This window comes from Mesorhizobium sp. M0239, assembly GCF_040321815.1.
Lineage (GTDB): Bacteria > Pseudomonadota > Alphaproteobacteria > Rhizobiales > Rhizobiaceae > Mesorhizobium.
This window is the reverse complement of sequence record NZ_JAMYSG010000013.1, coordinates 1-56,860: the sequence shown is the minus strand read 5'-3', so window position 1 is coordinate 56,860 and position 56,860 is coordinate 1. Positions and strand designations below refer to the sequence as shown.

General features: G+C 63.2%; 50 protein-coding genes and 1 tRNA gene (1 of these 51 cut by a window edge). 20 read left to right on the top strand and 31 right to left on the bottom strand.

Going from position 1 to position 56,860, the window contains the following annotated elements; genetic code table 11:
• A protein-coding gene (rpmA, locus tag NKI99_RS15465; RefSeq protein WP_013529063.1) for a 50S ribosomal protein L27 crosses the window boundary here: on the bottom strand, nt 1–127 show its start. It extends 143 nt beyond the left edge of the window; the window shows 127 of its 270 coding nt (coding positions 1–127); it begins with the start codon at nt 125–127; its stop codon lies beyond the left edge, outside the window.
• Nucleotides 128–224: 97 nt separating this feature from the next.
• Entirely contained in the window at nt 225–905 is a 681-nt protein-coding gene (locus NKI99_RS15460; protein ID WP_352611365.1) for a 50S ribosomal protein L21, read from the bottom strand.
• Between the two features lie 409 nt (nt 906–1,314).
• Here NKI99_RS15460 and NKI99_RS15455 point away from each other — a divergent pair.
• Nucleotides 1,315–1,404, top strand: a tRNA-Ser gene (locus NKI99_RS15455).
• A gap of 276 nt (nt 1,405–1,680) precedes the next feature.
• Nucleotides 1,681–1,974: a hypothetical protein gene (locus tag NKI99_RS15450; protein ID WP_352461316.1), complete on the top strand. Its 294-nt coding sequence runs from the start codon at nt 1,681–1,683 to the stop codon at nt 1,972–1,974.
• 96 nt (nt 1,975–2,070) lie between these two features.
• Here the strand turns inward: NKI99_RS15450 and NKI99_RS15445 are convergent, their stop codons facing one another.
• Together NKI99_RS15445 and NKI99_RS15440 are read right to left on the bottom strand one after the other, a co-directional pair.
• On the bottom strand, nt 2,071–2,670 hold the full coding sequence (locus NKI99_RS15445) for an NADPH-dependent F420 reductase (RefSeq protein ID WP_352611364.1): 600 nt from the start codon (nt 2,668–2,670) through the stop codon (nt 2,071–2,073).
• A gap of 72 nt (nt 2,671–2,742) precedes the next feature.
• A complete protein-coding gene (locus NKI99_RS15440; protein WP_352611363.1) occupies nt 2,743–3,477 on the bottom strand; it encodes an SDR family NAD(P)-dependent oxidoreductase in 735 nt (244 codons plus the stop codon).
• Between the two features lie 277 nt (nt 3,478–3,754).
• Here NKI99_RS15440 and NKI99_RS15435 point away from each other — a divergent pair, with 277 nt between their 5' ends.
• The gene (locus NKI99_RS15435; protein ID WP_352611362.1) at nt 3,755–4,651 is read left to right on the top strand and encodes a LysR family transcriptional regulator; all 897 of its coding nucleotides are present in this window, start codon (nt 3,755–3,757) and stop codon (nt 4,649–4,651) included.
• Between the two features lie 260 nt (nt 4,652–4,911).
• Here the strand turns inward: NKI99_RS15435 and recQ are convergent, their stop codons facing one another.
• Both recQ and NKI99_RS15425 read right to left on the bottom strand, forming a co-directional pair.
• Complete coding sequence (recQ, locus tag NKI99_RS15430) at nt 4,912–6,753, bottom strand: DNA helicase RecQ (RefSeq protein WP_352611361.1); 1,842 nt, start codon at nt 6,751–6,753, stop codon at nt 4,912–4,914.
• Nucleotides 6,753–7,514 (bottom strand): sulfotransferase family protein, encoded by a 762-nt coding sequence (locus tag NKI99_RS15425; protein ID WP_128304054.1) that lies wholly within the window; start codon nt 7,512–7,514, stop codon nt 6,753–6,755. Before NKI99_RS15425 ends, recQ begins: the two co-directional genes overlap by 1 nt.
• A gap of 380 nt (nt 7,515–7,894) precedes the next feature.
• Here NKI99_RS15425 and NKI99_RS15420 point away from each other — a divergent pair, with 380 nt between their 5' ends.
• A complete protein-coding gene (locus NKI99_RS15420) occupies nt 7,895–9,316 on the top strand; it encodes a coniferyl aldehyde dehydrogenase (RefSeq protein ID WP_352611360.1) in 1,422 nt (473 codons plus the stop codon).
• Between the two features lie 137 nt (nt 9,317–9,453).
• Here the strand turns inward: NKI99_RS15420 and NKI99_RS15415 are convergent, their stop codons facing one another.
• The 8 genes from NKI99_RS15415 to uxaC form a co-directional block, all read right to left on the bottom strand.
• The gene (locus NKI99_RS15415) at nt 9,454–9,789 is read right to left on the bottom strand and encodes a cupin domain-containing protein (protein WP_023811768.1); all 336 of its coding nucleotides are present in this window, start codon (nt 9,787–9,789) and stop codon (nt 9,454–9,456) included.
• A 10-nt stretch (nt 9,790–9,799) separates the two neighbouring features.
• Nucleotides 9,800–10,558: a 2-dehydro-3-deoxy-D-gluconate 5-dehydrogenase KduD gene (gene kduD / locus NKI99_RS15410; RefSeq protein WP_352611359.1), complete on the bottom strand. Its 759-nt coding sequence runs from the start codon at nt 10,556–10,558 to the stop codon at nt 9,800–9,802.
• Nucleotides 10,555–11,406, bottom strand: a complete 852-nt coding sequence (gene kduI / locus NKI99_RS15405) for a 5-dehydro-4-deoxy-D-glucuronate isomerase (protein WP_128304057.1) — start codon at nt 11,404–11,406, stop codon at nt 10,555–10,557. The genes kduD and kduI overlap by 4 nt, the downstream gene beginning before the upstream one ends.
• A 22-nt stretch (nt 11,407–11,428) precedes the next feature.
• Nucleotides 11,429–12,205: a FadR/GntR family transcriptional regulator gene (locus tag NKI99_RS15400; protein WP_128304058.1), complete on the bottom strand. Its 777-nt coding sequence runs from the start codon at nt 12,203–12,205 to the stop codon at nt 11,429–11,431.
• Nucleotides 12,206–12,212: 7 nt separating this feature from the next.
• Nucleotides 12,213–13,493 carry a TRAP transporter large permease gene (locus NKI99_RS15395; protein ID WP_352611358.1) on the bottom strand — a complete coding sequence of 427 codons (1,281 nt, stop codon included), beginning with the start codon at nt 13,491–13,493 and terminating at the stop codon, nt 12,213–12,215.
• 4 nt (nt 13,494–13,497) lie between these two features.
• Complete coding sequence (locus tag NKI99_RS15390) at nt 13,498–14,028, bottom strand: TRAP transporter small permease (RefSeq protein ID WP_031213442.1); 531 nt, start codon at nt 14,026–14,028, stop codon at nt 13,498–13,500.
• Nucleotides 14,029–14,129: 101 nt separating this feature from the next.
• On the bottom strand, nt 14,130–15,107 hold the full coding sequence (locus NKI99_RS15385) for a TRAP transporter substrate-binding protein (protein ID WP_128304059.1): 978 nt from the start codon (nt 15,105–15,107) through the stop codon (nt 14,130–14,132).
• 36 nt (nt 15,108–15,143) lie between these two features.
• The gene (gene uxaC, locus NKI99_RS15380) at nt 15,144–16,556 is read right to left on the bottom strand and encodes a glucuronate isomerase (RefSeq protein ID WP_031213440.1); all 1,413 of its coding nucleotides are present in this window, start codon (nt 16,554–16,556) and stop codon (nt 15,144–15,146) included.
• A gap of 143 nt (nt 16,557–16,699) precedes the next feature.
• Between uxaC and NKI99_RS15375 the strand changes: the two genes are divergently transcribed.
• Nucleotides 16,700–18,235: a mannitol dehydrogenase family protein gene (locus tag NKI99_RS15375; protein ID WP_352611357.1), complete on the top strand. Its 1,536-nt coding sequence runs from the start codon at nt 16,700–16,702 to the stop codon at nt 18,233–18,235.
• Between the two features lie 211 nt (nt 18,236–18,446).
• Here the strand turns inward: NKI99_RS15375 and NKI99_RS15370 are convergent, their stop codons facing one another.
• The 7 genes from NKI99_RS15370 to NKI99_RS15340 all read right to left on the bottom strand — a co-directional run bounded on the left by NKI99_RS15370 (nt 18,447) and on the right by NKI99_RS15340 (nt 25,083).
• The gene (locus tag NKI99_RS15370) at nt 18,447–18,854 is read right to left on the bottom strand and encodes a F0F1 ATP synthase subunit epsilon (RefSeq protein WP_127413902.1); all 408 of its coding nucleotides are present in this window, start codon (nt 18,852–18,854) and stop codon (nt 18,447–18,449) included.
• A 113-nt stretch (nt 18,855–18,967) separates the two neighbouring features.
• Entirely contained in the window at nt 18,968–20,575 is a 1,608-nt protein-coding gene (gene atpD, locus NKI99_RS15365; RefSeq protein ID WP_352554300.1) for a F0F1 ATP synthase subunit beta, read from the bottom strand.
• A 70-nt stretch (nt 20,576–20,645) separates the two neighbouring features.
• Nucleotides 20,646–21,530: a F0F1 ATP synthase subunit gamma gene (locus tag NKI99_RS15360; RefSeq protein ID WP_127261419.1), complete on the bottom strand. Its 885-nt coding sequence runs from the start codon at nt 21,528–21,530 to the stop codon at nt 20,646–20,648.
• A gap of 31 nt (nt 21,531–21,561) precedes the next feature.
• Nucleotides 21,562–23,091, bottom strand: a complete 1,530-nt coding sequence (atpA, locus tag NKI99_RS15355; RefSeq protein ID WP_352611356.1) for a F0F1 ATP synthase subunit alpha — start codon at nt 23,089–23,091, stop codon at nt 21,562–21,564.
• Nucleotides 23,091–23,651 carry a F0F1 ATP synthase subunit delta gene (locus tag NKI99_RS15350; protein ID WP_292567210.1) on the bottom strand — a complete coding sequence of 187 codons (561 nt, stop codon included), beginning with the start codon at nt 23,649–23,651 and terminating at the stop codon, nt 23,091–23,093. Before NKI99_RS15350 ends, atpA begins: the two co-directional genes overlap by 1 nt.
• A gap of 246 nt (nt 23,652–23,897) precedes the next feature.
• Nucleotides 23,898–24,293 carry an AGROH133_08824 family phage infection protein gene (locus NKI99_RS15345; protein ID WP_027037276.1) on the bottom strand — a complete coding sequence of 132 codons (396 nt, stop codon included), beginning with the start codon at nt 24,291–24,293 and terminating at the stop codon, nt 23,898–23,900.
• Between the two features lie 94 nt (nt 24,294–24,387).
• Entirely contained in the window at nt 24,388–25,083 is a 696-nt protein-coding gene (locus NKI99_RS15340) for an aspartate/glutamate racemase family protein (protein WP_352611355.1), read from the bottom strand.
• A 64-nt stretch (nt 25,084–25,147) separates the two neighbouring features.
• On the opposite strand from NKI99_RS15340, the gene NKI99_RS15335 reads away from it, so the two are divergent.
• A complete protein-coding gene (locus NKI99_RS15335) occupies nt 25,148–25,828 on the top strand; it encodes a DUF8453 domain-containing protein (RefSeq protein ID WP_352611354.1) in 681 nt (226 codons plus the stop codon).
• Between the two features lie 4 nt (nt 25,829–25,832).
• Here the strand turns inward: NKI99_RS15335 and NKI99_RS15330 are convergent, their stop codons facing one another.
• Nucleotides 25,833–28,016 (bottom strand): primosomal protein N', encoded by a 2,184-nt coding sequence (locus tag NKI99_RS15330; RefSeq protein WP_352611353.1) that lies wholly within the window; start codon nt 28,014–28,016, stop codon nt 25,833–25,835.
• A 90-nt stretch (nt 28,017–28,106) separates the two neighbouring features.
• Here NKI99_RS15330 and fsa point away from each other — a divergent pair, with 90 nt between their 5' ends.
• Complete coding sequence (gene fsa / locus NKI99_RS15325) at nt 28,107–28,763, top strand: fructose-6-phosphate aldolase (RefSeq protein WP_023811751.1); 657 nt, start codon at nt 28,107–28,109, stop codon at nt 28,761–28,763.
• Between the two features lie 87 nt (nt 28,764–28,850).
• On the opposite strand, the gene NKI99_RS15320 is transcribed toward fsa, so the two are convergent.
• From NKI99_RS15320 to leuS, 3 genes are all read right to left on the bottom strand, one after another.
• Nucleotides 28,851–31,535: a DNA translocase FtsK gene (locus NKI99_RS15320; RefSeq protein WP_023811750.1), complete on the bottom strand. Its 2,685-nt coding sequence runs from the start codon at nt 31,533–31,535 to the stop codon at nt 28,851–28,853.
• A gap of 289 nt (nt 31,536–31,824) precedes the next feature.
• Entirely contained in the window at nt 31,825–32,403 is a 579-nt protein-coding gene (lptE, locus tag NKI99_RS15315) for an LPS assembly lipoprotein LptE (RefSeq protein WP_023811749.1), read from the bottom strand.
• Entirely contained in the window at nt 32,390–35,014 is a 2,625-nt protein-coding gene (leuS, locus tag NKI99_RS15310) for a leucine--tRNA ligase (RefSeq protein ID WP_352611352.1), read from the bottom strand. The genes lptE and leuS overlap by 14 nt, the downstream gene beginning before the upstream one ends.
• A gap of 155 nt (nt 35,015–35,169) precedes the next feature.
• Here leuS and NKI99_RS15305 point away from each other — a divergent pair, with 155 nt between their 5' ends.
• The 3 genes from NKI99_RS15305 (at nt 35,170) to NKI99_RS15295 (ending at nt 37,744) form a co-directional block, all read left to right on the top strand.
• Nucleotides 35,170–35,832, top strand: coding sequence for a YggS family pyridoxal phosphate-dependent enzyme (locus NKI99_RS15305; protein WP_128304066.1), 663 nt, complete (start codon nt 35,170–35,172; stop codon nt 35,830–35,832).
• 431 nt (nt 35,833–36,263) lie between these two features.
• Entirely contained in the window at nt 36,264–36,518 is a 255-nt protein-coding gene (locus NKI99_RS15300; protein WP_023811747.1) for a type II toxin-antitoxin system Phd/YefM family antitoxin, read from the top strand.
• Nucleotides 36,519–36,694: 176 nt separating this feature from the next.
• Nucleotides 36,695–37,744 (top strand): aldo/keto reductase, encoded by a 1,050-nt coding sequence (locus NKI99_RS15295; RefSeq protein WP_352554305.1) that lies wholly within the window; start codon nt 36,695–36,697, stop codon nt 37,742–37,744.
• 44 nt (nt 37,745–37,788) lie between these two features.
• Here NKI99_RS15295 and NKI99_RS15290 read toward each other — a convergent pair whose 3' ends face one another.
• Nucleotides 37,789–38,697: a LysR family transcriptional regulator gene (locus NKI99_RS15290; protein WP_352611351.1), complete on the bottom strand. Its 909-nt coding sequence runs from the start codon at nt 38,695–38,697 to the stop codon at nt 37,789–37,791.
• Nucleotides 38,698–38,816: 119 nt separating this feature from the next.
• On the opposite strand from NKI99_RS15290, the gene NKI99_RS15285 reads away from it, so the two are divergent.
• Both NKI99_RS15285 and NKI99_RS15280 read left to right on the top strand, forming a co-directional pair.
• Nucleotides 38,817–39,998, top strand: coding sequence for an MFS transporter (locus NKI99_RS15285; protein ID WP_128304068.1), 1,182 nt, complete (start codon nt 38,817–38,819; stop codon nt 39,996–39,998).
• A 52-nt stretch (nt 39,999–40,050) separates the two neighbouring features.
• On the top strand, nt 40,051–41,085 hold the full coding sequence (locus NKI99_RS15280; protein ID WP_352611350.1) for an aldo/keto reductase: 1,035 nt from the start codon (nt 40,051–40,053) through the stop codon (nt 41,083–41,085).
• 58 nt (nt 41,086–41,143) lie between these two features.
• Here the strand turns inward: NKI99_RS15280 and NKI99_RS15275 are convergent, their stop codons facing one another.
• The gene (locus NKI99_RS15275; protein WP_109664371.1) at nt 41,144–41,416 is read right to left on the bottom strand and encodes an usg protein; all 273 of its coding nucleotides are present in this window, start codon (nt 41,414–41,416) and stop codon (nt 41,144–41,146) included.
• A 314-nt stretch (nt 41,417–41,730) separates the two neighbouring features.
• Between NKI99_RS15275 and acs the strand changes: the two genes are divergently transcribed.
• Nucleotides 41,731–43,686, top strand: a complete 1,956-nt coding sequence (gene acs / locus NKI99_RS15270) for an acetate--CoA ligase (RefSeq protein ID WP_352611349.1) — start codon at nt 41,731–41,733, stop codon at nt 43,684–43,686.
• Nucleotides 43,687–43,688: 2 nt separating this feature from the next.
• Entirely contained in the window at nt 43,689–44,432 is a 744-nt protein-coding gene (locus NKI99_RS15265; RefSeq protein ID WP_352555461.1) for an MOSC domain-containing protein, read from the top strand.
• Between the two features lies 1 nt (nt 44,433).
• Here NKI99_RS15265 and NKI99_RS15260 read toward each other — a convergent pair whose 3' ends face one another.
• From NKI99_RS15260 to NKI99_RS15250, 3 genes are all read right to left on the bottom strand, one after another.
• On the bottom strand, nt 44,434–45,702 hold the full coding sequence (locus NKI99_RS15260) for a class I SAM-dependent methyltransferase (RefSeq protein WP_352441020.1): 1,269 nt from the start codon (nt 45,700–45,702) through the stop codon (nt 44,434–44,436).
• A 385-nt stretch (nt 45,703–46,087) separates the two neighbouring features.
• The gene (locus tag NKI99_RS15255; protein WP_352611347.1) at nt 46,088–47,563 is read right to left on the bottom strand and encodes a TadE/TadG family type IV pilus assembly protein; all 1,476 of its coding nucleotides are present in this window, start codon (nt 47,561–47,563) and stop codon (nt 46,088–46,090) included.
• Nucleotides 47,564–47,910: 347 nt separating this feature from the next.
• Nucleotides 47,911–48,780 (bottom strand): transglutaminase-like domain-containing protein, encoded by an 870-nt coding sequence (locus tag NKI99_RS15250; protein ID WP_023811738.1) that lies wholly within the window; start codon nt 48,778–48,780, stop codon nt 47,911–47,913.
• 168 nt (nt 48,781–48,948) lie between these two features.
• Here NKI99_RS15250 and NKI99_RS15245 point away from each other — a divergent pair, with 168 nt between their 5' ends.
• The gene (locus NKI99_RS15245; protein ID WP_352611346.1) at nt 48,949–49,614 is read left to right on the top strand and encodes an HAD-IA family hydrolase; all 666 of its coding nucleotides are present in this window, start codon (nt 48,949–48,951) and stop codon (nt 49,612–49,614) included.
• Nucleotides 49,615–49,622: 8 nt separating this feature from the next.
• Here the strand turns inward: NKI99_RS15245 and NKI99_RS15240 are convergent, their stop codons facing one another.
• The gene (locus NKI99_RS15240) at nt 49,623–49,844 is read right to left on the bottom strand and encodes a DUF1674 domain-containing protein (protein WP_023811736.1); all 222 of its coding nucleotides are present in this window, start codon (nt 49,842–49,844) and stop codon (nt 49,623–49,625) included.
• A 137-nt stretch (nt 49,845–49,981) separates the two neighbouring features.
• Between NKI99_RS15240 and htpX the strand changes: the two genes are divergently transcribed.
• The 5 genes from htpX (at nt 49,982) to NKI99_RS15215 (ending at nt 56,711) form a co-directional block, all read left to right on the top strand.
• Nucleotides 49,982–51,001 carry a zinc metalloprotease HtpX gene (gene htpX / locus NKI99_RS15235; protein WP_352611345.1) on the top strand — a complete coding sequence of 340 codons (1,020 nt, stop codon included), beginning with the start codon at nt 49,982–49,984 and terminating at the stop codon, nt 50,999–51,001.
• Nucleotides 50,998–52,386, top strand: a complete 1,389-nt coding sequence (locus NKI99_RS15230) for an RsmB/NOP family class I SAM-dependent RNA methyltransferase (protein WP_352611344.1) — start codon at nt 50,998–51,000, stop codon at nt 52,384–52,386. Before htpX ends, NKI99_RS15230 begins: the two co-directional genes overlap by 4 nt.
• A 146-nt stretch (nt 52,387–52,532) precedes the next feature.
• Entirely contained in the window at nt 52,533–54,257 is a 1,725-nt protein-coding gene (locus tag NKI99_RS15225; RefSeq protein ID WP_352611343.1) for a heparinase II/III family protein, read from the top strand.
• A 350-nt stretch (nt 54,258–54,607) separates the two neighbouring features.
• Nucleotides 54,608–56,224: a bifunctional phosphoribosylaminoimidazolecarboxamide formyltransferase/IMP cyclohydrolase gene (purH, locus tag NKI99_RS15220; RefSeq protein WP_352611342.1), complete on the top strand. Its 1,617-nt coding sequence runs from the start codon at nt 54,608–54,610 to the stop codon at nt 56,222–56,224.
• A 247-nt stretch (nt 56,225–56,471) separates the two neighbouring features.
• Nucleotides 56,472–56,711 (top strand): hypothetical protein, encoded by a 240-nt coding sequence (locus tag NKI99_RS15215; protein WP_352441028.1) that lies wholly within the window; start codon nt 56,472–56,474, stop codon nt 56,709–56,711.
• Nucleotides 56,712–56,860 lie beyond the last annotated feature (149 nt).

Below are 56,860 nucleotides of genomic sequence, written 5' to 3'. Positions count from 1 at the left end.
TGCCGCGTTGACGAATGATGATGTTGCCCGGGATGACGGCTTCGCCGCCGAACTTCTTCACGCCCAGACGCTTGGAATGCGAGTCGCGACCGTTGCGCGACGAGCCGCCAGCTTTCTTGTGTGCCATCTAACTAACTCCGTTGCGCCGCAAGGCGCCTAAAAGGCCTTATGAACGCGTTCGCGTTCCGTTTCAAGTCCGATCCGGCGACCCAATCGCCAGAAAATTACTTCGCAGCCAATTCCTTGGCCTGCTCGCGCCAGTCCTTGATCTGGTCGGCGCTGAAGGGCATGTGCTCGTCGATCTTGGCGACATCCTTCTCGGTCAGCTTGGCAAGCTGGGCGAAGGTGATGATGCCCTGCTCGTTAAGATCCTTGGCTGCGACCGGGCCGATGCCCTTGATCAAGGTCAGATCGTCCGGCTCACCCTTCGGTGCCTTGAACAGTGGCGCTGCGGCGGTCTCGGCTGCCTTTGTCTCGGCTGCCTTGGCCTTGGGCTCCTTCTTCGGCGCGGCTTCCGCCTGCACCTCGGTGGCGGCCTCGGCCTTCACCTTCTTCGGCGCCTTGGCCGCTGCCGTCTTGGTCGGCTTGGCGCCACCCAGCAGGATCTCGGAGATCCGCACGGTGGTCAAAAGCTGGCGATGGCCGATCTTGCGGCGCGAATTCTGCCGGCGGCGCTTCTTGAAGGCGATGACGGTGCGGTTCTTGCCCTGTTCGACGACTTCGGCGGTGACCACCGCGCCGTCGACGAACGGCGCGCCAAACGTGACATTCTCGCCTTCGCCATGCGCCAGAACGTGGCCGATTTCGACCATATCGCCGACATTGGCTTCAACTTTTTCGATCTTCAGGAGATCGTTGGCGGCAACGCGATACTGCTTGCCACCCGTTTTAATGACTGCGAACATTTTTTGCCTTTCGCTGTTCGGTCGGCCTTGATGAACCGCCTCTGGCAGTTCAGCCGTCTTTTTGTCAGTCTGCGGGTTCAAAAAACAAGCGGCGCGGAAGAACCCTCCACGCCGATTGCGCGCTGTCCCTAACCGAAGGTTGGGGGCGAGTCAAGGCAAACCAGCCGCGCCGTTTCCGAGACCGTCATTGGCGGGCACGGACCGGCTGTGCCGACATGCCCACGGCGTTGCCCCGCCTGGGCTGAGGATGGGTGACTGGGTCGGCAATCTGCCTCGGGTCTCGCTGTACCCCACCAGCCGTGAATCCGCCGCTTGCCAAGCAAGCCAAATAACTGCCGGATTGGCCTTGTAACCTGCCCGTTCAGCCGTTATCTAGTGCGCCGCGCCGGCAACGGCCGACCATGACCGCGGAGAGGTGGCAGAGTGGTCGAATGCACCGCACTCGAAATGCGGCATGGGTGCAAGCCCATCGGGGGTTCGAATCCCTCCCTCTCCGCCATTTAGCCCAAGAACCTGACATCTCCTGGGCTGCTAGCCGCCTGCCGCATATCGCGCAGCCAACAGGACAAAGCCGCCCGAGCCGGGACACTCTGGCCTTTGCGGAGGCGTAAAGCTTCGGCGATGGGCAGGCCCATTCGGCTCTCCGCACATGGTTTTCTGTCCGCAAGCGCAGCCATGTCGCTGTGAATTTGCCAGCCGGTTTGGCCCAAATGGGGGAAGTGGCCGGCCCAAGATCTCGTAATGGTTGGTTCGCCCAGCCAGTTAGGAGACCACTATGCGCAAAGCCTCTCTCGCCGTCACAGTCGTCGGCACGGCCTTCTTCAGTCTTTCCACTGTCGCATCGGCATGCGTGTCGATGGACGGCAACTTCGTCGTAAACAACTGCAATTATCGCGTCATGGGAAATTGCAAAGGCTCGGATGGCAGTTGGGGTGGCTTCGGACCCATCCGCCCGGGCGGTCGTGAGGTAACTTCCAAAAGACGCGATGCCGGCTGGGACGTCAGCTATTGCAATTACGATTCATGGGTGGCCGGCACATGTCGGCCGAAGGATCCCAGGCAGATGTAAGCCGCTTTCAAGCACGTCACTTTGCGCGCTCGGCTCGTTGCTGACGATGTGGCCGGCGTCGAACACCGGCCACTCTGTCGGTGCACGATAAATCCGTTACTGCTCCTTCTTGAACAGGTCCTGGAAGATCAGCTGGCCCCAAGTGCGGCCGCGTGCGTGCACCAGTGCGCCACCCTCGTTGAGCTTCCCCAGCTTGACCGGTGCGAACCCGAGTTGTTTGGCTAAGGCCGCCACGGGAGCGATCGCGTCCTCGTCGTCGCTCGACAGAAAGACGACCCGGTGCCCGCCCTCGACGATCGGATCGGCAGCCAAAGTGGCTGCAATCAGGTGATTGAACCCTTTGACGAGCTTGGCACCGGTGAACGCCTTTGCGACGAAGGCGGAGGACGGCAGACCGTCCAGCTCTTCAGGGGCTGGAAACACGTTCGTCGCGTCGATGATCGTCTTGCCTTCCCAGCTTGACAGCGCCTTCGCGACATCTGGGTGCGACTCGAAACGAACCGCCAGAAAGATGATGTCCGCCTTGATCGCTTCCGCCAGCGTTTTGGGGATAATCGTGGGTCCGATCGCGGCCGCATCGGCTGCAAAGCTTTCCGGGTCGCGCGTGGTTGCCACGGACACTTCGATGCCGTTGCGGGCAAACGCCTTGGCAAGAGCGTGGCCGATCTTGCCGAAGCCAATAATTGCATAGCTCATGTATATTCTCCTTCAGTTTACCACGCCCTGCGGGCCCGGAATATCGAATGGAATGAACGGCGGGGCGTAGCGTCAGATTTGCGCCAGGCCCCCGTCGACGGCGACCTCGCTGGCGGTCATGAAGCTGCTGTCGGGCGACGCGAGAAACGCAGCCGCCGCTCCAATCTCCGCCGGATCGGCCATGCGCTGGAGCGGGTTCATCGAGGCGAAGGCCTTCAAGCCCTCCTCCCCTATCGCTGCCTTCGCGAGTTCGGTCGCTGTCGGCCCGGGCGACAGCACGTTTACCCGGATGCCGGTGCCCTTCAGGTCCTCCGCCCAGCTCCGCGCAAGATTGCGCACGGCCGCCTTACTCGCGCTGTAGACGCTGAATGCGGGGGCGCCCGTGGTGCCGGCGCTCGATCCGGTCAGGATGATCGAACCGCCCTCGCCCATCAGTGGCAGCGCCTTCTGGACCGTGAATATCGTACCCTTCACATTGGTGTCGAAGGTTTCGTCAATGTGCTCGGCGGTGATCTCGCCGAGCGGAAGCAGGCCTCCCGCCCCGGCATTGGCGAAGACGATGTCGAGGGTTCCGCGCTCGGCCTTCACCGCCGCGTAGAGCCGGTCGAGGTCGGCCTCGTCGGAAACCGAGCCTTTCACCGCGCGGGCATTGGCCCCGAGGTTGGCCACAGCAGCGTCGAGCACATCCTGCCGACGGCCGAAAATGAAGACGAAAGCGCCCTCCTCGATGAAGCGCTTTGCAGCGGCGAGGCCGATGCCGGTGGCGCCACCCGTAATAACCGCAACCTTACCGTCTAGTTTTCCCATAACTCAATCCTTCCAGGCTCTGTCTTTGGTCGTTCGGGTACGCCCCGAGAACCTCTAGATGGGCCCGTCAGAGTCACGCGGTGAGTGCGGAAGCGCGCACATCGGTGGTGCAAAATCGATCCGCTTTCAGGAACTGACGCCAGCCGTGACGATCCGTGTCCGCCATTCGGAATTGCGCCGCCCCTGTCGACATAAGCTATGATGTCCCGCCCGTACTGCTGTAGCATGCGTTAGATACGGGCTTGGGAAGGCGCACCGCGCGGTGCCGGATTGCACCATGATCGACTGGGATGACATTCGCTACTTTCTTGCCGTCGCGCGCGGAGGCTCGGTGCGGGCTGCCGGCGCGCAGCTCGGGGTGAATCACTCGACCGTGCTGCGACGCGTCGCCCAGCTCGAGGAACGCCTCGGAGCGCACATGTTCGAAAAGCTGCCTTCGGGCTACCGCCTGACGGCTGTGGGCGAGGAGGTCCTCGATCTCGCGAACCAGATGGAAGCGTCGTCGCACCAGCTGGAGACGCGCGTCTTCGGGCGCGACCAGGGTGTGCGCGGGCTTCTGCGGGTGACGCTGGCACCTCCCCTCGCGACACACCTGCTCATGCCGGACTTCGCCGATTTCGCGCGTCTGCACCCGGACATCGAGATGGAAATCCTGTCGTCCGGCGAGCTGGCAAATCTGACCAACCGAGAGGCCGACGTCGCGATCCGCGTCGTCTACGACCGCAAAACCCTGCCGCTCAATCTTCACGGCCTGAAGGGACCGGAGGTGTTCGGCGGCGTCTACATGTCCCGCGATCGCCTGGCCGCGTGGCGTGCGGGCGCGCCTGATCCCATCCGGTGGATCGTCATAAGCGTTCATGGAATTCCAGAGTGGGCCGGCGCGGGTGAGGTTCGCACCGCGGGGGTTCCATTCAGGACCACGGACGCCGAGGCGCAGATCGTTGCCGTACGGCAAGGTCTCGGGATCACGACACTGCCGTGCTTCGTCGGAGATGCCGACCCCCTGCTGGTGAGGGTGCCGGGCACCGACCTGCACATGTACGGAACGCTCTGGCTTCTCACACAGGGGGAGACACGCAAGACGAAGCGCGTGCGGCTCTTCACGGAGTTCGTATCCCGCAGGCTCGCCGCCTACGCTCCGCTTTTCACGGGACTGTCCATATCGCGCGACTGACGCCCCGCGGGTCGACGCTGCGGTGGATAGGCGGACAGCGGCACCTATTGCGGTTGAAGATGCTCAGCCATGAAGTCGATGAACGCCTCAGTCTGGGCCTGATCTGTCGGCGGGCCGGCCAGAGAACATTGAACTGATCGGTCTCGGCGGGGGCATGGGCGGTGGAGGAATGGGCGGCGACGGAACAGGAGGTCTCGGAACGGATGCCCTCTCCGAAGATCGCTATGCTTCAGGACGCGTGACCAGTCGCTGATCTGACCTCAGGCCGAGCCATCGGATTGGTGCTCGGCAATCGTACTCAGAAAAACCTGGCCGAACTCCTTCAGCTTTGCCGCCCCAACCCCATTCACTTCAGCGAAGGCGTCGAGGTCGTTTGGGCGGCGCTCTGCCATGTCGATCAGGGTGCGATCGGAAAACACCACATAGGCCGGCACCTGGCGCTCCTTGGCGAGCCGCAGTCGCAAGGTCTTCAGCGCGGCCAGCAGCCCGGTGTCCACATCCGATTGCCCGAAATCCTGCCCGGAGCGCGTCTTGCCGCGCAAGGCGCGGCTGCGCACCTCGACGCGATAATGGAACGGCACCTCGCCACGGCCAAGCGCATGGCCTTTTTCGGCGATGGCGAGGCCGCCATGGCCGGCCGGATCCGGCATCAGAAACCCGCCGGCGACGAGCTGCCGGATTAGCGACAGCCAAAAGTCCTTCTTGTGCGCCAGTCCGCTGCCGAAGCTGGCGAGCCTCTGGTGGTTCCTGGCCAGCACCTTCTCGGTTTCATGGCCGAGCAGAATGTCGATGACATGGCCGGCACCGAAGCGTTCGCCACTCTGGGCGATGGCTGCCAGGATGATCCGCGCCTCCGCTCCGCCATCGGCGCGCGGCGCCTGGTCGAGGCAGGTGTCGCAATTGCCGCAAGGCTGCGCTTCTTCGCCGAAATAGCCGAGCAGCACCTGGCGGCGGCACTGCGCCGTCTCGCAATAGCCGATCAGCGTGTCGAGCCGGCCATGCGAGCGCCTCTTGTGCTCGGGCGGCGCATCCTCGTCGTCGATGAACATCCGGCGCATGCGGATATCGCCAAGGCCGAACAGCATATGCGCCTCGGCGTCCCGCCCATCGCGGCCGGCGCGGCCGATCTCCTGGTAGTAGGCCTCCAGGCTGCCCGGCATGTCGGTGTGGAAGACATAGGCGACATCAGGCTTGTCAATGCCCATGCCGAAAGCGATGGTCGCCACCATGACGACGCCTGAAAGGGTCATGAAGCTGTTCTGGTTGGCGTCTCGCGCCTCCTTGCTCATGCCGGCATGATAGGCGAGCGCGGTGACGCCGTTCTTCTCGAGGAAGGCCGCCATCTCCTCCGTCTTCTTGCGCGACAGGCAGTAGACGATGCCGCTGCGGCCGGGATGGCGCTCGACGAAGCGCAGCAATTGCCGCTTGCTGTCCTGCTTGGCCTCGATGGCAAGCTTGATGTTCGGCCGGTCGAAGCCCAGCACCAGGGTCTCGACGCGCTCGGCAAATAGCCGAGATTCGATGTCGGTGCGCGTGCCTTCGTCCGCCGTTGCCGTCAGCGCCATGATCGGCACGTTGGGAAAGATGCCGCGCAGACGCGACAGGTCCTCGTATTCGCGCCGGAACGCCGGCCCCCATTGCGAGATGCAATGCGCCTCGTCGACGGCGATCAGGCTGATATCGAGCCTGGCCAGCGCCTCGAGCATGCGCTCGGTCATCAGCCGCTCCGGCGCGAGATAGAGCAGGCGCGTCTGGCCCGAGGCGACGCGACGCCATGCGGCGATATTGGCATCGCGGTCGATCGAGGAATTGATCGTGTCGGCCGCCACGCCGGCAAGCCGCAAGGCGGCGACCTGATCCTGCATCAGCGCCACCAGCGGCGAAACGACAATGGTGAGCCCACCCAGGACCAGTGCCGGCACTTGGTAGCAGAGCGATTTGCCCGCACCTGTCGGCATGACGGCCAGCACATGACGCCCAGCCAGCAGCGCGTCCATGACATCGGCCTGGCCGGGGCGAAAATCATCGAAGCCGAACACGTCTTTCAGCACGCGCCGCTTGGGATCTCGCTCTTCTGTCGCGACGGCCGCCGGTGCCTGCATCACCGCGCGTCCACGGTCGGCGTGCTTATTGGCATGTCATAGCCGAACTCGGCGCAGAAACGCCGGACGCCGACGAGAAATGCCGGGGGCAGACCGTCGAGATAGGTCCTGAATTCTTCATTCCGTTCCCATTTTCTCAACGAAGCCACCCGGATCGGATTGTCCGGATCCTCGCTGAAACGAATGCGCGGTGTCAGTCCGAACGACTGCGCGATTCTGTCCTGCTGCGCATCGGGCGCGCCGATCATGTCTTCGTAGCGGACAAAGAGTATCTGCCGGTGCGGTTGTGCCTTCTTCAGCCGGGTCAGCGCGTCGTATTCGGCCAGCCAGCGATGCGGCGTGACGTGGAACCGACGCTCGTGGCGTGTTTGCGGATGCGAACTTGTCAGCGTGTCGAATGGATGGCGCACACAATAGATCAAGCCGATGGAGGGAGGTAGCTTCGCCAGATGCGCAAAACCGCGCGCATCGCGCTTGACGACGAGGTTCGATTCCGGCCGATCCAGCATGTCCAGCATTGTGTATCGCGCTTCGGGCGGATGGACGAAAATATCCCCGAAACACCTCATCAGCCGCTGTGTCAGCGTCGTCCCGCTGCGCGCGCAGCCCGAAATGAAAATTCTGTTGGCGGGCGTTGCGCGTGCGTATGTGCGTCTTTGCATGCGCTGTTTCAGAGACAGCGGCACGAATCGCAGAAACTCCCGCATAACCCTTCGCGCGGCCGCTCCAAACGCAGCCTCAAGCCTGCGCGCGCCCTTCATCCGCAATTCCGCTGGCGCAATGCGGCAACCCGATCTTGCATCAGGGCCACCCGGGACGAAACGCGCCGCCTGCGGGCCACGGCCAAGATGCTCATCGCCGATGCCTGCATCAGGCAGACACCGGGCTGCAATTTCGTGGATTGGAGAGGATGTGGAAACCGGTCAAAACGACTCTCCGCATGGGCACCTTGCCTTAGCGCAGCTGACACCGGACCACAACCAGAACAAGCCGGCACAAGGAAAGCCTGCGGCGCGAACGCGGAAGCTGACCGATTGATCCAAGGCTCGCCGCAGCACCTTCCCTTGCGAGACCTGCACCCCCGCTGGATTCCGCCACGCACCACGATGTAAGCTCGGCCCGACAAGTCAGGGAGGGCGCGATGCTGCAGGCCATTCAGGATGCTCTCGGCGAGCGGTTTCGGTTGCAGCGTGCTGCCTTCGAGGCGCAGCCTTTCCCCAACTTTGGCATCCGCAAGGATCGCCTGAAACGCCTGTTGGCGTTGACCGAGCGGCATGAAGCCGACATCTGCACCGCCATCGACACCGACTTTGGCGGCCGTTCCGCGCATGAGACGCGTCTTGCGGAACTGTTCGTCGTGCGCGCCGGTATCCGCCACGCGCTGTCGCACCTCAGGGGCTGGATGCGCGAACGCCGCGTCGCCACCACTATGCCGTTCCTGCCGGGCAGAAATCGCCTCCTTCCGCAGCCACTGGGTGTCGTCGGCATCGTGTCGCCCTGGAATTATCCTTTCCAGCTCGCTGTCGCGCCGGTCACCGCGGCCCTTGCCGCCGGCAACCGCGTACTCATAAAACCTTCCGAACTGACGCCGACATTTTCAACGCTGCTGGCCAAACTCGTTGCCGAGCATTTCGCACCCGATGAGCTCAGCGTCATCAGCGGCGACGCGGAGATGGGAAAGGCCTTCGTGTCGATGCCTTTCGATCATTTGCTGTTCACCGGCTCGACCGCGGTCGGACGCCAGGTCGCGATAGCCGCGGCAGCCAACCTGACCCCGGTCACGCTCGAACTCGGCGGCAAGTCGCCGGCAATCTTCGATCCGTCATGCGACCTCGACGCGGCGGTATCCAGCATTGCCTACGGCAAGCTGTTGAATGCCGGGCAGACCTGCATCGCGCCGGATTATCTTCTGGTCCCGAAGGGGCGAGCAGACGCGGTCGCCGCGAAGCTCGCAACGGCGATCGCGAAGCTCTACCCGACCCTGCGCGACAACCCCGATTATACCGCCATCATCAGCGATCGGCACCACCAGCGCCTGCGCGACATGATCACTGAAGCGCGTGACGCCGGCGCCGATGTCACCGAAATCAACCCGGCCAGTGAGGAGCTTGGCGGTACCAGCCGGAAATTGCTGCCGACCCTGGTCCGCAATGCCGGCGCGCACCTGCGGCTGATGCGCGAAGAGATTTTTGGGCCGGTGCTGCCCATCGTAGAATATACCGGGATCGACGAGGCAATCGCGCATGTGAATGGGGCGGACCGGCCGCTGGCGCTCTACTGGTTCGGGCGCGACAGCGGCAACCGTCAACGCATCCTGCATGAGACCGTCGCCGGCGGCGTCACCATCAACGACTGCATGCTGCATCTGGTGCAGGAGAACCAGCCTTTCGGCGGCGTCGGCGCCAGCGGCGTGGGCGCCTATCACGGCGAATGGGGCTTTCGCACCTTCAGCAAGGAGAAGCCGGTTTTCCTGCAGTCCCGGCTGAGCGCGGGAGCCTTGTTGCGCCCGCCCTACGGCAAGACGTTCGAGCGGCTCTTCAGCCTGCTCCGGCATATCACCTGACCGAACACCCGGCGCGTTAAGCCTATGTTCACCATCATGCGGCAGGTTCGCATCCTGCGGTCATGTCTTGAGTACCGCGGCGCCACAAGCGCCCAGGCAACAACCCGCGCCTCTTTTGAGGTGCGGGTCTTCCCTGGCTAGCCGAGGAAATCGGCCCGGTGCGGCGTGAAGCTGTCGACCAGCCGCCCTGCTTCCAGCGCCTTGACGCCGTGCACCAGACCGGACGGCACAATGAAGCTGCCGCCGGTCTCGATGGTTTCGGTCCTACCGTCGATGGTCACCTCGAAGCGGCCCTCGGCGACATAGCTAGCCTGGACGTGTGGGTGCGAATGCAGGGCGCCGACGCCACCCTTGTCGAAGCCGAATTCGACCAGCATCAACTCGTCGGTATGCAGGAGAACGCGTCGCCTGTTGCCGTCCGGGGTCGGCGTCCAGGCGCCCTCGCCGGCATGCGCGAAAATCTTTGTGGTCATCGTCGTCTCCTCATCGCGCAAGCCAGCCGCCATCCACAGGCACCACCGCTCCATGCATGTAGTTCGACGCCGGCGCCAGCAGGAACACGGCGGCGTCGCCAATGTCGCCCGCTTCCCCCCAGCGACCGGCCGGGATCCGCGCCAGGATGGCGGCGCTGCGGTCGGGATCGGCGCGCAGCGCCTGCGTGTTGTTGGTCTCGATATAGCCCGGCGCGATGGCGTTGACGTTGATGCCTTTTTGCGCCCATTCGCAGGCGAGCAGCCGGGTGATGCCGAGCACGCCATGCTTCGAGGCCGTGTAAGACGCGACACGGATGCCGCCCTGAAAGCCCAGCACCGAGGCGATGTTGACGATCTTGCCTTTCCGCTCAGCGGCCAAGGCACGCCTTGCAAAGCTTTGGCAGAGCAAGAAAACCGTCTTCAGGTTGACGTCCATGACGTCGTCCCAATCGGCCTCTCTGAGATCGACGGCATCGGCGCGGCGGATGATGCCGGCATTGTTGACCAGCGCGTCGAGCGGACCGCTTTCGTCCCAGATCCGGTCGAGCAACAGGCCGGCGGCCGAAGTGTCGGCAAGGTCGGCGCTCACCGCTTCGAATTGCCCGCCCACCGCCGCAATCTTGTCTGCCGTATCGTCCATCGACGAGCGGCCGACGCCGACCACCGCGCCCCCGGCGCGTGCGACGCACACGGCGATGCCTTGGCCGATGCCAGTGTTGGCGCCGGTGACCAGGATACGTTTTCCGGTAAGGCTGAAGGGGTCGCTCACCGCAGATCCCCCAACGCCACCGGGTCGACATCGGTATAGTCGACATTGTCGCCGGCCATCGCCCAGATGAAAGCATAATTGGAAGTGCCGGCACCGGAGTGGATCGACCATCCCGGCGACAGCACCGCCTCCTCATTGCCCATGACGATATGGCGCGTCTCGTCAGGCTCGCCCATGAAATGGAAGACGCGCGCCGTCTCGGCCAGGTCGAAATAGAGATAGGCCTCCATGCGCCGGTCATGCACATGGCATGGCATGGTGTTCCACACCGATCCTGGAGCCAACTGAGTCATGCCGACCACCAGCTGGCAGGTCTTCACGCCCTCGGCATGGATGAACTGGAAGATCGAACGCTCGTTGCAGGTGTCCTTGCTGCCGAGATCGAGGCGCTTGGCGTCGCCGATGCGGATCAGCCGGCTGGGCCAGGCCTGATGCGCAGGCGCGCTGAGCAGATAGAATTTAGCCGGCGCGGTCTTGTCCACCGAGGCGAAGGACACGTCGGTGGTGCCCATGCCGAGATAGAGCATGTCGCGCGCCTGCAATTCGAAGGACTGGCCGCCGGCCGTGATGACGCCCGCGCCGCCGATGTTGACGGCGATCAGTTCGCGACGGTCGAGAAAGTTCTTCGTGCCGGTCGGCTTGATCGCTTCCAGCGGCAGCGGTGCGCCAGTCGGCACGGCGCCACCAACGATCATGCGGTCGTAATGGGTGTAGGTCAGGCTGATGCGGCCGCGCTGGAACAGGCCGTCAATGTGGAAATTGTGACGCAGCTCATCGGTTCCCATCGCCGCGGCGGCGACCGGGTCGATGGCAAAGCGTGATGTACAGTCGATATGGCTCTGGCTCATTTTCGTCCTGACTTGAGATGGGTCATTTGCCGGCGGCGGCCTTGACCGAACTGGAATAAAAAGCCTGACGTGCATGCAGCCGCTCGCGGTAACGCTGCTGGCTGGCGGTGAGGTGTGCGCGCATCGCCTCGCGCGCGGCCTCGGCATCGCCAGAGGTAATGGCGTTGAGGATCACCAGGTGCTCGCGTTGCAGCCCGCGCTGGTAGCTGTCGGATTGCGCCAGTTCGGTCGACCAGGGCGAAGTCACGTCGCACGGGATGGCGCGCCGGCCGAGCACGTCGAGCATCTCGACATAGAAGGGGTTGCTGGTGGCGCTGGCGATGGCGCGATGGAAGGCGAGGTCGGCCGGACCGGTCGGCTCGCTGGCAAGCAGCAGCCGCTCGAATTCGAAGAAGGCTTCCTGGATCGCCGCCTCCTGCGCGGCGTTGCGACGGATGGCGGCGAGCCCGGCCGATTCGATCTCGATCGCCAGCCGCACTTCGAGCACGTTGAGTGCGATCGAATCCTTGCTGCCCATGTCGGCGGCCAGCGCGCCGAACATTGTCGAGATGTGCTCTGTGACGAAGACGCCGGCGCCCTGGCGCGGTTCGACCAGCCCGTCGGCGGCAAGCTTGGCCAGCGCCTCGCGGATGACGGTGCGGCTGACGCCGAAGGTTTCGGTCAGTTGGCCTTCGGTCGGTAATTTATGGCCGGGCAGGATCTCACCCGCCTGCAACTGCTTGCGGATCGTCGCGACCACGGTCTCCGACAGTTTGGGTTTTCTCTCGACCCTGAGGTCGGTTGCGGTGTCCGATGCCATGTCGCCCCTATTTGAAGACGCTCGGTAGCCAGAGCGAAATGGCCGGAATGTAAGTGACGAGCCCCAGTACCACGAGCCCGGCCCCATAGAACGGCCAGATCGAGCGCATCGCTTCCCAGACGGATATCTTGCCCACTGCGCACGCCACGAACTGCACAGCGCCCACCGGCGGCGTATTCAGCCCGATGCCGAAGTTGAGGATCATGATAACGCCAAAATGCACCGGGTCGACGCCGTAGGCTTGCGCCACGGGCAGGAAGATCGGCGTGCAGATGATAATCGTCGGGCCCATGTCCATGAAGGTGCCGAGGAACAGCATCAAGACGTTGAGCAGGAGAAGCACGATCAGCGGATCGTCCGAGATCGCGTTCATGGAGGCTATGAGCGCTGCCGGCACTTTCAGGAAGGCCATCAACCACGAGAACGCCGCCGCCATGCCGATGATGAGCAGCACCATGGCCGTGGTGCGCACGGCACCATGGGTGGCATGAACGAAACCTTCCCAAGTCATCTGCCGGTAAACGAAGACAGTAACGAGCAACGCATAGATGACCGCGACGCAGGAACTTTCGGTCGCCGTGAAAACGCCCGATCGTACGCCACCGAAGATGATCGCGATCAGCAGCAGGCCGGGCACCGCGACAGCGAAGAGATGCGCGACGGCGGTGAAGCCCGGAAACGGCTCGGTCGGATAGCCGCGGGAGCGCGCCACGAAATAGGCGGTGATCATCAGCGACAGGGCCAACAGCAGGCCCGGAATGATGCCGGCCGTGAACAGGTCGGCGATGGAGATCTTTCCACCTGCCGAGATCGAGTAGATGATCATGTTGTGCGACGGCGGCAGGAGCAGCGCGATCAGCGCCGCCATCGACGTGACGTTGACGGCGTAATCCGCTCCATATCCACGCGCCTTCATCTGCGGGATCATCAAGCCGCCGACCGCCGCTGCCTCGGCCACGGCGGAGCCCGAAATGCCGCCGAACAGTGTAGCGGTCGCAATGTTGACCTGCCCGAGGCCGCCGCGCAAATGGCCAACGAGCGAGCCGGCGAAGGCAACGATCTTGCTGGCGATGCCGCCGCGCACCATCAAGTCGCCGGCATAGATGAAGAAGGGAATGGCCAGCAGCGAAAAGACGCTCATGCCGGAATTCAGGCGCTGGAACACGATGAGCGGCGGCAGGCCCATGTAGAGGACGGTGGCAAAGCTTGCGACGCCGAGGCAGAAAGCGATCGGCGTGCCGATAAGCATCAGAAGGGTGAAGACGCCGAAGAGGATCCAGAGTTCCATGCCGTCAGACCTTCACGTTCGCCGTGTCGAGTTCGGTTGCGACTTCCGCCGGCGGCAGTTCATCGAGCACATCGTCGATCGGCGCACCGGAGAGACGAAGCACGATGCGCTCCAGCGTGAAGAGCGCGACGAGCACGCCTCCCGCGACCAGCGGGACGTAGTCCCAGCCCCCCGATATGCCGAGCGACGGCAAGGTAGCGCCCCAGGTCAATGCGACCAGTTGGCTGCCATACCAGATCATACCGATGCCGAAGGCGAGCGCGACGAGGTCCGAGATCATCCGCAGCCAACGCTTGCCGCCTTTGGGCAGCACGTAGAGCAGGACGTCGAAGCCGAGGTGATAGTTCTCGCGCACCCCGACGGCAGCGCCGAGGAAAATGAACCAGCTCATCAGCATCACCGAGCCCTGCTCGGTCCAGCTTGGCGAGCGGTTCAGGACATAACGACCGAACACCTGCCAGGCGACGAAGGCGGTCATCAGCACCAGCCCGATGCCTGCGACCCATAGCGCCGCTGTGCTGACGCGCGACATCATGCGGGCGACGCCGGACAGGGGCGGTCTGTGTGCTGGGCTGGAGGTCACCGGTTCTCTCCGCAAGGGGGATGGCGGCGCGGAATGCCCGCGCCGCCGCTTGATCACTGCACGGCCTTGATGGCTTCGACCATGGCCTTCAGCTTATCGTCCTTGACGTGCTTCTCGTAGACCGGACCCATGGCGTCGATGAAGGGCTGCTTGTCCGGCGTCGTGATCTGCGAACCGGCCGCTTCGACTTTGGCGCGCGATTCCTTGACCTTGGCGGTCCACAGCTCGCGCTGCCTGGCGACGCTCTCCTTGGCGGCCGCCTTGAAGATCGCCTGATCCTCCGGCGTCAGCTTGTCCCAGCTCGACTTCGCCATGACGAAGGCTTCCGGCACCATAGTGTGCTCGTCGAGCGAATAGAACTTGGCGACTTCCGCATGCTTGGCGGTGTCGTAGCTCGGAAAATTGTTTTCCGCGCCGTCAATGACCCCGGTCTCGATCGCCGAATACACCTCGCCATACGGCATCGGAGTCGCGTTGGCGCCGAGTGCCGCCACCATGTCGACGAAGATGTCGGACTGGATGACGCGGAACTTCATGCCGGACAGATCGGCTAATGAGTTGATCGGTTTCTTCGAATTGTAGAAGGAGCGCGCGCCACTGTCATAGAAGGCGAGCAGCACCAGCCCGACCTGTTCGAACGCCGCCGCGATCTGATCGCCGACCGCCCCGTCCATGACCTTGTGCATATGGTCTTCCGAGCGGAAGATATAGGGCAGCGAGGGCACAGTGGTTTCGGGAATGAGCCCGTTGAACGGCGCCATCGAGATGCGGTTGAGGTCGATCACGCCGGTGCGAACCTGCTCGATCGTGTCCTTTTCTTCGCCTAGCTGCGCGGAATGATAGAGCTCGACCGCATAGCGGCCGGCCGTACGCTCCTTTACAAGCTCGCCGAAATATTTGACTGCCTCGACCGTCGGATAGCCGTCCGGGTGGGTGTCGGACGAGCGCAGAACCGTCTGGGCGCTTGCCATTCCGGCCATCAGTGCGGCGGCGAGCAGCGCAGCTCCCGTCAGTCTTGAAAAATGCAACATGGTTTCCTCCCTTTGCATTGCGGGCGAGTTGCCCCTTCAGAGCCGATACGCCTTTTTCGCCAGCGTATAGGTCAGTTCCCGCGCCAGCTCATGCGCCTCGTCCTCGCGCAGCCTGTGCTCGGCGACGAGACGCGCCAGGAACGCGCAGTCGACCCGCCGCGCCACATCGTGACGTGCCGGGATCGATGGAAAGGCGCGGGTATCGTCATTGAAGCCGACGGTGTTGTAGAAGCCGGCCGTCTCGGTGGTCATCTCGCGGAACCGCTGCATGCCTTCCGGGCTGTCGTGGAACCACCAGGCCGGCCCGAGCTTCAGCGCCGGGTAGACGCCGGCCAGCGGAGCCAGCTCGCGCGCATAGCTGGTTTCGTCGAGCGTAAAGAGAATGACGGTGAGGTCGCGCTCCAGCCCGACGCAGTCGAGCAGCGGCTTCAGCGCCGTCACATAGTCGGTCCGGGTCGGGATATCGAAGCCCTTGTCGCGGCCGAATTTTTGGAAGATTGCGGGCGAATGGTTGCGCCAGGAGCCGGGATGGATCTGCAGGACCAGCCCATCGTCGAGGCTCATCTTGGCCATCTCGGTCAGCATCTGGGCGCGGAACAGTTTTCGCTCGCGCTCATCGTCGGAACCACGGCGAACCCGATTGAACAGCTCTTGCGCCGCCGCATCCGAAAGATTGGCGGTCTCGGCCGTCGGATGGCCATGATCTGACGAAGTCGCGCCGAAGCTTTTGAAGAAGGCGCGCCGCTGGCGATGCGCGTCGAGATATCCGGCCCAGCTGCCGGTGTCGCAGCCGGTGATCTCGCCGAGCCGATCGAGATTGGGTGAAAACCCCTCGAAATCAGGATCGACGACGGCATCCGGCCGGTAGGCGGTGACCACACGGCCCTGCCAGCCGCTGTCGCGGATCATCTGGTGCCATTTGAGATCGTCGAGCGCGCCTTCCGTGGTCGCGATGACCTCGATGTTGAAACGCTCGAACAGCGCGCGCGGGCGAAAATTCTCCCACTGCAGCAGCGTTGCAATCGTGTCGTAGTGGCGGTCGGCCGTCGCGGCGGTCAGCGGTTCGTCGATGCCGAACAGATCGGCAAGTACGTGGTCGAACCACAGCCGGGTCGGTGTGCCCCGAAACAGATAATAGTGCTCGGCAAAGCGCCGCCAGATCGTCCGGCCGTCGGTTTCGACAGGCGCGCCGTCCAGCGTCGCGACGCCGAGATCCTCGAGGCGGACGCCCTGGCTGAACAGCATGCGGAAGATGTAGTGATCCGGGACGATGAGCAGTTGCGCCGGATCCGGGAATGGCTCGTTCAGCGCATACCAGCGCGGATCGGTGTGGCCATGCGGGCTGACAAGGGGCAGGTCCTTGATCCCGGCATAGAGATCACGGGCAATCGCGCGCGAATGCGCCTCGGCGGGAAACAGCAGATCCGCATGGGTCAGTGTCACGGTCATCCTCCCAAGGCCACTATCGGTAGGGGCGGCAAGAAATAATGTCAACATACAAAAATCCGATTGTTGTATGATGACTTTTCGACCCATTGTGTGGCAGGAAATCGAATGTTACGCCGCTTTGCCGATCCCTGCCGAGGCCACTCATGTCATCCGACCAGACCAGTCGCACCACGACGACCGAACGCCTTTCCACGAAGACGGTGCGCGCACTGCCGGCTTCGATCGCGACACCTGCGTATGATCGCAGCTGCGTCGTCCCGGGCATCGTGCACCTTGGTGTCGGCGCCTTCCACCGCGCCCATCAGGCAGCCTATGTCGACGATTGCCTGGCGGCAGGCGACGCGGATTGGGGCATAACAGGCGTTTCGCTGCGCAGCACCGACACGCGCGACGCTCTCACGCCGCAGGACGGGCTCTACACGCTGGCGATCAGAAGCAGTGGAACCGAAAGGCTTCAGGTCATCGGTTCGATCGGTGTGATGCTGGTGGCGCCGGAGGATCCCAGGGCGGTGCTGGTCGCGCTGACCGATCCGCGCACCCGCATCGTCACGCTGACGATCACTGAAAAGGCCTATCTGAGGGCGGCAGGCGGCGGATTGGACGCCGCACATCCCGATATCGCCCATGATCTGGCCAATCCCCGGATGCCGAAGACAGCGCATGGTTTTCTGACCGAGGCGCTTGCCCGGCGACGCGCCGCCGGCACGCCGCCCTTCACTGTCCTGTGTTGCGACAATTTGCCGGCCAACGGCGCCACGCTGCACCGGCTGTTGGTCGAATTCGCCCAGTTGCGAGATGCCGGGCTCGCGCAATCGAGCGATGTCGGAATTGCCGACCACATCGCACAACAAGTCGCGTTTCCCTCCAGCATGGTCGATCGCATCGTGCCCGCAACCACTGACGCCGATCGGGTGCGGATCGCTGAAGAACTCGGCGTCGAGGATGCCTGGCCCGTGATGACCGAGCCGTTTTGTCAGTGGGTGGTCGAAGATAAGTTCCCGACTGGCCGGCCCGCGTGGGAACAATTCGGCGTCACCATGGTTCGCGATGTCGGCCCGTTCGAGGACATGAAGCTCAGGCTGCTCAACGGCTCGCATTCGGCCATCGCCTATCTTGGCCTGCTCAGCGGTCATGCCACCGTCGACCGCGCCTTCGCCGACCCGGCGATCCGGCAATTCGTTGATGCATTGTGGGCCGAAGCCATCCCGACCCTGCCCGAGGATGCCGGATTGGACACGAGCGCCTATACTGCGGAGCTCGCGGAGCGTTTTTCCAACACTGCACTTGCCCATCGCACGGCGCAGATCGCCAATGACGGCAGCCAGAAACTGCCGCAGCGCATCGTCGCCTCCGCCATCGAATGCCTCGAAGCCGGTACTGAATTGGTCCATCTAACCCTGGTGGTGGCTGCCTGGATCGCCGCTTGCGCCGCGCGAGGAAAAACCTTGCCGGCGGGACATTTCACCGATCCGCTCGACGCGGCGCTGACGGCACTTTTGAGCGAGCAGCTGCCGGCCAACGAAACCGTGACCGCGGTGTTCGACCTGGCCGGCTTCGCCAGGGACCATGCCGAGCGGCAGACGTTGATCGAACTTGTGGCTGTCCATCTCGTCCACCTGCGGCGCGATGGTCCGGTTCTGGCCTTCGCCGCCTTGGGCATACAGAGCGAGCAGACCTGAGCTACGGCCTCGCGGTTATGATGTCGGCGGGACAGCGCCCCCCTCTTTCGCAAATCTCTAACGTTACAGGAAGAGCACCGACATCCGAGCTGCCAATCTCCCCCCTCGTGGGGGAGATGTCCGGCAGGACAGAGGGGGGCGCGAAGGATCGCGACAGAACGCCCGTCCTGCGCGCTACCAATGGCATGAATTCCAGAGTCTGCGCTCAGGCCTACGCCGGCAGGATGGCGCCTTCCAGCGTGGTGAGCTGGCTAAGGAACTGTTCCGCCTTGCTGCGAGCCTCGTCGTCCTTGGCATCAGTGGCGTCTTCCCTGGCTTCCTGGATGCGGCGCGCGAGATCGGCGCGGTCGACATCCTTCACCGCGACAGCCGATTCCGCCAGCAGCGTGCAGCCGGCCGGAACGATGTCGGCGAAACCGCCAAACACCACATAGCGCTCTTCGCCGCCCGCCGCGGTCTTCACGGTGACGACGCCCGGCTTGATCGTGGTCATGACCGGCGCGTGATGCGCCATCACGGTCATCTCGCCCTCGGCGCCCGGAATGACGACGGATTCGACCTGCTCGGAAACAAGCAGGCGCTCCGGCGAGACCAGTTCGAATTTGAAAGCTTCAGCCATGATCAATTTAGTGAGTAGGGAATAGGAACTAGGCAGTAGTAAGTGGTCCTAACCGGCCCACATCACGCAGCTGCTATTCCCTGCTCACTACTGACTACTCCCTATTCCCTAAATTAAGCCGCTTCAGCCGCCAGGCGCTGTGCCTTCTCGACCGCTTCCTCGATGCCGCCGACCATGTAGAAGGCGGCTTCGGGAAGGTGATCGTAGTCGCCGTTGCAGAGGCCCTTGAAGCCCTTGATGGTGTCGGCGAGATCGACCAGCTTGCCCGGCGCGCCGGTGAACACTTCGGCGACGAAGAAGGGCTGCGACAGGAAGCGCTCGATCTTGCGGGCGCGGGCCACGGTCTGCTTGTCCTCTTCCGACAGCTCGTCCATGCCCAGGATGGCGATGATGTCCTGCAGCGACTTGTAGCGCTGGAGGATCGACTGCACCTGGCGCGCGACGCCATAATGCTCGTCGCCGACGACCAGCGGGTCGAGCATGCGCGAGGTCGAATCCAGCGGATCGACGGCCGGATAGATGCCCTTTTCGGCGATGGCGCGGTTGAGCGTCGTCGTCGCGTCAAGGTGGGCGAACGAGGTCGCCGGCGCCGGATCGGTCAAGTCGTCGGCGGGCACATAGATGGCCTGCACGGACGTGATCGAGCCCTTGGTGGTTGTGGTGATGCGTTCCTGCAGCGCGCCCATGTCGGTGGCGAGCGTCGGCTGATAGCCGACGGCCGACGGGATGCGGCCGAGCAGAGCCGACACTTCCGAACCCGCTTGCGTGAAGCGGAAGATGTTGTCGACGAAGAACAGCACGTCCTGGCCCTGGTCGCGGAAATATTCGGCAACCGTCAGGCCGGTCAGGCCGACGCGGGCGCGCGCGCCCGGCGGCTCGTTCATCTGGCCATAGACGAGTGCGGCCTTGGAGCCCTCGCCGCCGCCCTTCTTGTTGACGCCGGATTCGATGAACTCGTGATAGAGATCGTTGCCTTCGCGGGTGCGCTCGCCGACGCCGGCGAACACCGAGTAGCCGCCATGCGCCTTGGCGATGTTGTTGATCAGTTCCTGGATCAGCACGGTCTTGCCGACGCCGGCGCCGCCGAACAGGCCGATCTTGCCGCCCTTGGCGTAGGGAGCCAGCAGGTCGAGCACCTTGATGCCGGTGATCAGGATCTGGGCTTCCGTCGACTGCTCGACATAGGTCGGAGCCGGCTGGTGGATGGAGCGCATTTCGGTTGCGTCGACCGGGCCTTCTTCGTCGACCGGCTCGCCGATGACGTTGATGATGCGGCCGAGCATGCCCGGGCCGACCGGCACGGTGATCGGCGCGCCGGTGTCACGCACTTCCTGGCCGCGAACCAGACCTTCGGTCGAGTCCATGGCGATGCAGCGCACAGTGTTTTCACCCAGGTGCTGGGCGACTTCGAGCACCAGTCGGTTGCCGACATTGGTGGTCTCGAGCGCGTTCAGGATCGCCGGCAGGTGATCGCCGAACTGCACGTCGACAACGGCGCCGATGACCTGGCGGACCTTGCCGACAACGCCGGTTGCCTTGCTGGCCACTGCCGATGTCTTGGCAGCGGCGGCCTTCGCCGGTGCTGCCGCCTTGGCCGGGGCAGCCTTCGCGGCTGCTGCTGGAGCCTTTGCCGCCTTCGCGGGGGCTGCGGTTTTCGCGGCTGCGGCCTTGGGGGCTGCCGTCTTGGATGTCGCCTTCTGGGGGGTCGCTGCTTTCGCCATCGTCTTTACCCTTTTTCGTCCTTTGTTTCTCACGCGGTCCGATCGCGGGTCGATGACCCGCGAACCACGCCTAGAGCGCCTCGGCGCCCGAAATGATTTCGATCAGTTCCTTGGTGATCTGCGCCTGCCGCTGGCGGTTATAGGTGATCGACAGCTTGTTGATCATGTCGCCGGCGTTGCGCGTCGCATTGTCCATGGCGCTCATCTTGGCGCCCATTTCGCCGGCCACATTTTCGAGCAGCGCCCGGAAAACCTGCACGGAGATGTTGCGCGGAATGAGGTCGGAGAGGATTTCGCCCGGCTCCGGCTCATATTCGTAGACGGCGTTGCCGCCATCGATCGCCTCGGCCGGAGCCGAAGCAACGCCGGCCGGAATGATCTGCTGCGCGGTCGGGATCTGGCTGATCACCGACTTGAACTGCGAATAGAACAGCGTGCAGATGTCGAAGCCGCCCTCGTTGAAGAGGTGGATGACCTTCTTGGCGATCGCATCGGCATTGACGAAGCCGAGTGTCTTGACCTCGCGCAGATCGACGCGGTCGATGATCATCGACGCATAGTCGCGGCGCAGGATGTCGAAACCCTTCTTGCCGACGCAGATGATCTTGACCTGCTTGCCGTCCGCCAAAAGCTTGCGGATATGGTCGCGGGCAAGGCGGGCGATCTGCGAATTGAAGCCGCCGCACAGGCCGCGCTCGGCGGTGCAGACGACGAGCAGATGCACGTCGTCCTTGCCGGTGCCGGTCATCAGCGCCGGGGCATCGCCGCCGCCGCCGATGGCCTGGGTGATGTTGGCCAGCACGGAACCCATGCGCTCCGAATAGGGGCGCGCCGCTTCCGCAGCCTCTTGCGCACGGCGCAGCTTCGCCGCGGCGACCATCTGCATCGCCTTGGTGATCTTCTGCGTCGCCTTGACCGAGGCGATACGATTACGAAGGTCTTTTAATGAAGGCATGCTTCAAACCTGATCCCGTCTTGCAATTCGCTCAGGCGAAGGTCTTGGCGAAAGTGTCGATCTCGGCCTTCAGCTTGGCGCGCAGATCATCCGACAGCGCCTTTTCCTTGCGGATGGCATCGAGGACGTCCTTGCCTGCCGAACGCATGTGGCTGAGCAGGCCATGCTCGAACTTGCCGACCTGGTTGACCGGCAGCTTGTCGAGATAGCCGTTGACGCCGGCGAAGATCACCGCGACCTGCTCTTCCGTCTTCAGCGGCGAGAACTGCGGCTGCTTCAGGAGTTCGGTCAGGCGCGATCCGCGGTTGAGCAGGCGTTGCGTGGCGGCGTCGAGATCCGAGCCGAACTGCGCGAACGCCGCCATTTCGCGGTACTGCGCGAGCTCGCCCTTGATCGAGCCGGCAACCTGCTTCATCGCCTTGATTTGCGCGGCCGAACCGACGCGGCTGACCGACAGGCCGACGTTCACCGCAGGACGAATACCCTGGAAGAACAGGTTGGTTTCGAGGAAGATCTGGCCGTCGGTGATCGAGATCACGTTGGTCGGGATGTAGGCCGACACGTCGTTGGCCTGCGTTTCGATGATCGGCAGCGCGGTCAGCGAACCACCGCCCAGATCGTCGTTGAGCTTGGCGGCGCGCTCGAGCAGGCGCGAGTGCAGGTAGAAGACGTCGCCCGGATAGGCTTCGCGGCCCGGCGGGCGGCGCAGCAGCAGCGACATCTGGCGATAGGCGACGGCCTGCTTCGACAGATCGTCATAGCTGATCAGCGCGTGCATGCCATTGTCGCGGAAGTATTCGCCCATGGTGGCGCCGGCGAACGGCGCCAGGAACTGCATCGGTGCCGGATCGGAAGCGGTGGCGGCGACGATGATCGAGTATTCGAGCGCGCCGCGCTCTTCCAGCACCTTGACGAACTGCGCGACGGTCGAGCGCTTCTGGCCGACGGCGACGTAGACGCAGTAGAGCTTTTCCTTCTCGGGGCCGTTGTCGTGCACCGATTTCTGGTTGAGCATCGTGTCGAGGATGATGGCGGTCTTGCCGGTCTGGCGATCGCCGATGACCAGCTCGCGCTGGCCGCGGCCAACCGGGATCAGCGCATCGATGGCCTTGAGGCCGGTCGACATCGGCTCGTTCACCGACTTGCGCGGGATGATGCCGGGCGCCTTGACGTCGACGCGCTTGCGTTCGACTGCCTTGATCGGACCCTTGCCGTCGATCGGATTGCCGAGCGCGTCGACGACGCGGCCGAGCAGGCCGGGGCCGACGGGAACGTCGACGATGGCGCCGGTGCGCTTGACGATGTCGCCTTCCTTGATGTCGCGGTCGGCGCCGAAGATGACGACGCCGACATTGTCGGCTTCGAGGTTGAGCGCCATGCCGCGGATGCCGCCGGGAAACTCGACCATTTCGCCGGCCTGGACATTGTCGAGGCCGTAGACGCGGGCGATACCGTCACCGACGGACAACACCTGTCCGACTTCGGAGACCTCGGCCTCCTTGCCGAAATTCTTGATCTGGTCTTTCAGAATTGCGGAAATTTCCGCGGCGCGGATGTCCATCAGCCGACCTCTTTCAGTGCAAGCTTGAGCGAATTGAGTTTGGTTTTGAGCGACGTATCAATCTGGCGCGAGCCCATCTTGACCACCAGCCCGCCGAGCAGCGACGGATCGACGGTGACGGAGATAGCCACGTCCTTGCCGGCAACGCTCTTCAGCGCCGCCTTGAGTTCGGTCTGCTGGGCAGCCGTCAGTTCGTGAGCCGACGTCACTTCAGCAGCGGTCTCGCCACGATGTTCGGCTGATATCTGACGGAACGCCCTGATCATGCCGGGAATGGCGAACAGCCGGCGGTTGCGGGCGACGACGCGCAGGAAATTGCCAGTGAGGCCGGCAATCCCGGCCTTGTCGGCGATTGCCGCGATGGCCTTCGCCTGGTCCTCGCTGGAGAACACCGGGCTGTTGATCAGCCGGGTAAGGTCGGCGCTGCCCGCGAGCATGACTTCGAAGCTGTTGAGGTCGGCTTCGACCTTGGCCACGGAATTTGCCTGCAGGGCGAGTTCGAACAGCGAACCCGCATAGCGTTCTGCGACACCTGAGATTGGCGATGACGATTGAGCCACGGACCGTCTTTTCTCTTGTCTGACAGGCCGTAGATTGTTGGCGCGAGCAAAAACTCTGGCTAAATCTTTGACCTTACTGCATTTTTTCGAGCACGGAGGCGCGGCTTCCGCTATCCCCGGCCGAAAGTCGATTGCCGTCTAGCACAGGCATTTTAAGACCGCAATGCGTCGTTCCGCATGGTTTTCAGGCACTATTGTCGCATCCGGCGAAAGTCACCCGTCTTCCATCGCGGAATACCCAACGATTCAAGGCAAAAAGCCGAAGGCAAAGGCGAGCGGTAACGCCGCCAGCACCAATTCCAGCACAATGGAAACCCAATTGAAAGGCGTGTTGGCGCCATCCGACATCATCGACAGCAACCGGCCGAAGGCGGTGAACAACCAGGAAAAGCCGAGCGCCATGTAGATCAGCGGCTGCGCCAGCAGGATGCAGCACAGGCCGACGCCGAGATAGAAGCCCGACATCCTGCCGCGCCCCTCGGCGATCGCCGCAGCCTTCTCTGGCTTGACCTGCAAGCGCAGGGCACGGAAGGCGAGGCCAGGCGCCAGAAAGAACAAAAGACCGAGCAGCACGGTGACGACGGCGCTCGACCAGGCCAGCCATTCGCCCTGGCTCGTTGGCCATGGAAGCGCAAAATCCATCTTGTCCCCTCGAAGTGCCTGTTTTGAAATTCCGGGCATTCTAACGGAGGAAAACCCCCGCGCCAGATGGTCCACGCACTTTAGGCGGCGCGCATCAGCCAAGCGCGAATGCCACAGCCGCCTCGGCATGGATACGCGTCGTGTCGAAGACCGGGATGTCGAAATCCTGCTGGCCGATAAGCATGGTGATCTCGGTGCAGCCCATGATGACGCTGTCGGCTGCCTCTTCGCGGCGCAGGCGTTCGGTCTCGGCGATGTAAGCCGCCTTCGAGATTTCGGTGACGATGCCCTGGCACAATTCCTCGTAGATGACGCGATGGACCATGTCGCGCCCGGCAGCATCGGGCACCACGGGCCGCAGGCCGTATCTGTCGGCGAGCCAGCCTTTGTAGAAGTCCTGTTCCATGGTGAAGCGCGTCGCCAGCAGCGCCGGGCGCTGCATGCCGGCGCGCTTGACCGCCACCGCGGTGGCGTCGGCGATGTGGATCAGCGGGATCGACACCGACGCCTGCACCTGGTCGGCCAGTTTGTGCATGGTGTTGGTGCACAAAAGCAGACCTTCCGCGCCGCCGGCCTCGAGCTTGCGCGCTGCTTCGACAAGAAGCACGCCGGCGCCGTCCCAGTCGCCATGATGCTGCCGCTCGGCGATCTCGGCGAAGTCGAACGACCAGAGCAGCAATCTGGCCGAATGCAGCCCGCCCAGCCGCTCGCGCACGATCTCGTTGAGCAGGCGGTAGTAGATGGCCGTCGATTCCCAGCTCATGCCGCCCAGAAGGCCAAGGGTTTTCACAATAGGCTGGTCCTCTCTCGATTCTGGGTGTCTATAGCGGTTGGGCATACACGGAATGAGGGCAATGGGCGAGTTTCTAGGCGTATTCGATGCAAATGCGAGTTCAACGGTTTCAGCAATAGCAACAGCTGTCTCCGCTGTCGCAACCGGTGTTATTGCCTTATTGACTGCCTTCTTATGGTTCGAGAATCGAAGCCTTCGGAAGGCTGGGATCGCTCCCGAAATAGTAGCCTACCTATCACCACACTCGGATGGCAACGGCGCTATAAATTTCGTATTGGCCAATGTCGGAAGAGGACCTGCCTTCGACGTTAGATTCGAGCTTTTGTACGATGAGCAAGACTTCAAAAGTCACGATGTAATGCTCGTAAATGACAAAGAACGCATGCCGATGACGGTCATACCGCAGGACGAAAAGATATATGCCCTCTTCGGTATTAGCTTTGAGCTATATGGACAGATCGGCGGGGCTGATATTGGTCCCTTGAAAGCCTTCAAAGTGAAACTGCGCTACTTGGATGTTCTCGGCAAGGAGATAGCTCGAGAACGCACTATTGATATAAAACAATTTGCGGGGCTGCGGGGGGTTCTGGCCAAGGCAGCTGAACGGAGGATCGCTGACTCGACGGAAAAAATGGAGGGTCACTTGGCGACCATTGCGAAGCGATCGAATAGTTTTGCAGCGTTTGTGGATATTACCGAATTTCAGGACCGGTACGTGAAAAAGGCCAAGGGCGGTAAATAAGCCGTCACAAAAAGCTCTGCGGATCAATATCGACCTGCACCCTGACCGAACCGCGTTGCTTCGGCCCGTTGGCCAGCATGGCCCTGATAAAACCTTGCATATCGGCGCGCCGCTCGCCCTGGATCAGCAGGCGGAAGCGATGGCGGCCGCCGAGCAGTGACAGCGGCGCCTCCGCCGGGCCGAGCACGAACAAATCCGTCGCCTCGGGCGCGGCGCGGCGCAGGCCACGTGCATGGCCTTCGGCTTCAGCCCGCGTCACCGCACTAACGATGACGCCTGCGAGCCGGCCGAAGGGCGGCAGTGCGGCCCGTTCGCGCTCGGCGATCTCACGTTCGTAAAACGCCTCGGCGTCGCCCGAGACGATCGCCCGCATCACCGGGTGGTCGGGCTGAAAAGTCTGCAGCAGGCCAAGGCTCTTCTTGCCGGTGCGGCCGGCGCGGCCGGTGACCTGGCTGAGCAGCTGAAATGTGCGCTCGGCGGCGCGCGGATCGCCATTGGCAAGGCCAAGATCGGCATCGACGACGCCGACCAGGGTCATGTTGGGAAAGTTGTGGCCCTTGGCGACGAGCTGCGTGCCGATGACGATGTCGGCCTCGCCATCGGCGATCGCCTCCAGTTCCAGCCGCAGCCGCCTTACGCCGCCCATCAGGTCCGACGACAAGACGATGGTGCGCGCGTCGGGAAAATGCGTAACGACCTCTTCGGCGATCCGCTCGACACCTGGCCCGCAGGCGACCAGATGATCGAGCGTGCCGCATTCCGGGCAGGCTTCGGGGCGGCGCTCATTGTGCCCGCAATGATGGCAGACCAGCTGGCCGCGAAAACGATGCTCGACCAGCCAGGCCGAGCAGACCGGGCAGCCGAAGCGGTGGCCGCAGACCCGGCACAGCGTCAGCGGCGCATAGCCGCGCCGGTTGAGGAACAGCAGCGACTGCTCCTGCCTCTCCAGCGTCTGGCGCATCTGGTCGAGCAGCACCGGCGACAGGAAACCGCCACGCGCCGGCGGCGCGCGCCGCATGTCGACCGCCTTCAGATGCGGAAGCGCCGCCTCGGCGAAGCGAGCGGAAAGCACCGCTCTGTTGTATTTACCTTGGCTGGCATTGACCCGGCTTTCAACCGATGGCGTCGCCGACGCCAGCACGACCGGAAAGCTGCCGATATGGCCGCGCACCACCGCCATATCGCGCGCATTGTAGAAGACGCGGTCCTCCTGCTTGTAGGCAGGGTCGTGCTCCTCGTCGACGACGATCAGGCCAAGCTCCTTGAACGGCAGGAACAGCGCCGAACGCGCACCGGCGACGACCCGCACGCCGCCTTCCGCCACTTGCCGCCAAACCCGCTCGCGCATCCGCGGCGGCAGGTCGGAATGCCATTCACCCGGCTTGGCGCCGAAGCGCTGCTGGAAGCGCTCGAGAAAGGCATGCGTCAGCGCGATTTCCGGCAGCAGGATCAGCACCTGCCTGCCCTGGTCGAGCGCAGCCGCCACCGCTTCGAAATAAACCTCCGTCTTACCTGATCCGGTGACGCCGTCGAGCAGCGCGACGTTGAACACGCCGGCTGCGACATTGGCGCGCAGCATCTGCGCCGCGGCGCTCTGGTCCGGCATCAGTTCCGGTGTGGCGTAGGCGGGATCGGGCGCGGCCACCACCGGGCGCGGCGGGATCATCACGGTCTCGAACACGCCTTGCGCCCTCAGGCCGTCGATCACCGTCGACGACACGCCGGCGGCGTGAGCGAGGCCGGAGCGCGTCCAGGCAAGGCCGCCTTCGGCCGTCTCCAGCACGCGCTGCCTGGCGCTCGTCATCCGGTCGGGTGCGAGAAGCGTGCGCTGCAATCCCTCGATCCACGGTTCGGGGTCGAAAGCCTCCGGCGCCCTGAGCAGCATGCGCGCCACCATGCCCGGCGGCGACAGCGTGTACTGCGCCACCCAGTCGACGAAGCGGCGCATCGCGCGGTCGATCGGCGGGCAGTCGAAAACCTGTTCGATGGGGCGCAGCTTTTTCGCGTCGACCTTCTCGACCGCGCCATCCCAGACGATGCCGGCGACCTGGCGCGGACCGAGCGGCACGCGCACGATCGAGCCCGGCACCACGCGCATGCCGGCCGGCACGGCATAGGTGTAGGGGCGTTCGGCGGGCATCGGCACCAGCACCGGTGCGGCTGCGACAAAGGGCGAATCGTCGATCATGAGGCGTGACCTTGCCCTGACTTTGGTCTAGATCAAAGGCCGACCCCGAATGTGCATGACATGCACATGAAAATCTTCAGGAGACCCGCCATGAAATTTTTTGTCGACACCGCCGACGTCAAGGATATTCGTGAGCTGAACGATCTGGGGCTGCTCGACGGCGTCACCACCAATCCGTCGCTGATCCTCAAATCCGGCGGCAAGATCGCGGAGGTCACCAAAGAGATTTGCGACATCGTCAAGGGTCCGGTCTCGGCTGAAGTCACCGCCACCGAATATTCCGAGATGATGCAGCAGGCCAAGGTTCTGGCCAAGATCGCCGACAATGTCTGCATCAAGGTGCCGCTGACGCTGGACGGGCTCAAGGCCTGCAAGACGATCCGCACCGAGATGAACCGCCTGGTCAACGTCACGCTGTGCTTTTCGGCCAACCAGGCGCTGCTGGCGGCCAAGGCCGGTGCCTCGTTCATCTCGCCCTTCGTCGGCCGCGTCGACGACATCGGCATCGACGGCATGGAGCTGATCCAGGAGATCAGGCAGATCTACGACAATTACGATTTCCAGACCGAGATCCTGGTCGCTTCGGTGCGCACCGTGAACCATGTCAAGCAGGCGGCACTCATCGGCGCCGATGTCGTGACCGCGCCGCCGGCGACCCTGAAGGCACTGGTCAAGCACCCGCTGACCGACAAGGGCCTGGAACAGTTCCTTGCCGACTGGGCAAAAACCGGCCAGAAGATCGGCTGAGAATGGCGATCGGCTAAAGCCAATTCGCTTGTGATGAAAAGGCCGGGCAACCGGCCTTTTTCATGTGCGCTCCAAGCAGACTGCCGCTCAATCCGCGCCGTCACCCTCGGGCGCGCTCGCCGGCTGGCGCCGGCCCATGATGATTTCGCGCTTGCCGACATGGTTGGGTGTGCCGACCAGGCCTTCCTTTTCCATACGCTCGACCAGGGACGCAGCGCGGTTGTAGCCGATGCCGAGGCGCCGCTGGATGTAGGACGTCGAGCATTTCTTGTCGCGCACCACCACCTTCACCGCCTCGTCGTAGATCGCGTCGCTGTCTTCGGCTGCAACGGATCCCTTGTCGAAGACCGTGCCCTGATCGTCTTCGATTTCTTCCTCGTCCTCATCGGCCGTCACGGTTTCCAGATATTCAGGGCGCCCTTGCGCCTTGAGATGCGCGACGACATGCTCGACCTCCGCGTCGGAAACAAACGGCCCATGCACGCGGGAAATGCGCCCGCCGCCCATCATGTGCAGCATGTCGCCCTGGCCAAGCAATTGTTCGGCGCCTTGCTCGCCCAGGATTGTGCGGCTGTCGATCTTCGATGTCACCTGGAAGGAAATCCGGGTTGGAAAGTTGGCCTTGATCGTGCCCGTGATGACATCGACCGAGGGGCGCTGCGTTGCCATGATCAGGTGAATGCCGGCAGCGCGCGCCATCTGCGCCAGTCGCTGGATCGCGCCTTCGATCTCCTTGCCGGCGACCATCATCAGGTCGGCCATCTCGTCGACGATGACGACAATGTAGGGCATCGGCGCAAGGTCGATTTCCTGCTGTTCGAAAAGCGGTTCGCCGGTGCCCTTTTCGAAGCCGGTCTGCACGGTCATGACGACCGTCTCGCCCTTGTCGCGGGCAGCGGCGGCACGCTCGTTGTAGCCGTCGATGTTGCGCACACCGAGCCGCGCCATCTTGCGATACCGGTCCTCCATCTCGCGCACCGCCCATTTGAGCGCCGTCACGGCTTTCTTGGGATCCGTGACGACGGGCGTCAGCAGATGCGGGATGCCGTCATAGACGGAGAGTTCAAGCATCTTGGGATCGACCATGATCAGCCGGCATTCTTCCGGCTTCAGCCGGTAGAGCAATGACAGGATCATGGTGTTGATGGCAACCGACTTGCCGGAGCCGGTGGTTCCGGCCACCAGCAAATGCGGCATCTTCGCCAGCTCGGCGATGACCGGCTCGCCGCCGATCGTCTTGCCGAGACAAAGCGCCAGCTTGCAGCTGGTCTTGCGAAAGCCTTCCGATTCGATCAACTCCCGGAAATAGACGGTTTCGCGCGTTTCGTTCGGGAGCTCGATGCCGATGACGTTGCGGCCAGGCACGACGGCGACGCGCGCCGAAATCGCCGACATGGAGCGGGCGATATCGTCTGCAAGCCCGATGACGCGAGAAGATTTGACGCCCGGCGCCGGCTCGAACTCATAGAGCGTGACGACCGGGCCTGGGCGAACATGAATGATCTCGCCACGCACGCCGAAGTCCTCGAGCACGCTTTCCAGCAGATCGGCGTTCTGCTCGAGCCGCTCCTGCGACATGTAGAAGCCTTGTCCCTCCGGTGGCTGCTGCAACAGCTCTTCCGAGGGAAGCTCATAGGGATCGCCTGCGGTTGACAGCACGACCTTTCCAGCCCCAGGCAAGCGCGCGGAGCGGGCGCCAACGGCCCTGGCAGGGACGTTCACACTTGGCGCGGCCGACACGGAAACGGCATCGCTTTTGGCGGCTGGGATTGCGACAGCCTGGACCGGCGACGGCGCATTGCTCGCCGGCACGCCAGGTTGGGCGACGGTCCGGTTCGAATTGGCCGGCCAAACATCCGGCAACGGCTTCAAGACCTGGCCCGGAAGGCAGTCGATGACACGAAACAATGCGGTGGCATCGGTCCCTGTCGTCGGGCGAATGTCGATCGGCATAGTGGTCACTGGCGCCACGGCGACCGGTGCAGGCGACGCTGGACCGGTCTGCCGGGCCGGCGACGAAACGTCGACCAGATAGGGTGCCATGGCCTCGAAGAAGGCATGATCCGAAAGATATGGCCAGCGCAGCCTTTCGGAAGTGGTCGTTTTGGCGCCCGGAGCAACGGACGCACGCGCGGATGCCCGTGCCGTAGCGACCGACCTCGGCGGCACCGGCGCAACGGCTGGCACCTTCTCCCTGGCGCGCCCCGGGGCAACAAAAGCAGCAGCCGGCGGTGATGACCCTTGCGAGGCGTGGCCGGCCAGCGGCTGGGAAGCAGGGCTTTTCACCGAAGCCGGCAATGCCAGTAGCGAAGGCGCGGAAGACGCCCCGTTGATCATGGATTGAGCAACGGCTTGCTCTGCTGGGCGCGTCGCGGCGTGTTCGACAACACGCTCGTGCGGCGGACGATGCTTCCTGGCCTCATAGTCCGGCGTGCGTGTAAAACGCACGTTGGGTGCAAGGAAGAAATATTCCTGCCAGGCAGGGCTCTCGATATCGCCGATTTTCGAAGGCGTATCGTCCGAGCCACCCCGCGGCTCCATATAGGGCCGCTTGTTGCCGCCGAGATCGACCACCGGTGCGGAATAGCCGGCCCGGCGTGTGGTGGGCTGCCGGCCGTCCGGCTCCTTGCGAGCCGGACGATCAAGGTCGCCTGCCGCGGAAGAACTTCGCTGACCACCCCTGTCGCCTATGCTCTCCAAGCGCTTCCCCTCGGGGCCATCAGGCAATGCAGCCGTCGATAAATTGACCCGGGAAAAACGCTTGGCTTCCATTCTCAAGACTCACTTTGAAATGTCTGCCGAGCAATAGGGAGCGAGTGGTTAACAGTTGCTTCCCGGATGGATCGCCGACCATCCTGGGCACCAAAATCTTCGTGGTGGTCTGCGACCGACACGGCACGATCGTCGTCTCGCTGCACCCACGCTGGTGGCGCGATCTACTCGCCGTGCCGCAGCAGATCGATGGGTCTTCGGACAATCTCTGTTCGAGAATCTGGTCATGATCCCGCGATCACCCCATCATGCCTGGAGCCAGACCGTTTCCGTGGAGCGATGAGGTGCGCTAGCCGGTCTTGCCGTGCCGGACAAGGTCCTGGGCAATGGACAGCTGCAGCGCTTCCGCCAACTCTCGCGCAGCGCGATTCTCGGCGTCGATCTGCGCCCGGTATGCGGCGAATTCCTGACGCGGCCTGTCGAAGGACGAGGTGATCGAACGCTTGCCGGATGCGATCACCACGCCGGTCTTCGCATCGGCCAGCGTATAGCTGCCGGTCAGCGTCACGGAACCGGCGGTCGGTTCGTCTTCATCCGTTCCGACCTGCACGAGTGCCGCGGACTCGACCGCTTCGGTCACGCCGAGATTGAGCGAATATGCCGGCGAGGCCGGCTCGCCGGCGCCTCGTCCAAACCCGAAAATCAGATTGTTGCGCACCTGTTGGCCGTAACGCGTATTGACCGGCTTGATGCCGATCAACGCCAGTTCGGCACTGGCACTGGCCTGCGAACCCGACAGTGGCGCGCTCGAATAGAGCGGCCGCACCGTGCAGGCCGAGACAAGCGCGAGCGAACCTATCAGGCCGGCAAGCGCTATGCGGCGCAGCAAATGGCTCAACTCTGTCTTTTCCCGATCAGGCAACGACATTGACGATCCTCTGCGGCACGATGATCACCTTGCGCGGAGTCTTCCCTTCGAGTGCTTTCTGCACGAAGTCGAGAGCCAATACCGCTTTTTCGACCGCACCTTGGTCCGCGTCGCGGGCAATTGTCAAATCCCCCCGCTTCTTGCCGTTGACCTGTACCGGATAGGTGACTTCGTTGTCGACGACCAGCGCCGGATCGAAGACCGGCCAAGGCCGTTCGGCAACGAGATCGGTGCCGCCAAGCGCTGCCCAGCACTCCTCGGCCAGATGCGGCATGACCGGCGCTATCAGATGCACGAGAATCTCCACCGCCTGCCGGCAGGCGCCTTTCAGCGCTGCATCGGCCTTGCCATCGGCCACCTCGTTGAGCGGCGTGGTCAGCGCGTTGGCCAGTTCGTAGATGCGGGCGATAGCGCGGTTGAAGGCGAGCTTCTCGATATCCTCTCCGACCGCCTTCAGGATCTTGTGCGCGGCCTTGGAAACCACCGCGGCCTCACCGCTGCTGGCCGCCACGGGCTTGATGCCGGCCAGTGTTTCGGCCGCCGTCGACACCAGTCGCCAGATGCGCTGGATGAAGCGATGCGCACCGGCAGCGCCATCGTCGGTCCACTCGACATCGCGCTCGGGAGGAGAATCCGACAGCATGAACCAGCGCGCCGTATCGGCGCCGTAGCCATCGGTGATGTCTTCCGGGCTCACCGTGTTCTTCTTCGATTTCGACATCTTTTCCAGCGGACCGATGGTGACGGCCTCGCCGGTGGCGATGTCGATGGCGCTGCGCTTGCCGTCGACATCCTCCAACCGAACTTCGGTGGGCGCCAGCCAGCGGCCATTCGATGCCGAGCCGACGCGATAGGTTTCGTGCACCACCATGCCTTGCGTGAACAGGCCCTTGAACGGCTCGGCCAGATCGACATGGCCGGCCTCGCGCATGGCGCGGGTGAAGAAGCGCGAATAGAGCAGATGCAGGATCGCGTGCTCGATCCCGCCAATATACTGGTCGACCGGCAGCCATTCGTTGGCCGCCTTGGGATCGGTCGGTTCATGCGCCCACGGCGCGGTGAAGCGGGCGAAGTACCACGACGAATCGACGAACGTGTCCATCGTGTCGGTTTCGCGCCGCGCATCCCTGCCGCATTGCGGACATTTCACATGGCGCCATGTCGGATGCCGGTCGAGCGGATTGCCCGGGCGATCGAAATCGACATCGTCGGGCAGCTTCACCGGCAGGTCCGCCTTCGGCACCGGCACCACGCCGCAAGCCTCGCAATGGATCATCGGGATCGGACAGCCCCAGTAGCGCTGGCGCGAAATGCCCCAGTCGCGCAGGCGGAAATTCACCTTGCGCTCGGCCATCGGCCGGTTGCCGATCGTCTTCTGCTCCAGCAGTTTGGCGACCTCGTCGAAAGCCTGATCCGGCTTCATGCCGTCGAGAAAGCGCGAATTGATCATCACGCCGTCATCGACATAGGCTTCATCGATGATCTGGAACGTCGCCGGATTCTCGCCTTCCGGCATCACCACCGGAATCACCGGCAGGCCGTATTTGTTGGCGAAGTCGAGGTCGCGCTGGTCGCCGGACGGACAGCCGAAAATGGCGCCGGTGCCGTATTCCATCAAAACGAAATTGGCGACATAGACAGGCAGCGTCCAGTTGTCGTCAAACGGATGGACGACGCGGATGCCGGTGTCGAAACCCTTCTTCTCAGCTGTCTCCAGCGCCGCCACCGAGGTGCCCATATGGCCGATATCCTCGATGAACTTCGCCAGCGCCGGATTGTGCGCAGCGGCCTTCTTGGCCAACGGATGATCGGCGGCGACAGCCATGAAGGAAGCGCCGAAGATGGTGTCGGGCCTTGTCGTATAGACTTCCAGCTCATGCTCGCCATCAGAGGCGTCGGCCAGAGGCCAGCGGATCAGCAGGCCTTCCGAGCGGCCGATCCAGTTCTGCTGCATCAGCTTCACTTTTTCCGGCCATTCGTCGAGGCCGTCGAGCGAATCCAGCAGATCCTGGGCGAAGTCGGTGATCTTGAAGAACCACTGCGTCAGTTCGCGCTGTTCGACCAGCGCGCCCGAGCGCCAGCCGCGTCCATCGATGACCTGCTCGTTGGCGAGCACGGTCATGTCCTCCGGATCCCAGTTGACCTTGGAGGATTTGCGCGTCACCAGCCCCTTCTCGACAAAATCGAGGAACAGCATCTGCTGGCGGTGGTAATAGTCGACGTCACAGGTGGCGAATTCGCGCGCCCAGTCCAGCGATAGGCCCATGACCTTGAGCTGCTCGCGCATGGTGGCGATGTTCTGGTAGGTCCACTCCTTGGGATGGACCTTGTTCTGCATCGCCGCGTTTTCGGCCGGCATGCCGAAGGCGTCCCAGCCCATCGGATGCAGCACGTTGAAGCCCTTGGCCCGTTTGTAGCGCGCCACCACATCGCCCATCGTGTAATTGCGGGTATGACCGATATGGATGCGCCCCGACGGATAGGGGAACATCTCCAGCACATAGTATTTCGGGCGCGGATCGTCATTGTGCGCTTCGAACAGCTTCTTGGCGTCCCAGGCCTTCTGCCATTTGGGCTCTGACGCGCGCGGATTGTATCGTTCGGTTGCCATGGGACGTTTTTCACTTAAAAGCAGGCGCGAACTGCGGGCGATGGCTCGGCAGTTCAGGGAATGTGGTCCGGGTGTTCACCATGGTTTGGCAAACCCGTCAACCATATGGGTATCGCGTCTGACAAAAACGCCGGTCAAAACAGCAGGATTTGCATATGGGTGACGCCGTTCAGCAATTTTTCGCGGTCAAGGCGAAGATCGCCGCCGCCGAGCGCGAGGCCGGCCGCGAAGCCGGCGTCGTGACGCTGGTCGCGGTCTCAAAGACCTTCGACGCTGCCGACATCGGCCCGGTCATCGAGGCCGGCCAGCGCGTCTTCGGCGAGAACCGCGTGCAGGAGGCGCAAGGCAAATGGCCTGATCTGAAGGACGCATTTCCCGACATCGAACTGCATCTGATCGGCCCGCTGCAATCCAACAAGGCCAAGGAGGCTGTGGCGCTGTTCGACGTCATCGAGACGATCGATCGCGAGAAGATCGCCGCCGAACTGGCCAAGGAGATCGCCAGGCAGGGCCGCGCACCGAAGCTCTACGTCCAGGTCAACACCGGCTCCGAGCCGCAGAAGGCAGGCATCGAGCCCCGCGACGCCGTGGCCTTTGTCGCCCGCTGCCGCGACGTGCATGGCCTCGCCATCGAGGGCCTGATGTGCATCCCGCCGGCCGATGAGAACCCCGGCCCGCACTTCGCGCTGTTGGAAAAGCTCGGCAAGGAAGCCGGCGTCGCCAAACTCTCGATGGGCATGTCTGGCGACTACGAGACGGCGATCGCCTTCGGCGCCACCAGCGTCCGCGTCGGTTCGGCGATCTTCGGCAGCCGATAGTTCCGATGCACAGACCGGTCTCTAGTCGCTAAATTCCAACATATTCGATTGGCTGCAGGCCACCACACCTTCGTCATCCTAGGGCGGAGCGACGCGAAGCGGAGCGCAGACCCTAGGATCCATGCCGTGACGACAAGGAAAATGCAGCGGTGCAGAATTCTGTTCCGCTGCATTCTTCGGCAGATGTCGCGGGATGGATCCTCGGGTCTGCGCTGCGTCGCTGCGCTCCTTGCTCCGCCCGTGGATGACGACGAGAGAGATGTTTATCCCGAGGTTTGCGATCTGCCGCCGAAAGAGGCTATAGATTCTCGCTGCCAATAGCTTCCAACCCATGTCGAGGGACTAGCAACACATCTGTTCGAGCGGAAACCCTGCCATGCTTCAACGGCATCTGGTATATGACTAGCGAAGCCATCTAGCGAGTAGTGCCCTTGAACTGGCATCTTAAGGACGCGAAGAACAATCTGTCGAAATTCGTACGGCAGGCGCGGGAACAAGGGCCACAAACCATCACGGTGCGCGGAAAGCCAACTGCTGTCGTACTCTCCCCCGAGAACTACGACCGACTGGTCGGCGCAACACCTTCGCTTGCGGAATATCTTCTCTCAGGTCCCGTGTGGGATGACGACTTCGTCGAGGAGGTCAATCGCCGCCCGAAGACGAAGATCCGAGTTATAGACTTATAATCCGCATACTCATGCGAACCTCGTTCGGTGAATGCAGCGGGCGCTTTCTGATGGCGGCATTAGATGCGGTGAGGGGTTATAGGCCAACTCGGCGGGCTCGTTGAGCCAGCAATTGGAAACGAAACGTACCGTTCCTATTTGCTTTGCGTCATCACAAACTCTCTGGAGCCGCCACCATGCGTTACAATCAGCTTGGAAATACGGGGATGTTCGTCTCCGAAATCTGCCTCGGCACCATGACCTTCGGTGCTGCCGGTGAAAATGCCCAATGGGGCCTGATCGCCAGTCTCGACCAGAGGGGCGTCAACGAGATCGTTGCCCATTCGCTCGCCGCCGGCGTCAATTTCTTCGATACGGCCGACGTCTACTCCTTTGGCGAATCCGAACGGCTGCTCGGCCAGTCGCTCAGGGATCTCGGCGTGAACAGGCAGAATGTGGTCATCGCCACCAAAGCCCACGGCGCCATGGGCGACGGTCCGAACCAGCGCGGCTCTTCACGCGGCCACATCATGGATTCGGTCGATGCCAGCCTGAAGCGGCTGCAACTCGACCATATCGATCTTTACCAGCTGCACGGCACCGACACCGTGACGCCGATCGACGAAACGCTGCGGGCGCTCGACGATCTCGTTGCCAGCGGCAAGGTTCGCTATGTCGGCGTCTCCAACTGGGCGGCATGGCGCATCGCCAAGGCGCTCGGCATCGCCGAGCGCAAGGGCTTTGCCCGTTTCGAGACCGTGCAGTCCTACTATTCGATCGCCGGCCGCGACCTCGAGCGCGAGATCGTGCCGCTGCTCAACGAGGAGAAGCTCGGCCTGATGGTGTGGTCGCCGATGGCCGGTGGCCTGCTCTCCGGCAAGTACGGCCCCGGCGCGCCCGGCAATGGCGAAGGCCGCCGCGCGTCCTTCAACTTCCCGCCGGTCAATGAGGACCGTGCCTGGGCGACCGTTACCGTCATGCGCGAAATCGCCAAAAAGCATGATGTCAGCGTCGCCACGGTGGCGCTCGGATATGTCCTGGCCAAGCCCTTCGTGATGAGCGTCATCATCGGCGCCAGCCGCATGGAGCAGCTGGAGCAGAACCTTGCCGCGACGGAAGTGAAGCTCGACAGCGACGATCTGTTTCGTCTCGACGAGGTCAGCGCCCTGCCGTCCGAATATCCCGGCTGGATGCTGGAGCGCCAGGCAGCGGGCCGCCGCCCGGCGCCGTTCACGCCGAAAGCATAAATACAGCCCACGCTGACATCCCGGGAGCCGTGGCTCCCGGGATGTCAGGTCAGCCGGACGCTCTCACCCAGAAAATCGAGAAAGGCACGCACCCGCGCCGGCAGATGCCGGCCCTGGCCGACATAGACGGCGTGGGTGGGCTCCTCGTCACCGGGATTGAATGCCTCCAGCAGCGACACCAGCCGACCGGCGGCGATATCGGCCGCCACATGCCAGTGGGCCAGCCGGGCGACGCCCGCGCCCGCCAGCGCCATCAGCCGCATCGCCTCGCCATCGCTGACCAGCGTGTTGCCGGTGATGGGAACCATGATGGCGCGGCCGTCCGCGTCGAGGAACGGCCAGCCATCGATATGCCTGACGAACCCGAAGCCCATGCGGTTGTGCCTGTCGAGATCCGCTGGCGTCAGCGGCGTGCCGTGCGCCGCCAGATAGGAAGGTGCTGCAACGACGACCACCGGGCTTTGCCCGAGCTTGCGCGCCACCAGCCGTGACTCACTCAGCGGCCCGGCACGGATGGCGACATCGGCCCGTTCCGCCATCAGGTCGATGACGCTGTCGGTCAGCACCAGATCGACTGAGATTTCGGGGTAGCGTTCGAGGAACCGAGGCAGAAGCGGGATCAGCCGGTGCACTCCGAAGGGCACGTAGCTGTTGACGCGCAAACGTCCGCGCGGTGAAGCACCCGCCGCTGCCTCCTGCTCGGCCGCCGCCATGTCGGCGAGGATGCGCAGGCCGCTGTCGTAGAAGGCTGTGCCTTCCGGCGTCAGTTGCAGCTTTCGCGTCGAACGGCTGACCAGCCGCGCGCCAAGCCGGGCCTCCAGCCGCGCGATCAGCTTGCTCACCGCCGATGGCGTCATGCGCAAGGCGCGTGCGGCAGAGGAAAAACTGCCTTCCTCGACAACGCGCACGAACACTTCGATCTCACCGGAGCGATTGATGTCGGGTCTGGCCATTTGTGAATCTATTTCACAGAAAATGTGCCCAAGGCAAGTCTGGTTCACAATGCGTCGCAGCACGATCTCACGGGTCGGGGCGCGGGACGGCGCTCTTCCTCATCGAAGTGGAAATCGCCATGCCTCTTGCTCTTTACGCCCTTGCCGCCGGTGCCTTCGGCATCGGCGTCACCGAATTTGTCATCATGGGTCTGCTGCTCGATGTCAGCAAGGATCTCGGCGTTTCGATCACGGCCGCCGGCCAGCTCATTTCGGGCTATGCGCTCGGCGTCGTCATCGGCGCGCCCCTGCTGACCATCGCCACCGGCAACTGGCCACGCAAGACCGTGCTTCTGGCGCTGATGGCGATCTTCACGCTTGGCAATCTCGCCTGTGCACTGGCGCCCGACTACTGGACGCTGATGGGCGCCCGCATCATCACCGCCTTCGCCCATGGCACCTTCTTCGGCGTCGGCTCTGTCGTCGCCACCGGGCTGGTCGCGCCCAACAGACAAGCCTCGGCGATCGCGCTGATGTTCACTGGGCTCACCATCGCCAACATCCTCGGCGTACCCTTCGGCACCTGGCTCGGCCAGGCCTTCGGCTGGCGGGCGACCTTCTGGGCGGTGACACTGGTCGGTCTGGCGGCCTTCGCCGTCATCCTGGCTCTGGTGCCGCGCAGCCGAACAGCGCCCGAAAAGAGCGATCTGCGCGCCGATCTCGCCGTTTTGCGCCGCACGCCTGTCCTGCTCGGTCTTGCCACCACCGTGCTCGGCTATGCCGGTGTCTTCGCCGTCTTCACCTATATCGCGCCGCTGCTGACCGAGATCAGCGGCTTCAAGGAAGCGGCCGTGTCGCCGATCCTGCTCGTCTTCGGTGGCGGCCTCATTGCCGGCAACTTGCTTGGCGGCAAGGTCGCCGACCGCTGGCTGGTGCCGGCCGTGCTGGGCAGTCTCGTGGTGCTGGCCCTGGTGCTCGCCACCATGACCTTCGCCATCCACAGCCAGGTGATGGCCGTCATCTATGTCGGTCTGCTCGGGGCCGCCGCCTTCGCCACCGTGGCGCCGCTGCAAATGTGGGTGCTGGAAAAGGCACAAGGTGCCGGCCAGAGCCTCGCCTCGTCCTTCAACATCGCCGCCTTCAATCTCGGCAATGCGGCAGGTGCCTGGCTTGGTGGTGCGGTGATTGCCCATGGCCTTGGCCTGGGCTCACTCACCTGGGTCGCCGCCCTGCTGCCGCTCGCGGCACTCGGTGTGGCGGGGCTGGCGCTGCGTCTCGATCGCACCGCCACGCTCGGCGAGCCTGCCTCCATCCGGTCGTGACCGTCCTCTGCAAACCCGCTTTCCACACCCTTCATTCCACAGGAGCAAAAAGATGGACTACCGACGTCTCGGTGCATCGGGCCTGAAAGTGCCCGCACTCTCATTTGGCGCGGGAACCTTTGGCGGTTCCGGCCCGCTGTTCGGCGCCTGGGGCAACAGCGACGCCAGGGAAGCGCGGCGGCTGATCGACATCTGCCTGGAGGCCGGCGTCAATCTGTTCGATACTGCCGACGTCTATTCGAACGGCGCCTCGGAAGAGGTGCTTGGCGAAGCGATAAAAGGCCGCCGCGATGCCGTGCTGATCTCGACCAAGACCGCGCTGCCGATGGGCGATGGGCCGGCCGACTATGGCTCGTCTCGGTCGCGGCTGATCAGATCCGTGGATGATGCGCTGAGGCGCCTCGGCACCGATTACATCGACCTGTTGCAACTGCACGCTTTCGACGCCGGGACGCCGATCGAGGAGGTCTTGTCGACGCTGGACGAACTCGTGCGCGCCGGCAAGCTGCGCTATGTCGGCATCTCCAATTTCTCCGGCTGGCAGGTGATGAAGTCGTTGGCGCAAGCCGACAGCCAAGGCTATCCACGCTATGTCGCGCATCAGGTCTACTATTCGCTGGTCGGGCGCGACTATGAATGGGAGCTGATGCCGCTCGGCCTCGACCAGGGCGTCGGCGCGCTGGTGTGGAGCCCGCTTGGCTGGGGCCGCCTGACCGGCAAGATCCGCCGTGGCCAGTCCTTGCCGGAAAAGAGCCGGCTGCACGACACGGCAAGCTTCGGACCGCCGGTCGAGGACGAGCATCTCTATCGGGTGATGGATGCGCTCGATGCGGTGGCGCTGGAAACCGGCAAGACCGTGCCGCAGATCGCCATCAACTGGCTGCTGCAGCGTCCGACTGTTTCCTCCGTCATCATCGGCGCCCGCAACGAAGAACAGCTGCGCCAGAACCTCGGCGCCGTCGGCTGGAATTTGACGCCGGAGCAGATCAGGAAACTCGACGCGGCAAGCGAAGTCACCGCGCCCTACCCGTACTTCCCGTATCGGCGGCAGGAAGGCTTTGCCCGGCTCAATCCGCCGGTGGTGTGAGCACTGGCGTTGAAGCTGCCAATCTCCCCCCTTGCGGGGGAGATCGGTTGTACCGCGTTCAGTGCAGCACGAACTCACCATCCACCTTGCGCCATTCATTCGGCGCGATCAGCTTCTGGTGGGTGTAGCTGATCGAATGCAGCGGCCCGTCCAGCTTGGCCTTCCAGAACTCGATGAACTTGATCAGTACCGGAAATTGTGGCGCCAGATCGTAGTCCTGCCAGATGAAGCTCTGCAACAGATGCGGATGATCGGGAAAGTGATAGAGAATCTTGGCCGTGGTCAGGCCATAGCCTTTGAGCATCAGGTCCATTTCGGAATGGTCGCGCATGGCAGTCCCCCTTGGGCGGTCCTGGTTGAGTCTCCTTTCCTCCCAACGTCAGAGTGTGCGCGCCGTTGCTTAACTGTCTATTGATTTTTCCTGATCGAAAACGGGTTTTCCGCGCGAAAACATGCAGTTAGCAGCGACGCTGATCGAGTGCTGACAGCGGCGGGAAAAACACCTGCGGCATCCCGCCGCGCGAATCCAACGTCTAATGTTGCCGTAACGGCGGAACTGGTAATAATGCCGCCGAATTCGCGGCCGTGCCGCTGCGATCCCGCCGACATTTCAAGCCGGCGATTGGTTCGGGAGGAAAGTCAGGAATGTCCGAGGTTCATGTCCATCGCGTCCAGCCGGCGTGGAAGAAAAACGCGCTGATCGACAATGACACCTACCTGAAATGGTATGCCGACAGCGTCAAGAACCCGGACAAATTCTGGGGCAAGCACGGCAAGCGCATCGACTGGTTCAAGCCCTACAGCAAGGTCAAGAACACCTCCTTCGACGGCAAGGTCTCGATCAAATGGTTCGAGGACGGACTGACCAATGTCTCCTACAACTGCATCGACCGGCACCTGAAGAAGCGCGGCGACCAGACCGCCATCATCTGGGAAGGCGACAATCCCTACGACGACAAGAAGGTCACCTACAACGAGCTCTACGAGCATGTCTCCCGGCTCGCCAATGTGATGAAGAAGCACGGCGTCAAGAAAGGCGACCGCGTCACCATCTACATGCCGATGATTCCGGAAGCGGCCTATGCGATGCTGGCCTGCACGCGCATCGGCGCCGTCCATTCGATCGTCTTCGGCGGTTTCTCGCCGGATGCGCTGGCCGGCCGCATCGACGACTGCAAGTCGACCTTCGTCATCACATCAGATGAAGGCCTGCGCGGCGGCAAGCCGATCCCTTTGAAGGAAAACACCGACAAGGCGATCGAGATCGCCGCGAAAGCCGGAACGAAAGTCGAAAAGGTGGTGGTCGTGCGCCGCACCGGCGGCAAGACCGGCTGGGTTCCCGGCCGCGACGTCTGGTACCACGACGAGATCGCGACGGTGAAAGCCGAATGCAAGCCCGAGAAGATGAAGGCCGAGGACCCGCTGTTCATCCTTTACACATCGGGCTCGACCGGCAAGCCGAAGGGCGTGCTGCACACCACCGCCGGCTATCTCGTCTACGTCTCGATGACGCACCAATATGTCTTCGACTACCATGACGGCGACATCTACTGGTGCACCGCCGATGTTGGCTGGGTCACCGGCCACAGCTACATCGTCTATGGCCCGCTCGCCAACGGCGCCACCACGCTGATGTTCGAAGGCGTGCCGAACTATCCGTCGCAGTCGCGCTTCTGGGAAGTCATCGACAAGCACAAGGTCAATATCTTCTACACCGCGCCGACGGCATTGCGCGCGCTGATGGGCGCCGGCGATGCGCACGTAAAGAAGACGTCGCGCAAGTCGCTGCGCGTGCTGGGTTCGGTCGGCGAGCCTATCAATCCGGAAGCCTGGGAGTGGTATTTCAACATCGTCGGCAACGGCAAGGTTCCGATCGTCGACACATGGTGGCAGACCGAGACCGGCGGCATCCTGATCACGCCGCTGCCGGGCGCCACCGACCTCAAGGCGGGTTCGGCGACACGGCCCTTCTTCGGCGTCAAGCCGCAGCTGGTCGACAGCGAGGGCAAGGTGCTGGAAGGTGCGGCCGACGGCAATCTGTGCATCACCGATTCTTGGCCCGGCCAGATGCGCACCGTCTATGGCGACCACGACCGCTTCGTGCAGACCTATTTTTCGACCTACAAGGGCAAGTACTTCACCGGTGACGGCTGTCGCCGCGACGCCGACGGCTATTACTGGATCACCGGCCGCGTCGACGACGTCATCAACGTCTCCGGCCATCGCATGGGCACGGCCGAGGTCGAATCCGCACTGGTCAGCCACGACAAGGTTTCGGAAGCCGCCGTCGTCGGCTATCCGCACGACATCAAGGGCCAGGGCATCTACTGCTACGTCACGCTGATGGCCGGCGAGCAGCCTAGCGAGGAACTGCGCAAGGAGCTGGTTGCCCATGTCCGCAAGGAGATCGGCGCCATCGCTTCGCCCGACAAGCTCCAGTTCGCGCCCGGCCTGCCGAAGACGCGTTCCGGCAAGATCATGCGCCGCATCCTGCGCAAGATTGCCGAGGACGATTTTTCAGCGCTCGGCGATACCTCAACGCTCGCGGATCCGGCCGTCGTCGATGATTTGGTCGCCAACCGGCAAAACAAGAAGAGCTGATGATGCAGGCCGCGCTCGGCACTGTCAGTGAACTCTGGCGCTATCCGGCGAGTTCGCTTGCCGGCGAGCGTCGGGAAACAATCTCGGTCGATATCGAGAGCATCGAGGGCGACCGCATGTTCGGCCTCGTCGACGCGTCCGACAATGAGATCGCGCGACCGGACCGCGACCCGAAATGGCACAAGGTGCCGCGCATCCGCACCCGGCTGTCGCCGACCCTGGAACTCGAGATTGCCGTTCCCGGGGACAACTGGCTGGCTGCGCCAAGTATCGAGAGCGACCGCGCGGTGTCGGCCTATCTCGGCTTCGAGGCCTCGATCCGACCGTTTCGCCGCGAGAATGCCGGACCTGACTATTCCGGCCCGCTGACCGCGGAGCGCTACCGCAAGGCGCCCATCCATCTGTTGACCACCGCCTCGCTGGCACGGCTCAAAGCGTTGCATCCGGAAGGGGTCGCCGACCCACGCCGCTTCCGCCCCAACATCGTCGTCGACATGACGGCAATCGAAGGGTCGTTTCCGGAAACGGAATGGATCGGCCGCAAGCTTGCCATCGGCGATCTCCTGCTGACTGTCTCCGAACCCTGCCGCCGCTGCGGTTTCACCATCGTCGCCCAGGATGGCTTCGACCATGATCCGGCGATCCTGCGCAACCTGGTCCGCCACAACGCCCACAATCTCGGCGTCTACTGCACGATCGACCGGCCGGCGCGCGTCGAAGTCGGCGACGCGATGCGCTTCGTGTAAGCTATCGATACAGATCTGCCCGCGTCGGCGGCAGGCCGCTTGGGCCGCGCGCGCGCTTGGTGACGACGGTCTGGAAAATCTGTGCCGAGGCACGTTCGAAGGTGATCGAACAGCCGGTCAGGTAGAGCAGCCATAGCCGCGCCCTGGCCTCGCCCACCTCGGCGATAGCCTCGTCGAAACGCGCGTGCAGGCGCTCGGCCCACAGGCGACAGGTGCGGGCGTAATGCTCGCGCAGATTCTCGACGTCGTAGACCAGGAAGCCGTGCGCCTCGAGATTGCCTGTTGTCATGCCGATCGTGTCGAGTTCGCCGCCGGGGAAAATGTATTTGATCAGCGCCTTGAACTCCGGCCCCTTGCGCAGGGTCTTCTTCATGTCGCCCTTGCTGCGCCTGGTGATGGCGTGATGCAGATAGATGCCGCCGGGCTTCAGCAGGCGGTGGACAGTTGAGAAATAGGTCGCGTGGTTGGCGAGCCCGAGATGCTCGAACATGCCGATCGACGAGATCTTGTCGAACGAGCCGGTGAGTTCGGCATAGGATTTGATCTCGATGGTGATGCGGTCCTCCAGACCCTCGGCGCGGATGCGTTCACGGGCAAGATTGGTCTGGGCCTGCGACAGCGAGACACCGTGGCCGATGACGCCATAGTTCTTCGCGGCATGGATGAGCATCGCTCCCCAGCCACAGCCGATGTCGAGCAGTCGTTCGCCAGGCTTCAGCCGGAGCTTGCGGCAGATATGGTCGAGCTTGTCGATCTGCGCTTGATCGATGCTGTTGGCGAAATCCTTGAAGTAGCCGCAACTGTAGACCATGCGCTCGTCAAGGAAGAGCCGGTAGAAGGCGTTCGAAATGTCATAGTGATGCTGGATCGCCTCCTGGCTCGAACCGCTAACATAGGGATTGCGCCCCGACAGATCGGTCCGCGCCGTCATCTGCCTGCGTGCCAAAAGCACGGAAGGCAGGTCGCGCAGGATCGCCATTTTCGGCAGCGATTTGAGCTTGGTTCTGAGCTTGCCTTGCGACGGCAGGGCGTAGAAGTCGAAAAACGTCCCGTCTTCGATATCGATCGTCTTGGAAATCCACATTTCGATCAGCGTCGACAGGGATGGTCGCTTCACCACCTGCCAGACGATGTCCTGGTCGTTGATGGTGAGCACTGGACCCGTGGCGGGGCCGATCCGCTCCCCGGTCCACAGCCTGACGGCAAAGCCCGGTTTCAGCGTCTCGACAACCGTCCGCACGATCCGCGCCGCTCTCTCGGCTGCCTCCATGCATCCCTCCCACAGGGGCCGACCCGGATTGCCGGCTCGGCTCTATGCCATGATCTTGCCTGCCCGGCCGACAGCCCGCAACCCAGTGTCGTGCCAAAAGCACCTTCCCACTTTTTCAAACCTGCGCCTTGTCTTTTGCTGCAACGCACCCCATCATGAGTATGTGTTCAACAAATCGAAAGGAGGTGATCCGATGTCGAGTGATTTCGTTTTCCAGAACGTGGCCTCAGCGGATTGCACTTTCGGGAAGCAGTCTTCCCGTTAAGGCGCGAAATGCGCGGCGGGTGACCTCATAGGTCATCGCCATAGGGCCGCGCCACGGACGGAAACACGGAAGGCCGCCGGCTTCGAAAGAAGCGGCGGCCTTTTCCGTTTGCGGACTAGACTACTGGGTCAATGCGACCTTTTCGGTGTTGCGGATGATTTCCTGAAAGGCGTCGTCCAATTCGGCTCCGGTGGACACGTCGAAGAAATGCCTCTTGGCGGCGGAGGCGTCCTTCGATGAACAGTCCTTCAGCACCGCCTTTGCCTGGTCCCGCTCGGTTGCCGACATGTCCTTGTTGTTCAGATCGAAGCCGATGGTGAAAATCTCGATGCCGTCATTTTTCATGTTGCCGCACAGCGTTCCGGCGTTGCCGCGCGCAAGGTTGCCCTGGCTGTTGTAGCTGTCCCCAGCACCGGCGAAGGCGGTATTGAATTGGCCATCGGTCATCAGGATCGCGACCTTGGCGATCTTCTTCGGATCGGCGTCCGAGGCGCCTTTGCCGAGACCGGCATTTCTGATCGCAGTGCGCCATTGCGGCGACAGCATATAGTAGGTCCACTGAATGGCGATCGCGCCGGCCGTGTAGCCATCGGCCTGGAAGTCCTCGATCGATTCAAGCAATGCATCGGAATCGGCGGTCAGCGGGATCACTTCCGCATCAGGGCACCTGTTCATGTCCCCGCCGAGATGATCGTCCCGATTGACCAGGGCATAATATTTCTTGCCTTCCTTGTCGGTGCGAACCGTGTCTGGGCCGTCGGCGCTCATATCCGCGTTGCCGTTCTTGTCCTTGCGCTCCGTGGCGCAGTTGTCGGGATGTGGCATCGCCGCGCCGACGATGGAGATGTACTCGCTGAAGGAGGGCAGCAGATTTTTGCCCGTCTTGGCGACGAGAAGCGGACTGCCGGCGACGGGTGGCAGTTCAGAGCTCCCTTGCTTCTCGGCATAGACGTTTTCCGCCAGCTTGCCGGCGTTCACACCTGATGCGTAAGGCACAATCGCGACGCGGATGCGGGGGTTCTTCGGATCCTGGTTCTGCAGCATCGTCCGGACGGCGTTTTTTGCAGCAGCTTTCAGATCGCCGATTTTGTCGACCTTGCCGCGCTTCCTCATCGACCCGGTCACATCGAGCATCATCGCCACTTCGATGGTCTTGTCCGAATAGAGCGCCGTCGTGGAGGCGGCGACGCGTTTCATGTCGCCCGTGCCAAAAATCGGGAAATACAGCCCGACATCGACATGGGCGTCGGCCTGGACCGTCTTGGCAGTCCTGTTGACGATCAGCTTGTCGAGTACGATCTGGTCGGCCTGCAGAATGCCTGCCTGGCTGTTGGCGTCGAGAAAGGCCTGCACCGATTTGTTGGCATCGGCTTCCTTGATGACACCGGTCGTCAGGTCGCGTGCCGTCGACGTGACCGCGGCGTCGACCACGCCCTGAAGGCTCGTTTTCGCATTGTAGAGCTGCGATACGTTGACCGAAAAGCCCACGGCCAGCGCCAAGACCGAGGCGCTAAGGCCGAACAGGACTGCGAAATTTCCACCGCGATCCCTGGCGAACCCGCCAACCGCGTGAACAAGACCCCCGTAATTTCGCATCCTACAGCCTCCACTCGCCTCGGCCTCGTCGCCGCGGAAAGGGCAATGCAGGATTCCCGCCGGATGACGCCCTAGCTGGGCGGAGAGCTGGCTTTCCAGTAGCAAGTCGCTGTTTTTGTTAAACTTTGGAACCAACAAAGGTGAACGGCTGGTAAACGGGAACGCACCATGGCGCTGGCGTTTACCAGCCGCTTACCATGATCTGGCCCGAGGCACCGCGACGCCGTCGACGGCGTCCTGTTGCGGCACAAGCTCACTGTGCCGAAGCGGACCATGTGTCCCGAAAGTTGCGGCCCGGAGAAAACCTCCTGACCACCCTGGAGCAGTTGCAACGGTAGGCCTCGCGACTACGCCAGCATCTGTGCGCTGACGGTCCTGTCGATGCCGTGGTAGGGCGGGTTGAACAGATTGCCTTCCTGTTCGTAGGTCCACACCTTGAACAGGCTGAGCCGGTGGGGGCCGAAACTGTGCAGCAGCGGCACGTCGGTGGCGTCGCGGCCGCGGGCGATGACGATACGGCCGGTTCTCGGCGTGTTGTGGCGAGGATCGAACGTGTACCATTTGCCGTCGAGGAACACTTCCAGCCACGCCGAGAAGTCCATCGGCGCCGGATCGGCTGGCACGCCGATATCGCCGAGATAGCCGTTCACGTAGCGTGCCGGAATGTTCATGCAGCGGCAAAGCGTGATCGCCAGATGGGCGAAGTCACGGCAGACCCCGACGCGCTCCTCATGCGCCTGCGCCGCGGTGCGGGTCGAGCGCGCATAGCCATAGCCGAACGACAGCCGGTTGTGGACATAATCGACGATCGCCTGCACGCGCGCCCAGCCGGACGGGATGTCGCCGAAGAGCTCCCAGGCCAGGCTGCTCAGATGATCCGTCTCGCAATAGCGGCTGCCCAGGAGATAACCGAGAACTTCGTCGGGCAGGTCCGCCACCGGCACTTCCCTGGCCAGCGTGTTGACCTCGTCCGTCTCGCCGCTGTCCTCGACGACCGCGTCATACAGGATGCGAAAACCACCGGCGGGTGCTGTGAAGCGCCGGCAGGCATTGCCATGCAGGTCATGGTACAGCCTTGTCGGCACCGCGGGCGAGGTCAGCACCCGCGTCTGCCGCTTGATGTCGGCCTGCCTGTCCCGATGGATCTCGAGCACTGAAATCACCGGCGTGGCGGCTACGCATTCGATGGCGATTTCGTAGCCGAGCCGGATCAGCATCGTTGGTCCCCCTTCGATCGTTGTTGTGAGAAGCAGTCCTTCCCAAACGCCCGGAGGATACCGCGGTTCCCTGGGCCGATCGAAAAGCCCACCCCGTGTCTTCCCCTGCCGCGGTCGAGAGGTTAGGTTCGGCAACCCCACCAGCGCTCCCCGAACTCAAGGAAAATCATGTATTCAGGCAGAAAATTCGCGGCCTTCCTCTTCGACATGGACGGCACCCTCATCAATTCCATCGCCTCGGCGGAACGGGTGTGGAGCGATTGGGCACGCCGCCAGGGCCTCGACGTTGCCGCCTTCCTGCCGACGATCCATGGCGTGCGCGCGATCGAGACCATCACCGGCCTGGCGCTGCCGGGCGTCGATCCGGCACACGAGGCTGATCTGCTGCTGAAGGCCGAGGCGGCCGATCTCGATGGCATTCTCCAGATCGCCGGCGCCGTGGCATTTCTCGATTCGCTGCCGCCCGAACGCTGGGCAATCGTCACCTCCGCCCCGCGCGAGCTGGCGCTGTTGCGCATGAAGGCCGCCGGCATCCCCGTCCCGGGCGTCATCGTCGCGGCGGAAGATGTCTCCCGCGGCAAGCCGGCGCCCGATTGCTTCCGGCTTGGCGCGGAACGGCTCGGCTTCGACGCGCGCGATTGCCTCGTCTTCGAGGATGCTCCAGCTGGCATAGCGGCAGCCGAAGCGGCGGGCGCGGCGGTCATGGTCATCAGCGCCACGCACAAGCACCCCTTGCCAACGCAACATGCCGCGATCGCAGGCTACGACATGGTCGGCATCACGGTCGACGAGCGTGGCTGGATCGCGCTCGAGCCGCAGCGCAACGCTGCGTAGGGAGGCATCTAGAAGTCGCTGGTCAGGCCCTTTACTTCCCAGTCGCCGTAGCGCCCTGGCTCCTTGCCGCCGCGGCCGCCGATCTCCTTCGGCAGCGCGACCTCCTTTTCGCGGTAGTCTTCCCGCCGCGCTGCGGCCTCGGCCAACGCACGGCGTGCGGCCGGCGCTAGCTCTCTTTGCGATGCCGCTTCGGCAGGAGCGGCGCCTGTTTTACTGATTTCGTCGGTCATGCGATAATCTCGGTAGATTGAGTCCAGTCAGCAGATTGAGTCCAGTCAATTGAAACAGGAACTGGCGTTTCCCATCATATAGCCATGAACCCACGACGATCGACCCCTTTTCGCTATCCCCCGGACAGGAGCAGACGATGAACACCATCCGCACCGCCATGCTTCTTGCCGCGATGACCGCGCTGTTCATGGGCGTCGGCTTTTTGATCGGCGGAACCGGCGGCATGATGATCGCGCTGCTGATCGCCGCCGGCACCAACCTGTTCAGCTACTGGAATGCCGACAAGATGGTGCTGTCGATGAACCGTGCCGTCGAGGTCGATGAAAGGAACGCGCCCGAATATTACGCCATCGTCCAGGCAATGGCCAAACAGGCCGGCCTGCCGATGCCGAAGACCTATCTGATCGACAACCCGCAGCCGAACGCCTTTGCCACCGGCCGCAATCCGCAGAATGCGGCGGTGGCTGCCTCCACCGGCCTGTTGCAGGCGCTGACGCCTGAAGAGGTCGCGGCGGTCATGGCGCACGAGCTCGCCCATGTGCAGCATCGCGACACGCTCACCATGACGATCGTCGCCACCTTTGCCGGCGCCATTTCAATGCTCGGCAATTTTGCCTTCTTTTTCAGCGGCAACCGCGACAACAACCCGTTCGGCTTTGTCGGCGTGCTGGTTGCGATGATCGTGGCTCCGTTTGCAGCGATGGTCGTGCAGATGGCGGTCAGCCGGACCCGCGAATACGAGGCCGACCGGCGTGGCGCCGAAATCTGTGGACACCCGCTCTGGCTGGCATCGGCGCTTGACAAGATCGCCCGCGGCGCCGAACGCATCCGCAACCCCGATGCCGAGCGAAATCCCGCGACCGGGCATCTCTTCATCATCAATCCTCTTCACGGCGAGCGCATGGACAGCCTGTTCTCCACCCACCCCGCCACTGAGAACCGCATCGCAGCCTTGCAAGCGATGGCGCGCGACATGGCCGGCAGCCAAACCCAGGCCGCCCAGCGCCAGGCCCCAACGCCACGCCAGGCGGACGAACTACGGCCATCCGGCCCATGGGATCAGGCAGCGCGGCCCGAGCAGTCGGCGGAGCCCGCCCAGCCGAAGTCCAACCCGTGGGGTCGCAATCCGACCGGGCCCAAGGGCCGGTGGTCGTGAGCGTGGCGGACAGAGGACCACGACGCACTGTTTCAAGTGATCAGGAACACAGGGACGGCGGCGACTTCGTTGCCGGCCTCGCCGCCCGCAAGGCGGCGGCGCGCCTGCTTGCCGCCGTCATCGACGCCAGGACGCCGCTTGATGGGCTGACCGATCACGAGAACGGCCACCCGCAATACAAGGCGCTCGACTTGCGCGATCGCGGCCTGGTCCGCGCCATCCTGGTCACCGCGCTACGCTATCGCATGACCATATCAGGGCTGCTGGCGAGGCGCCTGGAAAAACCGCTGCCGCCCAATGCCACCGCTTTGTCGCACATATTGCATGTGGCCGCAGCACAGATCCTGTTCCTCGATATTCCCGACAGCGCCGCCGTCGACATTGCGGTGACCCATGCCAAGTCCGATCCGCGCACGGTGCGCTTCTCCGGCCTCGTCAATGGCGTTCTGCGCACGTTGGCACGGGCCAAGGAAACGGAATTGCCTGCCGCCCTTGCCGCCACCGACGAGGCGCCCAAATGGTTTTCCGACAGGCTGAAGACCACCTACGGCAACGAGAAGGCCAGACAGATCCTCGAAGCACATCGCGTTGAGGCGCCGGTCGACTTCTCGGTCAAGGCCGATCCCGGTCTCTGGGCCGAAAAGCTCGGCGGCATCGTCCTGCAGACAGGCACGGTGCGAGTCGAGAATCTTGTCGGTGCTGTCACTGAATTGCCTGGCTTTGCCGAGGGCGCCTGGTGGGTCCAGGACGCCGCGGCCAGCCTGCCCGCCCGGCTGTTCGGCGATGTCACGGGATTGCGGGTTGCCGATCTCTGCGCCGCGCCCGGCGGCAAGACCGCGCAGCTGATCGTTGCCGGCGCGAAGGTCACCGCCGTCGACACGTCAAAAAACCGGCTCGTGCGGCTGACGCAGAATCTCGACCGTCTCGGCCTGTCGGCCGAAATCGTCCAGGCCGACCTGCTCAAATATGAGCCGGAAGAACTCTTCGACGCGATCCTCCTCGACGCGCCCTGCTCGTCGACCGGCACGGTGCGGCGGCATCCCGACGTGCCATGGACCAAGACTTCGGCCGATGTCGAAAAACTGGCCGACCTGCAACGCAGGCTGCTCGCCCGCGCCGTCACCCTGGTGAAGCCCGGCGGCACGATCGTCTTTTCCAACTGTTCGCTCGACCCGCTCGAGGGCGAGGATCTCTATCGCGCCTTTCTGGCCGGCACGCCTGAAATCACCAACGATCCGTTGCGGCAAGGCGAGATCGCCGGCATCGATCCGTTCCTGACGCCGCAGGGCACGTTGCGCACCACGCCCGCCGACCTGGACCTCGGCGCGCCGGAGCGCTCGGGCCTCGACGGCTTCTTCGCCGCTCGCATGCGGCGAGCCGGCTAGGGATTGAACTGCCGGATCTACTGACTTTTTAGGCAGGATCGGGGGCAAAACCAGGTGAACCGGCGTGGGCTCGTGGAATTCGCCTTCGCACGAATCGTGCAATCATGTAGACTCGGCGCCGGGGTAGAGGACGATCAGGAGGGGTTTTGGCACTTGCTGCCAGCAGCACGACGCGTCTATGGACGCTTGTCGCGAAGGAGTTCTGGCGCAAAACGCGCCGGCGCCTGCGCGCCGGGCCTGTCTATCGCTGGCGCTATTCCGGCCGCACGCCGGAACGTGTGCTGATCGCACCGCCGGACCTGCGCCTCGCCGACCCGCAGATCGCACTCGAGATCTATTACGGCCGTTATCCCCTGTCGGGGCATCTCGTCGAGACCGGCGGCAAGTCGCCTTTCCAGATCAACGTGCCCAATCACGGCTGGCAGAAGACGCTGCACGGCTTTCGCTGGCTGCGCCATATGCGCGCCGCCGGCACCGAGCTTGCCGCCGCCAATGCCCGCGCCCTGGTCTCCGACTGGATCACCATGCATGGCAGCCATATTTCCGGCATCGCCTGGGAGCCGGGCACGACGGCCAAGCGCATCATCGCCTGGTTGCAGCACTCCTCGGTCGTATTGCAGGGCGCCGAGTTCCCTTTCTACCGCGCCTTCCTGAAATCGGTTGCCATCCAAATCCGCTACCTCAGGTCGATGGCGCGCGAAATGCCCGACGGCAAGGACAGGCTGCGGGCCCGCATCGCGCTCGCCTTCGCTGCCTTGTCCCTGCCGGCGCCGGCATCGGCCCTGCGGGGCGCGACCCGCAATCTTGCCGAGGAACTCGACCGCCAGATCCTCGCAGATGGCGGGCACATTTCGCGCAATCCGATGGTCGTCCTGGAAATCCTCGCCGACCTTCTGCCGCTGCGCCAGACTTATGCCAACCAGGCGGAAACGCCGCCGCAGGCGCTGATCGGCGCCATCGACCGCATGCTGCCGGCGCTGCGCTTCTTCCGCCATCAGGATGGCAGCCTCGCCCGCTTCAACGGCATGGGCGCCACCATCCACGACCGCATCGCCACCATTCTGCGCCACGACGACACCGCTGGCGCGCCGCTGCTGCATGCGCCGCATTCCGGCTATGAGCGCCTGTCGATGGGCGGCACCACGGTCATCGCCGACACCGGCCCGCCGCCGCCGATCGATGTGTCCAACGCCGCACACGCCAGCTGCCTCGCCTTCGAACTGTCGTCCGGCCGCCAGCACTACATCGTCAATGCCGGCATTGACACCTATGGCGCGGCTGAATTCCGGCCGCTGGCGCGCGCCACCGCCGCGCACTCGACCGCCACCATCAACGACACCTCGTCGGCGCGCTTCAGCCATTCGTTGCGCGTCAACGACCTGCTCGGTTCGCCGCTGATCGGCGGCCCGCAGCATGTGCAGTGCAAGCGCACCGACCAGAAGGGCGTTCAGGGCTTCATCGCCCGCCATGACGGCTATGTCCCGCGCTTCGGCTTCCTGCATGAGCGCGAGCTGAAACTGTCGTCGAACGGCAATGTGCTGGCTGGCCGCGACCGCTTCCAGCGCCCCGGCAATACGGCGATCCGCAACAATGGGCGCGACTTCGTCACCGTCCGCTTTCACGTTCATCCCGACGTCAACCTTTTGCAGGACGAGCATGACCGCCTGGTGCTGGCCGCCGATCAGGCCGACACCTGGGTGTTCACAGCAGCCGAAGTGGTGCCGGAGGTCGAGGAATCGATCTATTTCGCCGGCCTTGGCGGCCCGCGCCGCAGCCGCCAGATCGTGCTTGCCTTCAAGGCTTCGGAAATCGCCGAAGTCCACTGGCAGCTGACCCGCACCAGCATCGCCGGCTACCCGGAAAACAACTGACCCTCCTGACAGGGCTTCGAACTCAGGTTAACAAAAGGCCTGACGACAACCAGTTTGGGGCATCGGCAGCTTTAGTGCCGGCAGCTTTCCCACGATAGGAATTTTTTCTTGACTCCGTGCCCTCAGCTATGGTACATTTTTGCCTATGGTGCTGATTTGCGCCAGTGGCCCGCCGCATAGGCGGGTTTTTTCGTTGTGCTCCGTCAGCCAACGCGCCTGCGAAGTCTCCGAAGAAACCCGTTAACACGGATTCGTTGCCTTGCCCCAACCTGACCGCCGGTTTGATTTCCGGGCGGCATGTGCTACGGGCGCGGGCATCCACCACACCAGTCGTGAAAGGCCGCCAGCCCATGGCCGTCGCCGCCAAGAACATTCCCGCACCAGACCTTGTTCCCGTGCGTCGCGCCCTGCTCTCCGTTTTCGACAAGACGGGCCTTATCGATTTCGCCAAAGCGCTGACAGCGGCCGGTGTCGAACTGGTCTCGACCGGCGGCACGGCAAAGGCGATCACCGAGGCGGGCCTGGCGGTGCGCGACGTCTCCGAGCTCACCGGTTTCCCCGAGATCATGGACGGCCGCGTCAAGACCTTGCATCCCGGCGTGCATGGCGCGCTGCTTGGCGTGCGCGACGATCCGGAGCATTCCGCGGCAATGCGCAAATACGGCATCGAGCCGATCGATCTCGTCGTCTCCAATCTCTATCCGTTCGAGGAGGTCCGCCGCTCCGGCGCCGACTACGCGTCGATCGTCGAAAACATCGACATTGGCGGCCCGGCGATGATCCGCGCCTCGGCCAAGAACCACGCCTATGTCGCCATCGTCACCGATCCCGGCGATTACGCTTCGGTGCTGAATGCGCTGGAGATGAACATCGGCTCGCTGTCGCTGGATTTCCGCAAGAAGCTGGCGGCCAAGGCCTTTGCCCGCACCGCCAGCTATGACGCGGCGATCTCCGGCTGGTTCGCCGAGGCGCTCGAGATCGAACATCCGACATGGCGCGCCTTTGGCGGCAGGCTGGTCGAGGTGATGCGCTATGGCGAGAACCCGCATCAGAGCGCCGGCTTCTATGTCAACGGCGACAAGCGCCCGGGCGTCGCCACGGCACGCCAGCTGCAGGGCAAGCAGCTATCCTACAACAACATTAACGACACCGACGCCGCCTTCGAATTGGTCGGCGAGTTCGACCCCGATCTTTCCGCCGCCGTCGCCATCATCAAGCACGCCAATCCGTGCGGCGTTGCCGAAGGCGCCTCGCTGAAAGCCGCCTACGCCAAGGCGCTGGCCTGCGACCCGGTCTCGGCCTTCGGCGGCATCATCGCCGTCAACCGCACCCTCGACGCCGAGGCGGCGGAAGAGATCGTCAAGACCTTCACCGAAGTGATCATCGCACCCGGCGCGACCGGCGAGGCCGCGGCAATCGTTGCGGCAAAGAAGAACCTGCGCCTGCTGGTCACCGGCGGCCTGCCGGATCCGCGCACGCCTGGCACAACGGTCAAATCCGTCGCCGGGGGCTTGCTCATCCAGGGCCGGGACAATGCCGTGGTCGACGACCTCGAGCTGAAGGTGGTGACGAAGCGCGCGCCGACAGCGGCCGAAATGGCCGACCTCAAATTCGCTTTCCGCATCGCCAAGCATGTCAAGTCGAACGCCATCGTCTACGTCAAGGACGGCGCTACCGTCGGCATCGGCGCCGGCCAGATGAGCCGGGTCGATTCCTCACGCATCGCCGCCCGCAAGGCGCTCGACGCGGCCGAGGCCGCCGGCCTTGCCGAACCGCTGACCAAGGGCTCGGTCGTCGCCTCCGACGCCTTTTTCCCCTTCGCCGATGGGTTGCTGTCGGCGATTGCCGCAGGCGCCACCGCCGTCATCCAGCCGGGCGGCTCGATGAACGACAAGGACGTCATCGCCGCCGCCGACGAGCACCGCATCGCCATGGTGTTTACGGGCGTGCGGCATTTCAGGCATTGAGCGTTCTTCCTTCTCCCCTTGCAGGAGAAGACCCACGACACGGGGCGTTAACCCCGTCTAGGCGACACTTGAAACACGTTGTGATTCGCCTACCTGACTTAATTAGGCCAGAGTGTTCACGTTCCGTTCTCTGTGACTCAGAAAGCACTCTCACGGAGAATGTGACGAAAACGTGTCGAGACCATATCCGAATCAATGGTGATTCGATCTTGTGGAAAAGAACTAAAGCAGCACTGGAGGGTTATTGATGAAACTAAAGATCAAGCAGATTGGCGAAGGAAACCATCCGGGTGAGGTAGTTGTGTCGCTCGACACAACCACAGGAACTGAACGTTTGGTGGTGCATCATCGTTCGTTAAGTGGCGATAGTTTGGACATTGGCTGGCCGGTTGATCGGGAGGACTCAAACCTCCTAGTTGAATTGCCGCGTGAAACTATCAATGGTTCATGGCGGGTGTGGGTTCCGCAGGGGTTAGTCGTAGAATAACCTAACAAAAATGGGGGGGGGGGGGGGGGGGGAAATTGATATTTACCAAGAAAGAGAATAAAAGCCAAAACAGCCAAGAGGGGATCGATAATGCCCCGGGCCCGTAGATTACATTTAACAGCAAACCCAGTGTGGCGGTGACGCTGGGG

What these genes read in the sequence shown, in the direction of transcription:
- NKI99_RS15345 (WP_027037276.1), bottom strand. Translation starts at nt 24,293, where the DNA reads ATGGATTTTGCGCTTCCATGGCCAACGAGCCAGGGCGAATGGCTGGCC.
- NKI99_RS15260 (WP_352441020.1), bottom strand. Translation starts at nt 45,702, where the DNA reads ATGGAGGCAGCCGAGAGAGCGGCGCGGATCGTGCGGACGGTTGTCGAG.
- atpD (WP_352554300.1), bottom strand. Translation starts at nt 20,575, where the DNA reads ATGGCGAAAGCAGCGACCCCCCAGAAGGCGACATCCAAGACGGCAGCC.
- NKI99_RS15360 (WP_127261419.1), bottom strand. Translation starts at nt 21,530, where the DNA reads ATGCCTTCATTAAAAGACCTTCGTAATCGTATCGCCTCGGTCAAGGCG.
- NKI99_RS15255 (WP_352611347.1), bottom strand. Translation starts at nt 47,563, where the DNA reads ATGCGAAATTACGGGGGTCTTGTTCACGCGGTTGGCGGGTTCGCCAGG.
- NKI99_RS15275 (WP_109664371.1), bottom strand. Translation starts at nt 41,416, where the DNA reads ATGCGCGACCATTCCGAAATGGACCTGATGCTCAAAGGCTATGGCCTG.
- acs (WP_352611349.1), top strand. Translation starts at nt 41,731, where the DNA reads ATGTCCGAGGTTCATGTCCATCGCGTCCAGCCGGCGTGGAAGAAAAAC.
- NKI99_RS15415 (WP_023811768.1), bottom strand. Translation starts at nt 9,789, where the DNA reads ATGACCACAAAGATTTTCGCGCATGCCGGCGAGGGCGCCTGGACGCCG.
- NKI99_RS15290 (WP_352611351.1), bottom strand. Translation starts at nt 38,697, where the DNA reads ATGGCCAGACCCGACATCAATCGCTCCGGTGAGATCGAAGTGTTCGTG.
- NKI99_RS15460 (WP_352611365.1), bottom strand. Translation starts at nt 905, where the DNA reads ATGTTCGCAGTCATTAAAACGGGTGGCAAGCAGTATCGCGTTGCCGCC.
- recQ (WP_352611361.1), bottom strand. Translation starts at nt 6,753, where the DNA reads ATGCAGGCACCGGCGGCCGTCGCGACAGAAGAGCGAGATCCCAAGCGG.
- NKI99_RS15370 (WP_127413902.1), bottom strand. Translation starts at nt 18,854, where the DNA reads ATGGCTGAAGCTTTCAAATTCGAACTGGTCTCGCCGGAGCGCCTGCTT.
- lptE (WP_023811749.1), bottom strand. Translation starts at nt 32,403, where the DNA reads ATGTCGTTGCCTGATCGGGAAAAGACAGAGTTGAGCCATTTGCTGCGC.
- kduI (WP_128304057.1), bottom strand. Translation starts at nt 11,406, where the DNA reads ATGAGCCAGAGCCATATCGACTGTACATCACGCTTTGCCATCGACCCG.
- uxaC (WP_031213440.1), bottom strand. Translation starts at nt 16,556, where the DNA reads ATGACCGTGACACTGACCCATGCGGATCTGCTGTTTCCCGCCGAGGCG.
- NKI99_RS15285 (WP_128304068.1), top strand. Translation starts at nt 38,817, where the DNA reads ATGCCTCTTGCTCTTTACGCCCTTGCCGCCGGTGCCTTCGGCATCGGC.
- NKI99_RS15320 (WP_023811750.1), bottom strand. Translation starts at nt 31,535, where the DNA reads ATGGAAGCCAAGCGTTTTTCCCGGGTCAATTTATCGACGGCTGCATTG.
- NKI99_RS15280 (WP_352611350.1), top strand. Translation starts at nt 40,051, where the DNA reads ATGGACTACCGACGTCTCGGTGCATCGGGCCTGAAAGTGCCCGCACTC.
- NKI99_RS15435 (WP_352611362.1), top strand. Translation starts at nt 3,755, where the DNA reads ATGATCGACTGGGATGACATTCGCTACTTTCTTGCCGTCGCGCGCGGA.
- NKI99_RS15420 (WP_352611360.1), top strand. Translation starts at nt 7,895, where the DNA reads ATGCTGCAGGCCATTCAGGATGCTCTCGGCGAGCGGTTTCGGTTGCAG.
- NKI99_RS15265 (WP_352555461.1), top strand. Translation starts at nt 43,689, where the DNA reads ATGCAGGCCGCGCTCGGCACTGTCAGTGAACTCTGGCGCTATCCGGCG.
- NKI99_RS15375 (WP_352611357.1), top strand. Translation starts at nt 16,700, where the DNA reads ATGTCATCCGACCAGACCAGTCGCACCACGACGACCGAACGCCTTTCC.
- NKI99_RS15400 (WP_128304058.1), bottom strand. Translation starts at nt 12,205, where the DNA reads ATGGCATCGGACACCGCAACCGACCTCAGGGTCGAGAGAAAACCCAAA.
- NKI99_RS15440 (WP_352611363.1), bottom strand. Translation starts at nt 3,477, where the DNA reads ATGGGAAAACTAGACGGTAAGGTTGCGGTTATTACGGGTGGCGCCACC.
- NKI99_RS15245 (WP_352611346.1), top strand. Translation starts at nt 48,949, where the DNA reads ATGTATTCAGGCAGAAAATTCGCGGCCTTCCTCTTCGACATGGACGGC.
- NKI99_RS15450 (WP_352461316.1), top strand. Translation starts at nt 1,681, where the DNA reads ATGCGCAAAGCCTCTCTCGCCGTCACAGTCGTCGGCACGGCCTTCTTC.
- NKI99_RS15385 (WP_128304059.1), bottom strand. Translation starts at nt 15,107, where the DNA reads ATGTTGCATTTTTCAAGACTGACGGGAGCTGCGCTGCTCGCCGCCGCA.
- htpX (WP_352611345.1), top strand. Translation starts at nt 49,982, where the DNA reads ATGAACACCATCCGCACCGCCATGCTTCTTGCCGCGATGACCGCGCTG.
- purH (WP_352611342.1), top strand. Translation starts at nt 54,608, where the DNA reads ATGGCCGTCGCCGCCAAGAACATTCCCGCACCAGACCTTGTTCCCGTG.
- NKI99_RS15295 (WP_352554305.1), top strand. Translation starts at nt 36,695, where the DNA reads ATGCGTTACAATCAGCTTGGAAATACGGGGATGTTCGTCTCCGAAATC.
- NKI99_RS15215 (WP_352441028.1), top strand. Translation starts at nt 56,472, where the DNA reads ATGAAACTAAAGATCAAGCAGATTGGCGAAGGAAACCATCCGGGTGAG.
- atpA (WP_352611356.1), bottom strand. Translation starts at nt 23,091, where the DNA reads ATGGACATCCGCGCCGCGGAAATTTCCGCAATTCTGAAAGACCAGATC.
- fsa (WP_023811751.1), top strand. Translation starts at nt 28,107, where the DNA reads ATGAAATTTTTTGTCGACACCGCCGACGTCAAGGATATTCGTGAGCTG.
- NKI99_RS15425 (WP_128304054.1), bottom strand. Translation starts at nt 7,514, where the DNA reads ATGAAGGGCGCGCGCAGGCTTGAGGCTGCGTTTGGAGCGGCCGCGCGA.
- NKI99_RS15250 (WP_023811738.1), bottom strand. Translation starts at nt 48,780, where the DNA reads ATGCTGATCCGGCTCGGCTACGAAATCGCCATCGAATGCGTAGCCGCC.
- NKI99_RS15395 (WP_352611358.1), bottom strand. Translation starts at nt 13,493, where the DNA reads ATGGAACTCTGGATCCTCTTCGGCGTCTTCACCCTTCTGATGCTTATC.
- NKI99_RS15330 (WP_352611353.1), bottom strand. Translation starts at nt 28,016, where the DNA reads ATGATCGACGATTCGCCCTTTGTCGCAGCCGCACCGGTGCTGGTGCCG.
- NKI99_RS15305 (WP_128304066.1), top strand. Translation starts at nt 35,170, where the DNA reads ATGGGTGACGCCGTTCAGCAATTTTTCGCGGTCAAGGCGAAGATCGCC.
- NKI99_RS15335 (WP_352611354.1), top strand. Translation starts at nt 25,148, where the DNA reads ATGGGCGAGTTTCTAGGCGTATTCGATGCAAATGCGAGTTCAACGGTT.
- NKI99_RS15240 (WP_023811736.1), bottom strand. Translation starts at nt 49,844, where the DNA reads ATGACCGACGAAATCAGTAAAACAGGCGCCGCTCCTGCCGAAGCGGCA.
- leuS (WP_352611352.1), bottom strand. Translation starts at nt 35,014, where the DNA reads ATGGCAACCGAACGATACAATCCGCGCGCGTCAGAGCCCAAATGGCAG.
- NKI99_RS15445 (WP_352611364.1), bottom strand. Translation starts at nt 2,670, where the DNA reads ATGAGCTATGCAATTATTGGCTTCGGCAAGATCGGCCACGCTCTTGCC.
- NKI99_RS15390 (WP_031213442.1), bottom strand. Translation starts at nt 14,028, where the DNA reads ATGATGTCGCGCGTCAGCACAGCGGCGCTATGGGTCGCAGGCATCGGG.